At 64.9% G+C, this 56,648-nt stretch carries 55 protein-coding genes (2 of these 55 cut by a window edge); 34 read left to right on the top strand and 21 right to left on the bottom strand.

The genetic code is table 11. From position 1 onward, the window contains the following. Both G6N68_RS19745 and G6N68_RS19740 read left to right on the top strand, forming a co-directional pair. Positions 1-409, top strand: partial view of an acyl-CoA dehydrogenase family protein gene (locus G6N68_RS19745; protein ID WP_163715914.1) — the 3' portion only. The gene continues 785 nt to the left of window position 1, outside the view; the window shows 409 of its 1,194 coding nt (coding positions 786-1,194); its start codon lies beyond the left edge, outside the window; the stop codon is at positions 407-409. A 4-nt stretch (positions 410-413) separates the two neighbouring features. Next, on the top strand, positions 414-1,121 hold the full coding sequence (locus G6N68_RS19740) for a GntR family transcriptional regulator (RefSeq protein WP_163715911.1): 708 nt from the start codon (positions 414-416) through the stop codon (positions 1,119-1,121). 37 nt (positions 1,122-1,158) lie between these two features. Here G6N68_RS19740 and G6N68_RS19735 read toward each other — a convergent pair whose 3' ends face one another. Further along, positions 1,159-2,547 (bottom strand): NAD(P)/FAD-dependent oxidoreductase, encoded by a 1,389-nt coding sequence (locus G6N68_RS19735; RefSeq protein WP_163715908.1) that lies wholly within the window; start codon positions 2,545-2,547, stop codon positions 1,159-1,161. 91 nt (positions 2,548-2,638) lie between these two features. Between G6N68_RS19735 and G6N68_RS19730 the strand changes: the two genes are divergently transcribed. Further along, positions 2,639-3,355 carry a TetR/AcrR family transcriptional regulator gene (locus G6N68_RS19730; RefSeq protein WP_163715905.1) on the top strand — a complete coding sequence of 239 codons (717 nt, stop codon included), beginning with the start codon at positions 2,639-2,641 and terminating at the stop codon, positions 3,353-3,355. A 124-nt stretch (positions 3,356-3,479) separates the two neighbouring features. Next, positions 3,480-3,842, top strand: coding sequence for an Rv1352/Rv1906c domain-containing protein (locus G6N68_RS19725; protein ID WP_069418855.1), 363 nt, complete (start codon positions 3,480-3,482; stop codon positions 3,840-3,842). On the opposite strand, the gene G6N68_RS19720 is transcribed toward G6N68_RS19725, so the two are convergent. From G6N68_RS19720 to G6N68_RS19695, 6 genes are read right to left on the bottom strand one after another with little or no spacing between them, the layout of a single operon-like run. Beyond that, complete coding sequence (locus tag G6N68_RS19720) at positions 3,839-5,368, bottom strand: class I adenylate-forming enzyme family protein (protein ID WP_163715902.1); 1,530 nt, start codon at positions 5,366-5,368, stop codon at positions 3,839-3,841. The two genes, G6N68_RS19725 and G6N68_RS19720, sit on opposite strands and share 4 nt — an antisense overlap. Then, on the bottom strand, positions 5,361-6,887 hold the full coding sequence (locus G6N68_RS19715; RefSeq protein ID WP_163715899.1) for a class I adenylate-forming enzyme family protein: 1,527 nt from the start codon (positions 6,885-6,887) through the stop codon (positions 5,361-5,363). The genes G6N68_RS19720 and G6N68_RS19715 overlap by 8 nt, the downstream gene beginning before the upstream one ends. Next, positions 6,877-8,352: a class I adenylate-forming enzyme family protein gene (locus tag G6N68_RS19710; protein WP_163715895.1), complete on the bottom strand. Its 1,476-nt coding sequence runs from the start codon at positions 8,350-8,352 to the stop codon at positions 6,877-6,879. Before G6N68_RS19710 ends, G6N68_RS19715 begins: the two co-directional genes overlap by 11 nt. Beyond that, positions 8,352-9,146 (bottom strand): enoyl-CoA hydratase/isomerase family protein, encoded by a 795-nt coding sequence (locus G6N68_RS19705; RefSeq protein WP_163718821.1) that lies wholly within the window; start codon positions 9,144-9,146, stop codon positions 8,352-8,354. The genes G6N68_RS19710 and G6N68_RS19705 overlap by 1 nt, the downstream gene beginning before the upstream one ends. Further along, positions 9,146-9,961, bottom strand: coding sequence for an enoyl-CoA hydratase/isomerase family protein (locus tag G6N68_RS19700; protein ID WP_163715893.1), 816 nt, complete (start codon positions 9,959-9,961; stop codon positions 9,146-9,148). Before G6N68_RS19700 ends, G6N68_RS19705 begins: the two co-directional genes overlap by 1 nt. A 2-nt stretch (positions 9,962-9,963) precedes the next feature. Then, a complete protein-coding gene (locus G6N68_RS19695) occupies positions 9,964-10,785 on the bottom strand; it encodes an enoyl-CoA hydratase/isomerase family protein (protein ID WP_163718820.1) in 822 nt (273 codons plus the stop codon). Between the two features lie 129 nt (positions 10,786-10,914). Here G6N68_RS19695 and G6N68_RS19690 point away from each other — a divergent pair, with 129 nt between their 5' ends. Both G6N68_RS19690 and G6N68_RS19685 read left to right on the top strand, forming a co-directional pair. Beyond that, positions 10,915-11,565: a hotdog family protein gene (locus tag G6N68_RS19690; protein WP_163715891.1), complete on the top strand. Its 651-nt coding sequence runs from the start codon at positions 10,915-10,917 to the stop codon at positions 11,563-11,565. Next, a complete protein-coding gene (locus G6N68_RS19685; protein ID WP_163715888.1) occupies positions 11,562-12,467 on the top strand; it encodes an enoyl-CoA hydratase/isomerase family protein in 906 nt (301 codons plus the stop codon). The genes G6N68_RS19690 and G6N68_RS19685 overlap by 4 nt, the downstream gene beginning before the upstream one ends. A 5-nt stretch (positions 12,468-12,472) precedes the next feature. Here G6N68_RS19685 and G6N68_RS19680 read toward each other — a convergent pair whose 3' ends face one another. Continuing rightward, positions 12,473-13,273, bottom strand: coding sequence for a TetR/AcrR family transcriptional regulator (locus G6N68_RS19680; protein WP_163715885.1), 801 nt, complete (start codon positions 13,271-13,273; stop codon positions 12,473-12,475). A 134-nt stretch (positions 13,274-13,407) separates the two neighbouring features. Between G6N68_RS19680 and G6N68_RS19675 the strand changes: the two genes are divergently transcribed. The 4 genes from G6N68_RS19675 (at position 13,408) to G6N68_RS19660 (ending at position 15,831) form a co-directional block, all read left to right on the top strand. Then, on the top strand, positions 13,408-14,415 hold the full coding sequence (locus G6N68_RS19675; RefSeq protein WP_163715882.1) for a dihydrodipicolinate synthase family protein: 1,008 nt from the start codon (positions 13,408-13,410) through the stop codon (positions 14,413-14,415). Positions 14,416-14,427: 12 nt separating this feature from the next. After that, the gene (locus G6N68_RS19670) at positions 14,428-14,700 is read left to right on the top strand and encodes a GlsB/YeaQ/YmgE family stress response membrane protein (RefSeq protein WP_163715879.1); all 273 of its coding nucleotides are present in this window, start codon (positions 14,428-14,430) and stop codon (positions 14,698-14,700) included. 12 nt (positions 14,701-14,712) lie between these two features. After that, positions 14,713-15,549 (top strand): enoyl-CoA hydratase, encoded by an 837-nt coding sequence (locus G6N68_RS19665; RefSeq protein ID WP_163715875.1) that lies wholly within the window; start codon positions 14,713-14,715, stop codon positions 15,547-15,549. Between the two features lie 120 nt (positions 15,550-15,669). Next, complete coding sequence (locus G6N68_RS19660; RefSeq protein WP_163715872.1) at positions 15,670-15,831, top strand: hypothetical protein; 162 nt, start codon at positions 15,670-15,672, stop codon at positions 15,829-15,831. Here G6N68_RS19660 and G6N68_RS19655 read toward each other — a convergent pair. Beyond that, positions 15,828-17,378, bottom strand: a complete 1,551-nt coding sequence (locus G6N68_RS19655; RefSeq protein ID WP_163718819.1) for an HNH endonuclease signature motif containing protein — start codon at positions 17,376-17,378, stop codon at positions 15,828-15,830. The two genes, G6N68_RS19660 and G6N68_RS19655, sit on opposite strands and share 4 nt — an antisense overlap. A gap of 111 nt (positions 17,379-17,489) precedes the next feature. Continuing rightward, positions 17,490-18,704, bottom strand: a complete 1,215-nt coding sequence (locus tag G6N68_RS19650) for a CaiB/BaiF CoA transferase family protein (protein WP_163718818.1) — start codon at positions 18,702-18,704, stop codon at positions 17,490-17,492. Between the two features lie 206 nt (positions 18,705-18,910). Here G6N68_RS19650 and G6N68_RS19645 point away from each other — a divergent pair, with 206 nt between their 5' ends. The 6 genes from G6N68_RS19645 to G6N68_RS19620 are packed head-to-tail and all read left to right on the top strand — an operon-like array spanning position 18,911 to position 25,778. Next, complete coding sequence (locus G6N68_RS19645; RefSeq protein ID WP_163715869.1) at positions 18,911-19,795, top strand: enoyl-CoA hydratase; 885 nt, start codon at positions 18,911-18,913, stop codon at positions 19,793-19,795. Positions 19,796-19,808: 13 nt separating this feature from the next. Beyond that, a complete protein-coding gene (locus G6N68_RS19640; protein ID WP_163715867.1) occupies positions 19,809-21,020 on the top strand; it encodes an amidohydrolase family protein in 1,212 nt (403 codons plus the stop codon). Between the two features lie 21 nt (positions 21,021-21,041). Further along, positions 21,042-22,676, top strand: a complete 1,635-nt coding sequence (locus G6N68_RS19635; protein WP_163715865.1) for an acyl-CoA synthetase — start codon at positions 21,042-21,044, stop codon at positions 22,674-22,676. Next, the gene (locus tag G6N68_RS19630) at positions 22,673-23,533 is read left to right on the top strand and encodes an amidohydrolase family protein (protein ID WP_163715863.1); all 861 of its coding nucleotides are present in this window, start codon (positions 22,673-22,675) and stop codon (positions 23,531-23,533) included. Before G6N68_RS19635 ends, G6N68_RS19630 begins: the two co-directional genes overlap by 4 nt. Beyond that, positions 23,533-24,576: an acyl-CoA dehydrogenase family protein gene (locus tag G6N68_RS19625; protein ID WP_163715861.1), complete on the top strand. Its 1,044-nt coding sequence runs from the start codon at positions 23,533-23,535 to the stop codon at positions 24,574-24,576. Before G6N68_RS19630 ends, G6N68_RS19625 begins: the two co-directional genes overlap by 1 nt. Beyond that, a complete protein-coding gene (locus G6N68_RS19620; protein WP_163715859.1) occupies positions 24,576-25,778 on the top strand; it encodes an acyl-CoA dehydrogenase family protein in 1,203 nt (400 codons plus the stop codon). Before G6N68_RS19625 ends, G6N68_RS19620 begins: the two co-directional genes overlap by 1 nt. Positions 25,779-25,788: 10 nt before the next feature. Here G6N68_RS19620 and G6N68_RS19615 read toward each other — a convergent pair whose 3' ends face one another. Then, complete coding sequence (locus G6N68_RS19615) at positions 25,789-28,137, bottom strand: serine/threonine-protein kinase (RefSeq protein ID WP_163715857.1); 2,349 nt, start codon at positions 28,135-28,137, stop codon at positions 25,789-25,791. A 138-nt stretch (positions 28,138-28,275) separates the two neighbouring features. Beyond that, positions 28,276-29,421: a thiolase family protein gene (locus G6N68_RS19610; protein ID WP_163715854.1), complete on the bottom strand. Its 1,146-nt coding sequence runs from the start codon at positions 29,419-29,421 to the stop codon at positions 28,276-28,278. 156 nt (positions 29,422-29,577) lie between these two features. Between G6N68_RS19610 and G6N68_RS19605 the strand changes: the two genes are divergently transcribed. Then, complete coding sequence (locus tag G6N68_RS19605; protein ID WP_163715850.1) at positions 29,578-30,783, top strand: cytochrome P450; 1,206 nt, start codon at positions 29,578-29,580, stop codon at positions 30,781-30,783. Here G6N68_RS19605 and G6N68_RS19600 read toward each other — a convergent pair. Next, entirely contained in the window at positions 30,780-31,169 is a 390-nt protein-coding gene (locus G6N68_RS19600) for a lipocalin-like domain-containing protein (RefSeq protein ID WP_163715847.1), read from the bottom strand. The two genes, G6N68_RS19605 and G6N68_RS19600, sit on opposite strands and share 4 nt — an antisense overlap. Positions 31,170-31,308: 139 nt before the next feature. Between G6N68_RS19600 and G6N68_RS19595 the strand changes: the two genes are divergently transcribed. From G6N68_RS19595 to G6N68_RS19575, 5 genes are all read left to right on the top strand, one after another. Continuing rightward, entirely contained in the window at positions 31,309-32,367 is a 1,059-nt protein-coding gene (locus G6N68_RS19595) for an LLM class F420-dependent oxidoreductase (RefSeq protein WP_163715843.1), read from the top strand. Continuing rightward, the gene (locus tag G6N68_RS19590; RefSeq protein WP_163718817.1) at positions 32,360-33,217 is read left to right on the top strand and encodes an SDR family oxidoreductase; all 858 of its coding nucleotides are present in this window, start codon (positions 32,360-32,362) and stop codon (positions 33,215-33,217) included. Before G6N68_RS19595 ends, G6N68_RS19590 begins: the two co-directional genes overlap by 8 nt. Further along, on the top strand, positions 33,214-34,248 hold the full coding sequence (locus tag G6N68_RS19585) for an NAD-dependent epimerase/dehydratase family protein (protein WP_163715841.1): 1,035 nt from the start codon (positions 33,214-33,216) through the stop codon (positions 34,246-34,248). Before G6N68_RS19590 ends, G6N68_RS19585 begins: the two co-directional genes overlap by 4 nt. 116 nt (positions 34,249-34,364) lie before the next feature. Further along, positions 34,365-35,744, top strand: a complete 1,380-nt coding sequence (locus G6N68_RS19580) for a PE domain-containing protein (protein WP_163715838.1) — start codon at positions 34,365-34,367, stop codon at positions 35,742-35,744. Between the two features lie 2 nt (positions 35,745-35,746). Beyond that, on the top strand, positions 35,747-37,081 hold the full coding sequence (locus G6N68_RS19575; RefSeq protein WP_163715834.1) for a PE family protein: 1,335 nt from the start codon (positions 35,747-35,749) through the stop codon (positions 37,079-37,081). Between the two features lie 4 nt (positions 37,082-37,085). Here G6N68_RS19575 and G6N68_RS19570 read toward each other — a convergent pair whose 3' ends face one another. The 3 genes from G6N68_RS19570 to G6N68_RS19560 form a co-directional block, all read right to left on the bottom strand. Further along, positions 37,086-38,741 (bottom strand): acyl-CoA synthetase, encoded by a 1,656-nt coding sequence (locus G6N68_RS19570; protein ID WP_371871632.1) that lies wholly within the window; start codon positions 38,739-38,741, stop codon positions 37,086-37,088. Between the two features lie 78 nt (positions 38,742-38,819). Beyond that, positions 38,820-39,440: a PaaI family thioesterase gene (locus G6N68_RS19565; protein WP_163715828.1), complete on the bottom strand. Its 621-nt coding sequence runs from the start codon at positions 39,438-39,440 to the stop codon at positions 38,820-38,822. Then, a complete protein-coding gene (locus G6N68_RS19560; RefSeq protein WP_163715825.1) occupies positions 39,437-40,453 on the bottom strand; it encodes a Rieske 2Fe-2S domain-containing protein in 1,017 nt (338 codons plus the stop codon). The genes G6N68_RS19565 and G6N68_RS19560 overlap by 4 nt, the downstream gene beginning before the upstream one ends. A gap of 88 nt (positions 40,454-40,541) precedes the next feature. Here G6N68_RS19560 and G6N68_RS19555 point away from each other — a divergent pair, with 88 nt between their 5' ends. From G6N68_RS19555 to G6N68_RS19535, 5 genes are read left to right on the top strand one after another with little or no spacing between them, the layout of a single operon-like run. After that, the gene (locus G6N68_RS19555; protein WP_163715822.1) at positions 40,542-42,146 is read left to right on the top strand and encodes a flavin-containing monooxygenase; all 1,605 of its coding nucleotides are present in this window, start codon (positions 40,542-40,544) and stop codon (positions 42,144-42,146) included. Positions 42,147-42,155: 9 nt separating this feature from the next. After that, the gene (locus G6N68_RS19550; RefSeq protein WP_163715819.1) at positions 42,156-43,280 is read left to right on the top strand and encodes a PHB depolymerase family esterase; all 1,125 of its coding nucleotides are present in this window, start codon (positions 42,156-42,158) and stop codon (positions 43,278-43,280) included. After that, positions 43,277-43,660 (top strand): nuclear transport factor 2 family protein, encoded by a 384-nt coding sequence (locus G6N68_RS19545; RefSeq protein ID WP_069417266.1) that lies wholly within the window; start codon positions 43,277-43,279, stop codon positions 43,658-43,660. Before G6N68_RS19550 ends, G6N68_RS19545 begins: the two co-directional genes overlap by 4 nt. Beyond that, entirely contained in the window at positions 43,624-44,715 is a 1,092-nt protein-coding gene (locus tag G6N68_RS19540; RefSeq protein WP_163715817.1) for a TIGR03857 family LLM class F420-dependent oxidoreductase, read from the top strand. The genes G6N68_RS19545 and G6N68_RS19540 overlap by 37 nt, the downstream gene beginning before the upstream one ends. 4 nt (positions 44,716-44,719) lie before the next feature. Continuing rightward, positions 44,720-45,088 carry an MmcQ/YjbR family DNA-binding protein gene (locus tag G6N68_RS19535; protein ID WP_163715813.1) on the top strand — a complete coding sequence of 123 codons (369 nt, stop codon included), beginning with the start codon at positions 44,720-44,722 and terminating at the stop codon, positions 45,086-45,088. A 79-nt stretch (positions 45,089-45,167) separates the two neighbouring features. On the opposite strand, the gene G6N68_RS19530 is transcribed toward G6N68_RS19535, so the two are convergent. Next, entirely contained in the window at positions 45,168-46,673 is a 1,506-nt protein-coding gene (locus G6N68_RS19530; protein WP_163715810.1) for an acyl-CoA carboxylase subunit beta, read from the bottom strand. Between the two features lie 44 nt (positions 46,674-46,717). Between G6N68_RS19530 and G6N68_RS19525 the strand changes: the two genes are divergently transcribed. The 5 genes from G6N68_RS19525 (at position 46,718) to G6N68_RS19505 (ending at position 51,518) form a co-directional block, all read left to right on the top strand. Beyond that, positions 46,718-47,740 (top strand): LLM class F420-dependent oxidoreductase, encoded by a 1,023-nt coding sequence (locus G6N68_RS19525; protein WP_163715806.1) that lies wholly within the window; start codon positions 46,718-46,720, stop codon positions 47,738-47,740. Continuing rightward, positions 47,737-48,978, top strand: coding sequence for a cytochrome P450 (locus G6N68_RS19520; RefSeq protein WP_163715803.1), 1,242 nt, complete (start codon positions 47,737-47,739; stop codon positions 48,976-48,978). Before G6N68_RS19525 ends, G6N68_RS19520 begins: the two co-directional genes overlap by 4 nt. Before the next feature lies 1 nt (position 48,979). Continuing rightward, positions 48,980-49,807, top strand: a complete 828-nt coding sequence (locus G6N68_RS19515) for an SDR family NAD(P)-dependent oxidoreductase (protein ID WP_163715800.1) — start codon at positions 48,980-48,982, stop codon at positions 49,805-49,807. Between the two features lie 202 nt (positions 49,808-50,009). Beyond that, a complete protein-coding gene (locus tag G6N68_RS19510) occupies positions 50,010-50,792 on the top strand; it encodes an SDR family NAD(P)-dependent oxidoreductase (protein ID WP_163715798.1) in 783 nt (260 codons plus the stop codon). A 303-nt stretch (positions 50,793-51,095) separates the two neighbouring features. Then, positions 51,096-51,518 carry a cupin domain-containing protein gene (locus G6N68_RS19505; RefSeq protein WP_163715794.1) on the top strand — a complete coding sequence of 141 codons (423 nt, stop codon included), beginning with the start codon at positions 51,096-51,098 and terminating at the stop codon, positions 51,516-51,518. On the opposite strand, the gene G6N68_RS19500 is transcribed toward G6N68_RS19505, so the two are convergent. Both G6N68_RS19500 and G6N68_RS19495 read right to left on the bottom strand, forming a co-directional pair. Continuing rightward, entirely contained in the window at positions 51,515-52,672 is a 1,158-nt protein-coding gene (locus G6N68_RS19500) for a Zn-dependent alcohol dehydrogenase (protein ID WP_163715791.1), read from the bottom strand. The two genes, G6N68_RS19505 and G6N68_RS19500, sit on opposite strands and share 4 nt — an antisense overlap. Continuing rightward, the gene (locus tag G6N68_RS19495; protein ID WP_163715788.1) at positions 52,669-53,904 is read right to left on the bottom strand and encodes a cytochrome P450; all 1,236 of its coding nucleotides are present in this window, start codon (positions 53,902-53,904) and stop codon (positions 52,669-52,671) included. The genes G6N68_RS19500 and G6N68_RS19495 overlap by 4 nt, the downstream gene beginning before the upstream one ends. Before the next feature lie 115 nt (positions 53,905-54,019). On the opposite strand from G6N68_RS19495, the gene G6N68_RS31555 reads away from it, so the two are divergent. Both G6N68_RS31555 and G6N68_RS19490 read left to right on the top strand, forming a co-directional pair. After that, the gene (locus G6N68_RS31555; protein ID WP_275899979.1) at positions 54,020-54,148 is read left to right on the top strand and encodes a hypothetical protein; all 129 of its coding nucleotides are present in this window, start codon (positions 54,020-54,022) and stop codon (positions 54,146-54,148) included. Between the two features lie 77 nt (positions 54,149-54,225). After that, positions 54,226-55,194, top strand: a complete 969-nt coding sequence (locus tag G6N68_RS19490; RefSeq protein ID WP_163715785.1) for an alpha/beta hydrolase — start codon at positions 54,226-54,228, stop codon at positions 55,192-55,194. Here G6N68_RS19490 and G6N68_RS19485 read toward each other — a convergent pair. Both G6N68_RS19485 and G6N68_RS19480 read right to left on the bottom strand, forming a co-directional pair. After that, positions 55,181-55,744 (bottom strand): hypothetical protein, encoded by a 564-nt coding sequence (locus G6N68_RS19485; protein WP_240355805.1) that lies wholly within the window; start codon positions 55,742-55,744, stop codon positions 55,181-55,183. The genes G6N68_RS19490 and G6N68_RS19485 overlap by 14 nt on opposite strands. Before the next feature lie 215 nt (positions 55,745-55,959). Continuing rightward, positions 55,960-56,648, bottom strand: the 3' portion of a protein-coding gene (locus G6N68_RS19480) for an Rv1363c family protein (protein WP_163715782.1). It continues 166 nt past the right edge of the window; the window shows 689 of its 855 coding nt (coding positions 167-855); the start codon falls outside the window, past its right edge; it ends in the stop codon at positions 55,960-55,962.

Below are 56,648 nucleotides of genomic sequence, written 5' to 3'. Positions count from 1 at the left end.
ACGGGCCTGCGGCATCGGCATCCGCGCCTTCGAACTGGCAGTCAAGTACGCCCAGCAGCGGCAAACATTCGGCAAGCCGATCGCCGAGCACCAGGCGATCGCGTTCCAGTTGGCCGAGATGGCCACCAAAGTCGAAGCCGCACACCTGATGATGGTGAACGCCGCCCGGCTCAAGGACTCCGGCGAACGCAACGATGTGGCCGCCGGCATGGCGAAATACCTTGCCAGCGAGTTCTGCTCGGAGGTAACCCAGCAGAGCTTCCGGATCCACGGCGGTTACGGCTACTCCAAGGAATACGAGATCGAGCGCCTGATGCGCGATGCGCCCTTCCTGCTGATAGGTGAAGGGACCAGCGAGATTCAGAAGCAGATCATCAGCAAGCGCCTGCTGGACGAGTACCGGGTGTAAGCCGATGACAATTCCGGATTTCGGGGCGCGGCCGCAGCTTTCCGAGGACGTCGCGAAATTTGTCCGCAAGAGAATCTTCGACGGTACCTACGCCGCGGGTCAGTACGTGCGACTTGATCAGCTGGCCGCAGAATTGGGCATCAGTGTGACCCCCGTGCGTGAGGCGTTGTTTGCCCTGCGCGCCGAAGGATTGGTTGCCCAGCAGCCGCGCCGCGGCTTCGTCGTGCTGCCGCTGACGCAGCGTGACCTTGCCGACGTCGCCAATGTGCAGGCACACGTGGGCGGGGAACTTGCCGCCCGCGCCGCGACCTGTATCACCGACGGCCAACTCGCCGAGCTGGAAAAGATTCAGGCGCAGCTGGAAAAGGCCTATGCCAACGACGATGACGAGCAGGCGGTTCGGCTCAACCACGAGTTTCACCGGGCCATCAACATCGCCGCGAACTCGCCCAAGCTGGCTCAGCTGATGGCGCAGATCACCCGGTACGCGCCCGAATCGGTGTTTCCCAGCGTCGAGCATTGGCCCGCCCAAGCGGTCAGAGATCATCGACGAGTGTTGGCCGCGCTGAAGAAGCGCGACGAGAAGCTGGCCCGCGCGGCCATGTCGGAACACTTTGCGGTCAGCGCGATTCCGTTGATCGACCACCTCGTCGAACGTGGGGTGATCGGCGATGGCGAACTCCCATCGGTGCCGCAGGGAGGGCATTCGTAGCCTCGGCTGGCCGCCAAAGCACCCCGCGCGGGATTTTTCACACTCGCTGAACGTCAGGCGTGAAGACCCGGCGTTCTGCGGCGAACCTCTTCGCCGATGCGGCGCGACGCCGGTTGAACATGCGCTGCTCGATCATCCGGTCCACTTCGCGTCGCACATCTCGGCCGAGCGTGCGTAGCAGAAGTCTGCGGTCGACCCCTGGGTCGCGCGCGGCCGTCCAGACCCAGCGGACCAATCGGCTCGGAGTGAAAACCTCGGTGGCCAACCGGTTTCGGGAGAAGACGTCCAAAATCTGTGTCGGCCCGTCGGGTTGGCTGGCGAACCAGCGGTAGGCGGCATCTTCGATCGGCGAGACGGTGTCGGCGCGGCCGAGCTGGTTTGCCCACTGGTACATGGGCAGGCATTGTTCGTCGCGGTCAAGTTCCCACCTTGCCACGGCCGCATCCAGCGCTTCGGGCTCATCGAGGTGGGCCGCGACCGTCTCACCCAGGAGCCGACCGAACCTCAGTGCGTCCCGAATCCCTTGGGCGGTCACCGGATCCTTGAAGTGGCCGGCATCCCCGGCCAACGCCCACCCTGGACCGTGCGAGTGCCGGAAGTACGACGGGTGGCTGTACGAAATCAGGATTTTGCTGACGCGGCTGCAGTCGCGTAGCCGGGAGGAGAACGGCGGGATTCGACGAACCGTGTCGAGAAAGGCGGCCTCGGCGTCGCGTCGGAACTCCTCGGCACGGCCGACCGGCGGCATCAGCAGCGCCACCAATTGGCCGCCATCGCAGGGGAATACGGTGACAAGGTCATCGTCGTAGCGCCATTGCATGGCCAGGTTTCGTAGGTCCTCGTGGGCGTCTTCGTAGTACGCGTAGGCCATCATGCGCTGGTTGTCCCAGCGGTGGTGCTCGGTGGTGCCCACCAACCGGGCGACGGTGGAGCGCCTACCGTCGGCGCCTACCACCAGTTTCGCGGTGATGGTGCCCTCGCCGCCGTCGCGCTGACGGTAACGGACCCCGGTAACCCGGCCGTCCGGTTCGACGACCAGATCCGTGACCCGCGTGCGTTCGCGAACCTCGGCGCCCGCCGCGCGGGCGGTCTGTACGAGCGCGAGATCGAGTCCCGGTCGGCGAACGCAGCTGCCCGCGGCAAACCCGTTGGCGTCACTGAAGTTTCCGACGACCTCTACCCCGGGGGATGCGAGGCCGGCGCGGGTGTGCAGCGGTGCGCCGAGTTCCAGCACCCGGTCGCGGGCGCCTAGTAGCCCAAGTTCTTCCCAGTGGTTTGGGAAGAACAGATGGGTCGACAGGGTGTCCGACGGAAACGACGCGCCGTCGAGGGCGATGACCTTGCGACCGCGACGCGCGAAGGCGATGGCAGCGGCCGCGCCCGCGCAGCGGCTTCCGACAATCACGACGTCGGTGCGCTCGTGCATAGGGGTGAGGATGCCAAACCAGCGAGTGTTTTGCAATAGCGTTCAATTTATGAATTGACTTCTAATATGCTCCCCGGCCTATCCTGACTGGGTGTCCGGTAGCAGTACACCCGCGAGCACCAGCGGCGCGGCGGCCCGCGGCGAGCGCAGGCGTGCCCGGACGCGCGCGTTGATCCTGGATGCCGCCGAAGTGGTGTTCAGCCGCGAAGGTTATGACGGCGCGCGGATCGAGGAGATCGCCGAGACCGCCGACGTCTCCGTCGGGTCGATCTACACCCACTTTGACGGAAAACGCGGTGTCTACCTGCATCTGGTCGATCGATCGCTGAAGTTCTTCGCCGAATACATGACGCGCAGCGAAGATCCGACGTTGACGCCGTTGCAGCGGGTGCTGGCCGGCGGTGATGCCTACCTGCGGTTCCACCTGGACCACCCGGGGGCGTTCCACTTCCTGGCCTACCGAAATCCCGGCACGACACCGTTTTCCGGTGAGGACGGACCCGAGGCCGCGATCCGTGACAAGGTCGGCGAACTGCTGCGTCGGTTCGCAGCCCAGATCGACGAAGCGATTGCGGCGGGGGAGGCGCGACCCGTCGATTCGATGCGCCTGACTCGATTCCTCTGGGGTGCATGGAACGGCGTGATCGCACTTCGCTTGCAACCCGAGGGGTTGCGACTGTCCGAGTCGGAGATCGCCGAAACGCTGGAACTGGCCCGCTGGTTGCTGCGCGAAGGAATAGCCAGCCCTTCACTTCGGGACGAGAATGGCGAGGTCAACGACCGCGTCCCACTGCCGCGCATCAAGTGACGCACCGGCCGCGTCACCGGCAACCAGATCATCCCGCCGATACGCAGCCCATTCCTGACCTAGCCGTCGGCAGGGGCATTTGTTGTTGCTGGGGCGCGTTTGGGCATACGCTGCCGATATGCGCATGAAGCGGGTTTCTCGTGGTACCGCCGCACTGGTGGCGTGTGTGTCGGCCGTCGCGCTGGCCCCGCCCGCGGTTGCCGAGCTACTGGACCCGATCCCGGGAAACGGTGTCTTTGTCGTCGGCACTGACATTGCACCGGGCCTCTACCGCACGGCAGGGTCGGCATCGGTCATCGGAGTCTGGATCAACAATGTGCCGACCCAGGATTCGATGTGCGCGTGGTTCACCTACAGCACGCCCGATGCCAACAAGGAGCACGTGCTGCAGACGAACATGTCCATCGGTCCCATGTTCGCGAACATCAACACGTCGGTGAAGGCGTTCGAGTCAGTGAATTGCGAACCCTGGGAACGGGTTCCCTAAGGCTGGTTCGCTTCGATCAACATTTCCCGCAGTCGCCGGATGTCCACCTTGCCGGTGGCGCCGCGGGGGACCTCGTCGTCGGACTCGAAGAGCAGCCACACCGTTGGCACCTTGAACGCGCTCAACAGCTCGCGCGCCGCTGCGCGCAACTGATCGGCGGTGAGCCCGCGGCCCACGACCGCCGCACCCACTCGCCAGCCGCCGCCAGTGCCGGGAACGTTGGTGGCAAAGGCCTTTTCGACGCCGTCGATGGTGCGCAGCGCCCGCTCGACCTCGCTGGGATAGACGGTGGCGCCGCTGACTTTGAACATGTCGTCGCAGCGGCCGTGATAGAACAGAAAGCCGTCCTCGTCGAGCCGACCGAGGTCGCCGGTGGGGTAGAAGCCGTCGGGTGTGAAGACATCTTCGCGGCTGCGTCGGCAGATGCCGCGCAGGGTGTGCGGGCCGCGCAGCTGAATCATGCCGACCGTTCCGGCCGGAACCGGTTCACCGGTGTCGGTATGGACAATCCGAACTTCCATGCCGGGGAACGGCTTTCCGCAGCTTCCCCAGGCTGATGCCGGCATGTCCGTGTCGGCGGCGTAGCCGCAGTAGGGCCCGAAAGTTTCGGTCATGCCGAACAGGTTGGCGCGGGCGCCGGGCTCGGCCCGCAGCTCGGGAGGCAGCAGCGCTTCCAGGCTGCCCGGCCGCAGTGCGGAGAGGTCGACGGCGCCGATATCGGGGTGACGCGCCAGTGCTTCGGCCTGATCCGGCCAGCCGCGGAACATGGTGACCTGCTCCCTTTCCAACAGGCGCAGGGTGGTTTCGGGGCGCGGCAGCTGCTCAGTGATCAGGGTGGCCCCGGCCAGCAGCGTGGACACGATGCCGCTGCCCAAGCCGCCGACCCAGAAGAACGGCATGGTCAGATACAACCGGGTCTCGGCGTCAATGCGGCGCGCGTCCAGGCTTGATTGCGCCGCACCCAAAGCGCTGCCGTGCGAGTGGATCACTCCCTTGGGCGTCCCGCTGCTGCCCGAGGTGAAGACGATGGTCAGCGTGTCCGACGCGGTGACCGTCGCGGACATGGCGTCGACCATTCGGCGAGCCTGAGTGCCGGCAGACTCTTGAAAGAGTCGCTCCACAGGCCAAATTTCGTGTAGCGCAGGCAGTTCCAGTGGCGACACCGACCGGAGATCGTCGAGGTAGCGGTGCCCGCGAAACTCCTCGACGCTCACCAGGAACTGCACGGCGGCCGTTCGGAGTTGCGCCGCCAGCTCGCCGGGGCGCAGCAGCGTGCTCAACGGGACGAGCACCGCCCCGATGCGTGTCAGTGCTATGGCGACCTGTACCCATTGCACGCAGTTGGGCATGATCAGCCCCACCCGGGTGCCCTTGCCCACGCCGGCCTCTATGAATGTCGCGCCTAAATCCGTTGTACTGGAAAGGAGTTCGTCGTAGCCGATCCGCGATTCAGCATCGATCACCATCGGCTTCGAAGCATGGCGTTCGGCCTGGCACCGGACCAGGCGGTCAATGGTGTCACACATCGAACAACTTCTTCAGTCGTTGGAGGTCAACCTTGCCGCTGGACAACAGCGGTATCTCGGCGCGCGGCACGGCGATGAATCGCTTCGGGATCTTGTAGGCCGACAGCTCTGCTTTCAGCCCCTCGCGCAACGCGGTTTCGTCAACGTCGGTGGCACCATCCGGTAAGGCGATGACCGCGGCCACCAGCTGACCCCGTTGGGCGTCCGGGATGCCGACGACGTGTGCGGTCATCCCCAGTTTTGCGATGGCTCGCTCGACCTCGGCCGCTGACACGTTGGCACCCGCCGTCTTGATCATTCCCGCGCGGCGGCCCAGGAAATACATGAATCCGTCGGCGTCGGCTCGCACCAGATCACCGGTATGGAACCAGCCGTCGGCGTCGAAACATTCTTCGCGACTGCGCTTGTAGTACCGCTGCATGACGAACGGACCGCGGATACAGAGCTCGCCATCGACGATCATCGTCTCGAACCCCGGCGCCGGTTTACCGAACGAGCCGCGCCGCGATCCGGGTTGGTCAGACTCGTCCTCGCTGATGAGCACGACGCTGCCCGCCTCGGTCAGTCCCAGCATGCTGTGTCGCAGCTCCGGATCCGCGGGCCGTGCGTCCGGCGCCATGATCGGATAGAGGTTGCCCCGACGCATCGACGACAGGTCGCGTGTGGCGAAGCTGGGGTGCTCAGCCAAGTGTGCGATTCCCGCCGCGAAACCGTTGGTGACGGTGGGCTTTTCGGCCTCGAGTAGGTCGAGCGTCTTGCCCGGGTCGGTGCTGTTGGAGCAAACCAGGGTGGAACCGGCGACCAGCGTGGCGAGCAGGCCGAAGGCAAATCCGCCGATCCAAAAGAACGGCGAATTGCAGAAGAGGCGATCGGTGGCCGACAAACCGCGAATCTCGTTGAGGTTTCGTTGGTGCCGCAACAACGCGCCGTGCGTGTGCACCACGCCCTTGGGTGCGCTGGTGGACCCCGAGGTGTAGACGATGGCGACTATGTCGGCGCCGTCGACATCGTCCTCCATCGCCCGCAACAGGCTGGGCTCCACGGTTTCTGCGACGTGAGAAAGCGCCGCCGCACTGGTGACTACGTGGCGTAATTGCGGGGCGGCGGTACGGAGCAACCGTTCATCGTCGTCGAAGGGCCCTAGCACCTCGGCCAGGCGCTGTCGGTAGTCGTGGGATCTAAACGCGGTGGCGGTCAACAGGATCGTCACATCGCTGTCGAGCAGCTGTTCGCCCAGTTCGCGGGAAGTGGCGAAGGTAGAGAATGGGACGACCACCGCGCCTATCCGCGCCGCCGCCAGCATTGCGATGACGAAGTCGCTGCCGTTCGGGTAGAGCACCCCGACATGGGTTCCCTTGCCTGCTCCGAGCCAGATCAGCCCATGGGCAAGCTCTGCGGAGCGACGCTCGGCCTCGGCGTAGGTGAGCCGGTCGTCGTCGCACACCAGCAAGGGGTGCTGCGCTCGCGCGACGGCCTGGTGTCGCAGGACTTCGCCGACGGTGCAGAGTTCACTCGGCATGGTCCGGGGAAGCACTGAAATAGCTCCGGATGGCGCTCAAATCCGGTTTACCGGACGGGGTTCGGGGGATGGCATCGACAATCGCGATCTCGGTGGGAATCTCGTAGCCGGCCAGGCGGGTTCGAAGGTATTCGACCAGGGCGGCGGCGTCGGTGTCGGCGTCGGTGTTGGCGTCGGTGGAAGTGGCCGCACGTAGCTCCACCATCGCGACCGGGGTTTCGCCGAGCCGTTCGTCAGACCGACCCACCACGGCGGCCCCGGCCACCGCCGGGTGGCCCTCGAGTGCGACGCGAACGTCGTCGGGCATCACCTTGAACCCGCCGCGGATGATCGCCTGGTCGGCGCGGCCGACGATCCAGACAAAGCCGTCCGCGTCAATGCGGGCCATGTCGGTGGTCTGCATCCACTGAGCCGCCGGTCCCAGCTGCCCGGGCTTGACCTCCAGCAGGCCGACCTGGTCCGGCCCGAGCGGATCGCCGTCGTCGTCCACCACCCGGAGCTCCGAACCGGGGTTGGCCCGGCCGACGCTGCCACGCTTGTCCCGCCAGAACTGCTCGTGGTCGGCCAGTGTCCAGCTGGCCACACCACCACCGAATTCGGTTGCCGCGTAGGACGTCAGGACCGGGATGCCGTACTTCTCGAAAAATGCGTCGGCGTCGTCGGCCGACAGGGGCGCGGTACCGCAGGTGACGGCAACGATGCTGTCCAGGTCGGCGCGCGGCAGATCGGCGTGCAGCACCGTGCGCAATGCCGCGGGCACCAGTGACACGGTGCGTGGGCGGTGCTTGCGCACCGCATCGGTCCAGGCGGTGAGCTCGAAACGATCCAGCAGCACAAAGGATCTCGCCTCGGCGACGCACTGCAGTACCCGGAAGACACCGCCGATGTGCACCAACGGTGAGTTGACGATCGCGACGCCGCGCCGCAATTGCGTGGGGGTGGGTGCGCGGTCGGGTTCGGGCCCCATTACGCTGCGCGCGAGCATGTCGTAACTCAGGTCGACCCGCTTGGGTGGCCCGGTGGTCCCGCTGGTCAGCATCCGCACCGCGACGCCCGCGACGCCCGGGTCCCGTATCGGCGGATCGTCGGCCCAGTCGAAGATGTCCGAAATCGACACCGCGACAGTGCTGGCCGCCTCATCGACCAGTGTGCTCAGATCGTCGGTATCGCCGAGGATGAACGGCAGTTGCAGCTCGGCGATATCGGCCCTGGTCCGGTCGTCGCCTCGTGATGGGTTGATGGTGACCACTGTGCCGGCGCCCAGCAGCACGCCGAAAAACGCCGCCACGTGGCCAGGCCGATTGCGCAGCAGCATGCCGACGTGCGCTTGGCCGGCCAGCGAGCTGATGCACCGGGCTGCCACGCTGATTTGGTGCCACGACAGCCAATGTCCGTCGTACTCGATTGCGGGTGCGTCGGGCTCCAGATCCAGTACATCGGCAATGCGCCGGCTCAGTGGGTGCATCACCGGATCTTCGGTTCGCCTGCGGGACGCTCGCCACCGCCGGATTCGCGTTGCGCGGCCAGTTCCGCAGTGCCGCGCGGGTTGCCCAGTCGGGTGTAGATCAGGCCCTGCTCCAGGGCCGCGCGGTAGGGCTTGTCCAGTGACTCCCAGATCGCCTTGACGCTGCCTTGCGTCGCTGACGGCGGCTTGGCCGCTATGGTCGACGCGATTTCGTGGGCGCGTGCCCACAACTGCTCCCGTTCAACGACTTCGGTAACCAACCCGATCCGGAGGGCGGTCTCGGCACCGACCCGCTCGTCGTTGCCCATCAGTGCCATGCGCAGTGTGTCGCCTAACCCGACCCGGCGCATCAGCCCGATCGGCTCGAGCGCGCAGACCAGACCCGCCGAGACGTGCGAGTCGAAAAACGTGGCGTCCGTTGAGCAGATGACCACATCGGACTCGTTGATGAAGTAGAACGCGCCGGCCGTGCACATGCCCTGGACCGCGCACACCACCGGCTTCCACATCTTCTGCCACTTGGGGCTCAACAACTCGCCGGGATCCTCGTGATTCCAGATGTTTTCGGGCTGGCCGTAAGAGGTCTTGATGTCAAGCCCAGCGCTGAAGGCGCGGTCCCCGGCGGATCGGAGCACCACCGCGTGCACGTCATCGTCGAGCTTGACCATGCGCCATGCCTCGGCCATCTCCTCGCACATGGTGCGGTTGAACGCGTTGAGCTGCTCGGGGCGATTCAGCGTGATCGTGGCGACATGGGTGGCGGCATCGATGTCGAGCAGGATGGTTTCGAACATCACCGGCACTGCCAATTCGGTTTCCGCTTCTCCACGAACGCCTTCGGACCTTCTTGCGCGTCCTCGGTGCGCAGCACCCGCTCGCGGAACGTCTCGGCCATTATCTCGGCTTCGTGCAGCGGTACGTTCAGGCCCTTGATAATTGCCAGCCTGGTGCCCCGGACGGCCAGCGGCGCATTGGAATTGACGATATCGGCGATCTCACGAGCCCGATCCAGCAGACGATCGTGCTCGACGATCTCGCTGATCAGTCCGAGATCATAAGCGCGCTGGGCGCTCATCCGCTCGTGCTTGCCCATCAACGCCATTCGCAGCGCGATCGAGCGCGGTAACACCCTGGACACCCGCACCAACTCGCGTCCGGCAACCAGTCCGATGCTCACATGCGGATCGAAGAAGGTCGCCTGCTCCGATGCGATGACGATGTCCGACGTGGTGACCCAGTCCATGCCCGCGCCGCAACACAATCCGTTGACAGCGGTGATCACCGGCTTGGCCATGGTGCGAAACGGCGGCGTGCCCTCCTGCGGTGCCTCCCACTGGTCGTACGTCGACAGGTAGGGCCGTTCGTAAATCACCTTGCCGTCTTCGGGAATTTCCTTCACGTCGGCGCCGGTGCAGAACGCGCGTCCGGTGCCGGTCACGATGGTGAGCCACACCTGGTCGTCGTTCTCGGCCTCGTGGTAGGCGGCGCGCAGCTCGGCGATCATGTGCGGGCTGAGCGCGTTGAGGGCTTCCGGACGGTTGAGCGTGATGGTGGCGGTGTGGCCATCAACGTCGTAGGTGATGGTGTCGAAGCTGGTCTGAGAAGTCATGCTCATCGGCCTTCGAACTTGGGTGGGCGTCGTTGTCGAAAGGCTTCCAGGCCTTCCTTGAAATCCTTTGTCCGGCAAGATAGCTCCAAGTTGAACAGCTCCTGTGTCATGGCCTGGCTCAGCGTCGCCTGCTGGCCGAATTCCAAGGCTTGCTTGGCCAATCCGATCGCTACCGTGGGTCCGGACGCCAACCTCGTCAGCAATTCCTCCGTTGACTGCTCCAGCTCGCCGGCGTCCACGGCCTGGTGGATCAACCCCCAGTCGGCGGCGTCGGTGGCACTGACCTTTTCACCGAGCAACAGCATGCGCTTGGCGCGTGCCACACCGACGAGCCGGGGGAGTAGCCAGGTGGAGCCCGAGTCGGGGCTGAAGCCGCGGGCGATGAACGGTTCCCAGAACACCGCGTCCGTGGCGGCGATGGTGAAATCTGCGGCCAAGGCCAGATTGCAACCCAGTCCCACGGCCCAGCCCTGGACGCTACACACCACGGGCAGTTGGATGCTGTGCACGAGCTCGATCACGCGGTGGGCGGCGTGGGGAACCCTGCGCACCAGGTCGCCCGTACGGGGGCGTTGTCCGCCCGGGCTGTTGGCGGCGACCCAGTCGGACCCCGCGCAGAAGTCGTCTCCAGCTCCGCGGATGTGAATCGCCCGCAACGAATCGTCGCTGCCGGCCCGGACCAGCAGATCGACGAAGGTCTCAATCATTGTCTTGTTCAACGAATTACGCCGAGCGGGTCGATCGAGAGTGACTCGCAATATCGCGTCGTCTCGCTGCGTTGTCACCGAACCTTCGGCGTCGGCCGAGTCGGCCTCGTGACTCACTATCGAAATCGGCCTTTCTCCGCCGTTATGGTTACCCATACAGTAGGCAATACGATTGCTACCCTGTATAAGTTAGCAAGGAAACGTGACCGACGGAACAAGCGGGTGAAACCGAAGGAGAAGGGCCGTATGGCGCCAAAGTTCGGGGAAGCGCCGCTGGCCCAGACCGTCGCCGCCGCCGGTGCCATCCGCCGGCTGAGCTCGCTGCTGCTCGCACTGGAACACCCGCACCCACTGGTGGACACCATGCTGGCCCAGTTCGCCGGTTGGGAGCGTGAACTCGCCGCGGCCGCACCTCCGGATCTCGCACCGCGAATCGGCCCGGAGTCCGGTGATACCCGGCGCATCTATCTCGACCATGCGACCGACATCGGCGCCTACAATCCCTGTTTTCCGGAGTACCGGTTCGACCACATCGACGCGGAGAACGCCTCCGGTCGCGTGACATTCCCGTTGGTGTACGAAGGTCCGCCGGGATTGGTGCACGGTGGCTTCATCGGGGTTTTCTTCGACTGCGTCATCCAGCACCAGAGTTGCGTCGTCGGACTGGCCGGAAAGACCCGCTCACTCAACTTGACATTCCGGCGGCCGACGCCGCTGCTGACGGAGTTGCGCTTCGACATCGTGCGGGCGCAGGCCGAACGGGGGATCACGTCCACTGCCCGCCTGCTCCGCGACGACGAAGTGCTCTGCATTGGTGAGGTCAACACCCTGGCGTCGCGGCCCGACAAGCTCATCACTTCCCAATTCGCCAGTCGGCGTGAGGAGTCTGACACATGACCGCCCGGAACACTTCAGAGAACACAGAGACTTCAGACGAACGGGTGCTGTTCGACGTCGACCGTGAGCGGCGCATCGCCACCGTCACCTTCAACAACCCCAAGCAGCGCAATTCCTACGACGCCGCCATGCGTGGGGCCATCGCGCGCTGCCTTGATCGGGTGGCCGACGACGACGACCTCACCGTGGTGCTACTGCGTGGCGTCGACGGGGTTTTCAGCACCGGTGCCGACATGAACAACGCCTACGGCTGGTACGGCGACAAAGATGCACCGGCCGAAAAGCGCCGCCCCAGTCAGCGCCGGCGACTTGCCGTGGACCGCAAGTCATTCAGCTTCTACCACAATCTCATGGGTTTCCCGAAGGTGACGGTGGGGGAGATAGCGGGCTACGCGCTCGGCGGCGGCTTTGAGATGGCGCTGATGACCGACATCTCGGTCATCGCGCGCGACACCAAGATCGGCATGCCCGCAACGCGTTTCCTTGGACCTGCGCTGGGCAGCCTGCACATGTTTTTCCATCGCCTGGGCCCGGTCCTGGCCCGGCGGCTGCTTCTCACCGGTGACATCATCGAAGCCGGCGACGTGGAACATCTCGGAATGTTCACGGACACTTGCGATCCCGGATCGGTGGCAGCGCGCGCGAGATACTGGGCCGAGAAAGCCGCCAAGATGCCGGCCGACGGTGTCGTCATCGCCAAGGAAGCGTTCCGCCTCGTCGAGCAGAGCCAGGCCTACCAAGGCGAGGAAGTCGCAAGCTACCTATTCCACGCCTACGGCACCAATCTGCAGTTCGCGCCCGGCGAATTCAACTTCGTCAAGACGCGGGCACAGCATGGCACCAAGGAGGCATTCCGGTTGCGCGACGAGTACTTTCACGTTCCGGAGCCCGAAGCCCCTTAACGTGACTAGGCTTTGGGCCGGGCAGCAGTCGACTTGGTCGCCTTGGTCGCTTTGGTCGCCTTCCGCCGGGAGGACGTCGACTTGGCTTTCGAATTCTCTTCGATCAATCTGCTCGCGTGGTCCAGGATGCAATTGAGCCCGTACTCGAAGTTGCTGTCATCCGGAGTTGCGATGCGGTGGCCCCTCCTGCTCACCTGCGCGATGAGCGGAGTGGTCTGCGGATCGATCGCCATGGCATCTTCGATGTCGCGCGGACCACTGTCGGCCGACTTGTTCTTCTCGCTGAGGCGGTGCAGAACCACCGAACCGCGCACGTGTACGGACACCGCCGAGTAGGTGTCGAAGGCGTCCTCGGGGGACAATCCCGCCTCCACCAGATTCGCGATCGCGCGCTCCATCTCTTGCGCGCCCAACCGCGCCGCCTTCGGGCTCAACGCCGAACGAATAAGGATCAAGTCGCACAGAATTGGGTTGCCCATGAACGTGTCACGCATCGAATAGGCATGGTTCCGTAGGGTTTCGCGCCAGTCGCTGGCTTCAACGTACGGCGTGGCGAACACGTACTTGCTCAGGGCGCGGTCGGTCATCGCGTTGAGCAGGTCGTCCTTTTTGCGGAAGTACCAGTAGATGCTTGTGACTCCGACCCCGAGATGCTTGCCCAGCAGCGGCATGCTCAGGTTGTCGATCGATACTTCCTCGGCAAGTTCGAAGGCGCCCGTGATGATGTCGTCGGGATTGATGGACCCGCGCTCGCGTCGCTGACGCTTCTCGGCGGTTGCCTGCTTCGCCACTACGGGCACCTCCATAGGTTCCAACCTGCGCATACGCGCCATGCGGCTGGGGCCGCTAAAGCCATTTTGTGTGTTTCGTCGTCCTGCTACTGTAATACCTATCGTAGGCTTTTTGATAAATCCGGCTAGCCGTCCCAGAGGAGATTGTCATGGCGACTGCGGCTGAGGCCCGGGTATGGGCGCGCGGTGCGCTACGAGGCATCGGTGACTCGCTCTACACGCCATTCTGTGGCACCGACGGCGATGATATCGACTGGGAGGCTTACCGGACGTTGGTGCACTACTGCGTCGCCGAACTCAAGCACCCGATGCTGTGGTGCACCAGTGGCCTCGCGGAGTTCTGGGCGCTAACCATCGATGAGCGAAAGCGCCTGCTGGAAGTCGCGATTGAAGTAGGGCGTGCCGCGAACCCGAACGTGATAATCCAAGCCTGCACCGCGGCGATGACCGCGAAGGACTGCTTGGAGTTGACGCTGCACGCACAGGAATCGGGTGCGGACATCGCCTACATCCAATCCCCGATGATGGAGGCGCACGGCGGCGAAGGCGTGCTGCGATTCTTCAAGTACATTGCCGCACGCACGGATATCGCATTGGGCATGTTCAATTCGCCGTCATCGGGCTACGTGTTGACCGCCGCTGACGGTGCCCGCATCTACGCCGAAGTGCCCGCGGTGTGCGCCACCAAGGAGGGTGCGTTCCGGCCGCAGAGCAGTCGCATGCTGCATCAACTCGCGCCCGGCTTGGTGATATGGGAGTGCGACAAGACGGTCTACCGTGCTGGATGGCTGCGCGAGGGCATCGTCTGCCCAGCGCAATTGGGCACCTCGGGCTATTTGTTCGAGACTCCGCAGCGCCCGCTGCTGTCCGAGTACTGGGATCTGATCCTGGCCGACAAGCTGATCGAAGCGATGGACTTCGGGCGCGATTCGGGTTTGGACCAACTCGAATCGGACCTCGGACCATGGTTCACGTGTTATCCCGGACGGCCGGACTACTTCACCCATTGGGGTGGTGCTTTCAAGTACGCGGCGTCGGTGCTCGGTCTACCGATAGGTTCGTACCCCCATTCGCGTCCCCCGCAGGTGGAACTGCCTGATGAAGCCAAGACTCAGATCAGGAACGCCTATCGTCGGATGGGACTTGTTGATTCTTAGGAAGGATGGCAAATGCTCCCGCTGGGTGTCCTCGGCTGGATCGTCATCGGCGGCCTGGCCGGCTGGGTCGGCAGCAAGATCATGGGCGCCGAAGCGCGAATGGGTCTCGTTCTCAGTATCGTCGTCGGTATCGTCGGCGGGTTTGTCGGTGGGTTCCTGCTGCACAGCTTCGGCATAGATGTGGCCGACGGCGGGTTGCTGTTCTCGTTCCTGACCTGCCTGTTGGGATCGATAATTCTGTTGGGCCTAGTCAAGCTGACGACGCGCGGACGCGCTCGCCGATAGGGTCCTGTCCTGATGAGCGCTGCCGACTCTGACGACGCGGTCCTCTATGAGGCCACCGCCAGCGGCATCGCCATTGTCACCCTCAATCGCCCGGAGCGACTCAATGCCTGGGGACCCGACATGGCGCTGGCGTTCTACGCCGCGATCGATCGCGCCGAGGAAGACCCGGCTATTCGCGTGATCGTGCTCACGGGCCGGGGTCGCGGATTCTGCGCGGGTGCCTACCTCGGCGCGTCCGGTTCGTCCCCGGCTGTCGGGGAAAATGTCGAGCAGGCCGGTGGAAAGCCCCTGGCGGAACTCGTCGGCGAGCGTCCTCCGCACTTCTTGACACAGTTGCGAAAGCCTGTGATTGCCGCGATCAACGGTGCCTGTGTGGGCATCGGTCTGACCCAGGCGTTGTTGTGCGACATTCGGTTTGCCGCGGCGGGGGCGAAGTTTGGCGCGGTGTTTTCGCGCCGCGGATTGATCGCCGAATTTGGTGTCTCCTGGATACTGCCGCGCCTGACCGGCTGGGGCGTGGCCATGGACCTCTTGATCAGCGGCCGCACATTTCTTGCCGAGGAGGCCGCCGAGCTAGGTTTGGTCAAGGAGGTCGTGGCGCCGGAGAACTTGATGGCGCGGGTCCTGGAGTACGCCGAGGACATCGCCCAGAATTGTTCTCCCGTAGCGCTTTCAGTGATCAAACGACAGGCATACGCCGACACCAGTCGTGATATGAAGACGGCCACCGCGGATGCCGCGGCGCTGATGTGGGAGGCCCTGCCGCGGCCCGACGTCGTCGAAGGAATCGTGAGCTTCTTAGAGAAGCGTCGCCCGCAGTTCCCGCCGCTTCCGCCATCCGCGACCTAGAGCCAATCGCGACTTTGCGCAAACCGTCAATTGGCTTGGGAGAGGCACCCATAGGGACCGCTGGATCCGCCGGGCTTGGCACCGACGGGCAAATACGTCGAATTTGACGTACGAGAGATCGTGGAATTGCGTGACGGCCTGGTCAGCCGGATACGGCTAGTGGTCGACATGGCCGATGTCATGCGTCAACTCGGCATGCTTCCCGCTCCGGGTAGCCGCGGTGAGCAGGCGATGGCCGTGGTGCAGCGCCTGCAGATGAAAGTCTTACGACGCCGCCGCTAGAACGGTGGTGGTTCGTCGTCGGGGTCCAGCGGTGGGCCTTGTTCGAGTTCGCCGGTCATGCTGAAGATGCGGATCTTGGCGCGGGCTTCGCGGTTGCGTTTACGTTCGGCCTTGATCCGTGCTGCGCGGTCTTGGGCGCGGGTGCGGCGCCGGCGGGGCATCATCGCGGCGCGCTGCCCGCAGTAGTCCTCGGTGCCCTTGACCTTGAGACGAGGCATACCCCCGACCGCGCGGCACAGGCTGGGGAACAGCAACGCGCTGCCCGGGGTGGTGACGTGGGTGTCCCCGTTCGGGGAGGTCAGGATCAGGGTGCCGTCAGCCAGCTGTTGTTCGGTCCACCCGACAAACGTCTTCACCAAATGATGAAAAGTGCAGTAACACTTCATGTTCCCCGCATGCGTGGGACCACCCTGCGCGTACGGGATGGTGTGATCGAGCTGGCAGTCCCAGGCCGACACCTCACACCCCGGCCACCGACACGTCAGATCCCGGCACTTGAGGAAATCCGCCAACCCCGCCGACGGCCGATAATGCGGTTCCGGCGCGGTGTCGCCGGGATGAGCCAACGGCACCACGGTCGCGGTGTGAGCCAACTCAGCCACCAGTTCAGGGGTGATCAGCCCGTCGGCGCGGACCTCGCAGGCCGGGGTGGTGCCGGCGCCCTGCAGGGTGGCTTGTTCGGCGATGACGTGGATGACCACCGGCGAGGCCGGCTTCCTCCCACCAGCGGTGCAATCGGCGCGTTGGCAGTGACACACCAGCCGGTCCGCCCCGGCCGCCAATGCCCCCAACGCATCGGCGCGGCGCTGCTCCCGACTACGCGGATCATGCGCACACACCGTGCCCGCCAACGCCGACAGCCGCTTGTCCAGGGCGTGGGCGTCGGGGGTCAGGAAGAACCCCTCGATGCGCGAGATGCCGTCCTGGTCCCCGCCGATCCACACCTGCCGATCCGTGTGCTGCTGGTCGCGCCGGCGCAGCGCATCGCGGTCCTGGCCGGCCACGATCTTGTCCACCTGCGCGGCCAACCGACCCCTGGTCAGTGACGGCCAGCGGCTGATATTGGCGGCGATCAACTCATCGACGCGGGCCAGGATCTCCGGGTCCTCGATCGCATCAGTGTGATAGGCGATCGTGATGAACGCGCGGAAGTCGATGTCCCCGGCACCAAACACCTCCCCGGTCTTGGGCAGGCGCTCACGCATCACCCGCGCATAGTGCAGCCGGCTCAAAGCCAGCCCCCGACTGATCCGCAGCCCCGCCCCCACCTCCGCAGCGACCGCGGCCATCGCATCAATGGCCCAGTCCTCATCACACCCACAATCAGCGAACCGTTGAGCGAACAACTCCCCAATCGCCACCAACTGCGCGGCCGCGGCCTGATTCTCCACCCGCGCGGCCGCGCGCACCCGATCCAGCCACTTCGTGGTCTCCGCGGTCGTGGACAGCAACGCCTCCCGACGCACCAAACTCTCATCCAGCCACGCCAACGCCTCTTGCGGCACCACCCGCTCGGTCAACGTCGCCGGCCGCGGATCGTCGAACATCGACAACTGGGAGTCGGACATGGTTTGATCATGCCAGGGGGGTACGACAAGATGATGGACACGATCCGCACCCGACTGGCGCTGTGGCAGTGCGTCTTTCAACGACTCCAGCTACGCAATGGCGCCGGAATCCTTGAGTTCGGCGATGCGGTCCCAATCCATCCCAAGCTCCATCAGCACAATCTCGGTGTGCTCTGAGGCTTGCGGAGCCCTGGTCGTCTGCAGCGGTTCGTGGTTGAACTGGACGGGTCCGCGCACGACCTTGAACGGTGGGCCGCCGCTGGCCACCTCGACTTCGGCGATCATGTCGTTGGCGAGCGCCTGTTCGTCGCTGGCCAAGTCGATGAGGCTCTGGAACGGAGCCCATTGCCCTTTAAGGGTTTTCAGATGCTGGCGCCAGTACTCAAATGGCTTGGCAGCGAACGCCTTCCTAATCAGTTCACTGGCCGCGTCCGCGTTCTGAATCAGCGGCAGCACATCGGAGAACCGAGGATCGTCGGCCGCCTCGGGGATGCCGAGGTGCTCGAACGTATCGCGGATCAGTCCGGTGGGGCTGATGATGCACAGGTTGATCGTGCCGCCGTCGGACGTTTCGTAGTTGCCCATGAAGGGATTAACCGATGGAGCCAGCGAGCCCGGCATGTGTGTGCGCATCACCTCGCCGGTCTCCATGCCCTGGGTGACGCTCGCCCCCGCCGCCCACCAGGCGGTGCTCAGCAGCGACACGTCAAGCTCGACGGCTTCACCGGTGCGCTCGCGATGCAGCAGCGCCGCCGAGATTCCGCCGGCGATGAACATGCCGCCGATGGAGTCGCCGAAGGCGGGAATGCCTTGTCCCAGTGCGCCGCCCAGTTCCTCCGGAGTCAGCGCATATCCGATGCCGCTGCGGGTCCAGAAGGCCGTCCCGTCGTAGCCGCCCGTGTTGCGTTCCGGGCCTTTGTCGCCGTACGCCGACCCGCGGGCGTAGACGATGTTCGGGTTCGCCGCGCGGATGTGCTCGACATCGAACTTGTTCTTCTGTCGTTGGGACGGCAGGTAATTGGTAAGGAAAACGTCGGAGGACTTGGCCAGTTCGTAGAGCACCTCCTGACCACCGGGGGTAGAGACGTCGATTCCGACGCTGCGTTTGCCGCGGTTGGGGTGCTCCATCAACGGATGCCGGTCGGGGTCGACCTGGATCCCTCCCATGTTGAGGAACCCGCGCTGGGTGTCGCCGCGCAACGGGTGCTCGACCTTGATGACGTCGGCGCCCCAGTCTGCCAGGATCGCTCCGGCGGCCGGGACGAAGGTGAACTGTGCAACCTCGAGGACCCGGAAGCCCGCCATCACCTGAACCATTACTGCCTCCCGTCGTGTCACGTCGAACGTTACCCGCGCCAGGGCGGGAAATGGTGCCTAACAGCCGGTCTCATCAGGGGCTTCCCACCGAGGCAAGCAACCTGGCCCTCTTTGCAGAAAGCAGTACCGATAGGTATACAGTATGAACTAACTACGGCCACGCTTGCGTGGTCAGCCCAGGAAGGACGGGTCCGATGAGCACCGACGGCAGCGCGGTCGCCGAGCGCTCGACCGCATCGCGCGAGCGCGATCGAGAGCCGGTGCTCTACGAGATCACCGAGTCGGGCGTGGCGGTGGTCACCCTCAACCAGCCGGAGCGGATGAACGCGTGGGGTCAGCCGATGATGTCGGCGTTCTACCGCTACTTCGAAGCTGCGGAAGCCGACCCCGCCGTTCGCGTCATCGTGCTGACCGGCAACGGGCGGGCATTCTGTGCGGGCGCGGACATGGGCGGTCTGAATTCGATCTCGTCGACGACGGTGGAGTCGGCCAGCAAGACCGATGTCGGTGCACTGGTCGCCGAAAAGCATCCCTATTTCCTGACTCAACTGCTCAAGCCGGTCATCGTGGCAATCAACGGGTCGGTTGCCGGCATCGGGCTTTCGTTGGCGTTGATGGCCGATGTCCGTTTCGCCGCTGCGGGTGCGAAATTCACCACCGCGTTCGCTCGGCGCGGACTGGTCGCCGAGTACGGCATCTCCTGGATCCTGCCGCGACTCATCGGCTGGGGCGCGGCGACCGACCTGCTGCTGTCCGGCCGCACGTTTCTGGCTGAGGAAGCCGCCGAACTCGGTTTGGTCAAGGAGGTGGTGGCGCGCGAGCAGCTGTTGGATCGCGCGCTGGCCTACGCTGACGACATCGCCCGAAACTGTGCCCCCAGCTCGCTGGCTGTGATGAAGCGGCAGCTCTACGCTGACGCCGGCCTCCCGATTGTCGAGACCAGCAACAAGGCCGAGCAGCTGATGCACGAATCGATGACGCGCCCCGATTTCATCGAGGGCATCACGGCCTTTTTTGAAAAGCGCCCGCCGAACTTCCCGCCCCTGACAGCCGAGACAGCTCAGACGGCTCACGATTGAGAGGACGTCCCCCATGAACACGCTGGACTACCGGGCGATTGACGTCGACAACCACTACTACGAGCCGATCGACGCCTTCACCCGGTACCTGCCGAAGGAGTTCAAACGGCGCGGTGTGCAGATGCTGCGCGACGACAAGCGCACCTGGGCGGTAATCGGCGGGCAGATCAACCAGTTCATCCCGAACCCGACGTTCGACCCGATCATCGAGCCGGGGTGCCTGGACCTGTTGTTCCGCGGCGAGATTCCCGAGGGTGTGGACCCGGCGTCGCTGATGAAAGTTGACCGGCTCGCGAATCACCCCGAGTACCAGAACCGGGACGCCCGAGTGAAGGTGATGGACACCCAGAACCTCGAGACGGTGTTCATGCTGCCCACGTTCGCCTGCGGGGTCGAAGAGGCGCTCAAGCACGACATCGACGCGACGATGGCCTCGGTGCACGCATTCAACCTCTGGCTCGATGAGGACTGGGGCTTCAATCGGCCGGACAACCGGATCATCTCGGCACCGATCATCTCGCTCGCCGACCCCGAAAAGGCCGTCGAGGAGGTCGAGTTCGTACTTGGCCGCGGCGCCAAGCTGGTCCTGGTCCGCCCGGCTCCGGTACCCGGTAGCGCCAAGCCGCGCTCGCTGGGAGATCCCCTGCATGACCCGGTCTGGGCACGGTTGGCCGAGGCCGGCGTCCCGGTGGGCTTCCACCTCAGCGACAGTGGCTATCTGGCGATCAACGCGTTGTGGGGCGGCAAGGCCACCTTCGAAGGATTCGGCAAGAAGGATCCGCTCGATCAGGTGCTGCTGGACGACCGGGCGATCCACGACACGATGGCGTCGATGATCGTGCACCAGGTCTTCACCCGGCATCCCAAGTTGAAGGCCGTCAGCATCGAGAACGGCTCGTACTTCGTCTACCGCTTGATCAAGCGCCTCAAGAAGTCCGCTAACAACAATCCACGTCACTACAAAGAGGATCCGGTGGCGCAGCTGAAGAACAACGTCTGGATCGCGCCCTACTACGAAGACGACGTCAAGCTGCTCGCCGAGACGATCGGCGTGGACAGGATCTTGTTCGGCTCGGACTGGCCGCACGGCGAAGGGCTCGCCGACCCGATGGCGTTCACCGCCGACATCCCGCAGTTCCCCGAGTTCAGTACCGAGGACACCCGGAAGGTAATGCGAGACAACGCACTTGACCTGCTCGGTGTGAATGTCCCCGCGTCGGTGTAGACCGTCTCTCGGGTCACTGCGATGAGTGAATGGACGATCGGCGCGGTGCTGGACGCGGCCGCCGAGGCCGTGCCCGGCCGGGTGATGACGGTGTGCGGAACTCGCCGCAACACCTTCGCCGACTGTGCCGACCGGACTCGTCGGCTGGCTAACTTTCTGGCCGGCAACGGTTTTGGCGTCCACGCCGAACGTGACGCGCTGAGCAACTGGGAGTGCGGTCAGGATCGCGTGGCGCTCATCATGCACAACGACCTGTACCCCGACATGGTGATCGCGTGTCTGAAGGCCCGCGTGGTACCGGTCAACATCAACCACTACTACACGCCGCGCGAAGTCGCCGACCTGCTGGCCTACGTCAGGCCACGCGGGGTCATCTACCACCGCTCGCTGGGGGCAAAGTTCGCCGACGTACTCCCGTCGGTGGGCGCCGACTTGCTGATCTCGGTTGACGACGGCAGCGACTATCCCGAACTGCCCCGTGCCGTCACGCTCGAAGATGCGCTGGCACAAGGGGATTCTGATTGCGACATCACTCCGTCGCCCGACGACCTGATCATGATCTGCACCGGCGGCACGACCGGCCGGCCCAAGGGCGTGCTGTGGCGACAGGCCGACATGTACGTCGCGTCGATGAACGGCGCCGACCACGCCGCGGTCGACGAGATCCATCAACGAGTGCAGAAGGTCGGCCCGCCCTGGTACGCGGTGTCGCCGTTGATGCACGCCGCCGGCATGTGGACCGCCTTCTCCGCCATCCTTGCCGGCCAGACCGCCGTCCTCTACGACACCGCCCGGAAGTTCGATCCCGCAGCGGTGCTGGAAATCGCCGAGCGCGAAAAGGTCGGCCTGATGACGATGGTGGGCGACGCATACGCCGGACCGCTGGTCGAAGAACTCGGCCGGCGCCGCTACGACCTGTCCAGTCTGTTCGCGATCGGCACCGGTGGCGCGGCCACCAACGTCAAACATCAGCGGGCGTTGCTCGACCACCTGCCGCACATCACGGTGATCAACGGCTATGGCTCCTCGGAAACGGGCAACATGGGATTCGGCCACAGCCGGCGGGATGTCCAGACCGACACCTTCACGTTCCGGGCCGGCGGCTTGGTGTTATCCGACGACTACAGCCGATTCCTCGACCCGGGCGAACCGCACGTCGGTTGGGTTGCCCGCACCGGCCGAATACCGTTGGGCTACTTCGACGACGAGGCCGCGACGGCCAAGACGTTCCCGGTGGTGGACGGTCTGCGCGTCGTCATCTCCGGGGACCGGGCGTCGCTGGAAGCCGATGGCACCCTGCGCCTGCTGGGCCGGGATTCGCTGGTGGTCAACACCGGCGGCGAAAAGGTGTTCGTCGAAGAGGTCGAAGAGGTGCTTCGCGCCCATCCCATCGTCGCCGACGCCCTGGTGGTAGGCCGGGACAGCGAACGTTGGGGGCAGGAAATCGTCGCGCTTATCGAACTGCATGACCCGGCCGTGGCGGCCCTTCAAGTGGATACCGACGCCTTGCGCGCGCACTGCGCGGCCGAATTGGCAAGGTTCAAGGTGCCCAAGGCCTTTATCGTGGTCGACAAGGTCCGTCGCCTGGGCAACGGCAAGGCCGACTACCGATGGGCCAAACTAGAGGCCGCACAAACCGCAAGGACTCAGCCATGACTCAGCCCGCCCGCACGCCGGCTCCTCGGAAAGTCATCGACTGCCTGGTCAATGTGCACTTCGGGGAAACGGAAAAGCAACCGGAATTCATGACAAGGGTCCGCGACGACTACTTCAAGGGACCCAAGTCGATGTTCGACCCGGTCGACCTGTCCGAGTTGCTCGACGAGATGGATGAGCACGGTGTCGAAAAGGCCATCCTGATGGACAATCTGGCCAAGCCGTCGGTGACCGCCCGCAAGTTCGCCGATGCTCGCCCGGACCGATTCGCCTTGGCCCTCGGCGGCATCAACCTGCTCCGCCCGGTAGGGCCATTACGCGAGCTCACCGCCGCGGTGGCCGATCTGCCGGTGGCGTATGCCGTTGTGGGCCCTAGCTTCTGGGCCGACGGCATGTACCCGCCCAGTGACGCGGTGTACTACCCGCTGTACGCCAAGTGCGCGGAGCTTGAGCTCCCGCTCTGCGTCAACACCGGCATTCCCGGCCCGCCGATACCGGGCGAGGTCCAGAACCCGATTCACCTGGACCGGGTGTGCGTGCGCTTCCCGGAGCTAAAGCTGTGCATGATTCACGGTGCAGATCCGTGGTGGGACATCGCGATTCGGATGCTGATCAAATACCGCAACCTACGCCTGATGACGTCGGCGTGGTCGCCGAAGCGGTTGCCGGACAGCCTCATCCACTACATGCGCACCCGGGGCGCTACCAAAGTAATCTTCGCCTCGGACTGGCCGGTGCTGCGCCAGCACCGGGTGGTCCCGGAGGCCAACGCCCTCGACCTGCCCCCCGACGTCCTCGACAACTACCTCTACAACAACGCCAACGACTTCTTCTTCCAACCAGGGAACGGTGACTGATGGATCGCTACGAGCTGCGCCGACAGGACTACAGCCTCACCGAGGATCACAAGGCTTTGCAGGCCGCGTACCGACAACTGCTGGAGACTCACTGTCCTATCGAGACGGTCTGGGCCGCACAGGAAACCGGCTTCGACAAGAGCCTGTGGGAGCGGTTGTGCGCAATGGGTGCCTCCTCGATGGCGATCAGCGAAGGCGCGGGCGGAGACGGAGCCACCCTGGTGGATCTCACGCTCGTCGCTGAAGAACTCGGTCGTGCGCTGGCGCCGGTGCCATGGATCGACCACATCTGTGCCGCGCGACTGGCCGAAGCACTCGGCGGCATCGAACCAGACGTGGTCGAAGGCACCCGGATTCTGGGACTCGATCCCGCACCCGAACCGGTGAGCGGATCACGGCTCATCCCGTCCGCGTCCATCGCCGACGGCCTCGTCGTGCGTGACGGCGACGACGTCGTCCTGTTGACCTTCGCCACTCGGCCCGCCCGGGTGCCCAATCTGGGGCAACTGCCGCTGGCGTGGGTGGACCCCGGGGCTGCCGATTCGCGGACCGTCCTTGGCTCGGGCCCCGAAGCGGCGGCGGCCTACCGGCGCGCACTCGACGAATGGCGGCTGCTGACCGCGGCTGCGCTGGCCGGCCTGGTCGAGCAGACGATGACCATCGCGGCAGAGTTCGCCAAAACGCGCTACACGCTTGGTGTTCCGATCTCGACGTTGCAGGCGATATCACATCCGTTGGCCAACATGGCGATCGTCGTGCAGGGCGGTCGCAACCTGGCCCGGCGCGCCGCGTGGTTCCTGGACAACGAACCCGACGAACGGCCCGAGTTGCCTGGTTGCGCGTTCGTGTTCATGGCCGAGGAGGCGGCCAAGGCGGCCACCATGGCGGTACACATCCAGGGCGGACTGGGAGTGTCCGTCGAAGCCGCCGCGACGGCGTTTCTGGTGCGCGCCCGCGGCTGGGTGCTGGCCGGCGGCGATCCCGGGCTGACGGCCAAACAGGTAGGTCGGATCGTCGCCGAGCGGGAAAGTGGTGCGGCCTGATGGATTTCTCGCGGGTTGAACTCGACGACGACGACCAGGCGTTTCTCGCCGAGGTGCGCGCCTTCCTCGCCGAACACGTCACCGACGAGGTTCGTCGGCGGGACCGGGAGACCGGCGACAATTTCGACGAGGGCGTGCACCTGGCGATCGGCGCGAAGGGGTTCCTGGAAAAGGAGTGGAAGCCCTCTTCCGAGGGGGGATTCAGCCGGGTCCGCCGCCGGATCTGGGAGTTGGAAAAGCGTCGTGTGCATACGCCGTGGGTGACCTGGGGCACGACGGCCATGGTGGCTCGGGCGGTGGCCGAGTTCGGCAAGCCCGAACTCGTCGAAGAGGTGCTGCCCAAGGTTTTCAGCGGACATGTCCGAATGTGCTTGGGATACACCGAACCCGAGGGCGGGTCCGACATCGCCACCTGCAAGACGAGGGCGGTGCGGGAGGCGGATGGGTCGAGCTGGATCATCAATGGCTCGAAGATGTTCACCACCGGCGCGCACAACTGCCAGTACGTGTTCCTCATCACCAACACCGACCCGGATGCGCCAAAACACAAGAGCCTGACCATGTTTCTGGTCCCGCTCGATCTGCCCGGCATCGAGATCCAAGGCATTCGCACCGTCGACGGCGACCGGACCAACATCGTGTACTACAGCGACGTGCGGGTCGACGACAAATATCTACTCGGGGAGGTCAACGGCGGCTGGAGGGTGTTGCGCGGCCCGTTGGACGCCGAGCACGGTGCCGTCTCCGCAGCTCCGGACGGGTTGCAAGACGTCGCAATCATGCAGCACCAGGCGGGTTTCATGTCCGCCGCAGTCGACGCCGTGGCGGCTTTGGTGGGCCGACCGGGCCCGGACGGGGAGCGTCGGATCGACGACGGGTCCGTCGCATACCGGCTGGGCCGCAGCGCCGCGCGCCTGGAGGCGGCGCTGTCCACACCGAGCATCTTCGGCAGGGTCGCCCAGGCGCAGACCATGCGCGACATCGGTCCCGAGCTGATGGACCTTGCCGGCCCCGCATCGGTGTTGCCCATCGAGACCGAGGGCGCCGCCGACAATGGCGCGTCGGAGTACCTCTACCGGTTTGCTCCGCTCGCGGGCATCTACGGCGGCACCCTCGAAGTGTTCCGCAACATGATCGCCCAGCATGTGCTCGGGCTGGGCAAGCCGAACTACTCGCCGCCGGTCAAGAAGATCTCCCGTTAGCGGCAGCCGCTTAGGCGCTGTTGACCAAGATCGCGTACTGAGCAGCGGCCCGCTGCTGGGCGTCCTTCTCTTCGTTACTCCACACCGAGCCGATGTAGCGGCCGAACGATACGAAACATACGAAGCGCCCATTGGCGTTGTCGGCCACGATTTCCGCCTTCTGCTCGACGCAGCGGGCGTCGCTCAGTGCCTTGGGCGAAGCCACGTCATGGTCGATGTATTCGGCGCGGACCGCGTCAATGATTTTGGGCAGCAATGCTTTTGCGGATGCCTCGTCACGAGCCCGCAGCAGTTGGCCCTCGGTGCTGAATGCGCAGCGGTCGACGTCGGCCTGCTCGAACAGCCCGTCTTTGCGGACTGGGCTGTCGGCGCAGAAGTTGGCCGCGTGGGGACCCATGCTGCCGAAGGTGCTCGATACCTGTGGTTGCTCGGCCGGGACGAATAGCCGACTGAGCATTCGATCGGGGTCTAGCGGCAGCGAAGTGACTCCGATGGCCACAGACGGGATGACCTTGTCCATCAACGGTGTCTGCAGGTCCAAGGTCCGCTTCACCCGCTGGGTCAAGAACGCCACATTGTCGTTTTCGTCGCTGCGAACGATCACAGAGACAACCAGCCGTCCCGAAGGCATGGTCGCACCGATCGACGGGGAACCAGGCCGATAGTGTGCCTTGGCCTTTGCATGGCCGGGGATTTGGGCGGGCCGGTTTTCGCTGTTGACGGCGAAGTCGACGGCATCCATCTCGGCGGCGGCCTTGGCGGCGGCGTCGTCATTGGGGAAGCTCGTCACCATGACCAACAGGACGTCGCCGAACTTCTCTCGGGCAAAATCCTGGATCCGCTTCGAGACGCCCTGGACGATGTACGCGGTGATCATGCCGTATTTCTCGAGCACAGGTTGAGTCAGCGGAGTGCCGGTGCCGGAGATGGTGGTGGCCGCTGCCGCCGGGTCGGGGGTTGCGCTGCCGTAGACGTGATCCAGCACGGGGTCGACGTCGTATGGATTAACCACGCCTTCGGCTAGGCGATAGGCCTCGAGAAACTTGCCCTGCTCGGTTGTGGTGGGGCCCGGCAGGGGCCGTGGCTTGGTGTTGTAGCTGCCGACGTCGAGTCTGCTGAGGTCGACGGCGGTCTTAGTGGTGGATTCGTCGCCACCGGTCAATGCCCAGATGCCGAATCCGGCCGCCACGGCCATGACCAGGAAAATCGCTGCGGCAACGAGGATCCAGCGAGTTCGCTTCGGGGCCGGGGGCGGCGGGTGCTGCGCCCAAGGACCGGAGACGGGGATGGGCGCGGGACCGGACAGCGGCCCGGACGGGTGGCCGTACTGACCTGGAGGCGGGACCCACTGCGGGCCGGGTGCAATCGGTGGCTGGGAAGGCCGGCCCGGCTGAGCCGGCCGGCCCGCCTGGAACGGCGGGGGCGTCTGCTGTCCGGGTGAACCCGGTGGGCCCGGCGCCGCGGCGGTCGGAGTCGCGCTGGGAACCGTCGCGGCCGGGACGGTGAACGTATCCGTTCTGCCGCCCAGGGAGGCCAGCGCCTCCTCCGCCGCCCGGGCGAAGTCACCGCTGGTCGCGTATCGATCTTCCGGTCGTTTTGCCATGCCGCGGGCGATCACGTCGTCCAACGCCGGCGGCAGCCCCAATCGCGCACTGACCCGAGGCACCGGCTCGGACAGGTGGGCACCGACCAGACTCGCGGTGTCGCCGGAGAACGGTGGAGCCCCGGAGATGGCTTCGAACAGCACGCACGCCAGGGCGTAGGTGTCGGCCCTGGGGGTGACCTGGGCCGCGTCGCCCCTGAACCGTTCCGGAGCCATGTACGCCCAGGTGCCCAGCACGTCACCCAGCTGCGTCACCCGCTGCTCGGTGGCGGCGTTGGCGATTCCGAAATCCACCAGATAGGCGAAGTCATCCGCCGTGATCAAGATGTTCGCGGGCTTGACGTCGCGATGCAGCACTCCTGCGGCGTGTGCGGCATCCAGCGCCGAGGCGATCTGCCGCACGACGGACACCGCCTTCGCCGGCGGCAGCGGCCCGTTCTGCAACATCGTGTCCAAGTCGATGCCATTGATCAGCCGCATATCGACGTAGAGGTGTCCGTCGATCTCGCCGGTGGCGTGAATCGGTACAACATGTGGATCCTGCAGTCGTCCCGCGATGCGCGCTTCGCGCTGCAGTCGCCGCCGGTAGTCCTCGTTCTGGGCGTAGTCACCCGAGATGAGCTTCAGCGCGACTGTCCGGTCCATGACGGTGTCTTCGGCTTCGTAGACCGTGCCCATACCGCCGCTACCGAGAATCCGCTTGAGCACATAGGGCCCAAAGCGGCTGCCGATCGTTGGTGCCGTGCCGTCGCTCATCGCTGTTCTCCTGCGTCCAGGTACCCCGGCAGAAAAATCGTAGACCGGCGCCGCCCATTCCCTCGCGAGCAGACGCAAAATCCCCGGTTAAACAGTAACTTTTGGGAGCGCTGATGTCTGCTCGGCGGTTGAGATCTGTCAGGTGGTGAGAATCGTTGCGGCCGACGTACCGGGCGCCCCGTAAAGCTGGGTGAAGCCCACCTTGGGTTCGCCCGGAACCTGGCGATCGCCGGCTTGGCCACGCAATTGCCTGACGATCTCGTGAATCTGGCGCAGACCCGACGCGCCGATGGGCTCGCCATTGGCGATCAGTCCGCCGTCGGTGTTGATCGGCATCGCACCCCCGATTTCGGTGGCGCCGTCGGCCAACAGCTTCTCCTGGTCTCCGTCGGTGCAGAAGCCGCACTCGGCCATGTGGATTATTTCGGCGCCGGCATCGGTGTCCTGCAGTTGGATCACGTCGACGTCATCCGGGCTGACACCGGCCTTTTCGAATGCGGCCCGGGCGGCGTAGACGGTGGGGGAGACGTCCTCGTCGACCGGGGCGAAGGTGGTGTTCACCTCGTACGCGCCGTACTTGCGGGTGCGCAGTTCGATCGCCTTCAAGTACACCGGCTTGTCGGAGTAGCGATGGGCGATGTCGGCCCGGCACAGCACCGCAGCCGCGGCACCCTCATCCGGAGCGCAGAACATGTACTGGGTGAGCGGATAGTTCAGCATCGCTGAGTTGAGGATGTCGTCTTCGGGTATTGGCTTGCGCCGGAACGCATTCGGATTCAACGCACCGTTGCGGAAGTTCTTCGCCGCCACCTTGGCCAGCGTCCGTTGGGAGATGCCGTGGTCGTGCAGGTAGCGATTGGCCTTCATGCCGAAGAACTGAGTGGTGAGGTACTGGCCGTTCTCGGCGTACCAGCGCGGCATCCCGACCAGTGCGGGATCTTCGGTGAAAGCACCCCGTGGATGCTTGTCCAAGCCGACGGCGATGCCGATGTCGTAGTCGCCCAGTCGAATTCCGTCGGCACACGCCTTGACGGCGCTGGCCGCCGTGGCGCAGGCATTGAAGACGTTGGTGAAGGGTATGCCGGTCAGCCCCACCATCGCGACGATGGCGTCCGGGTTGGCGACGGTCCAGCTGCCGCCGGTGGCCGCCTGAATATCGGACCATCGCACGCCGGCGTCGGCCACCGCGGCGAAGATCGCCTCGACGCCCATTTGCATGGCGGTCTTCCCCTCGAATCGCCCGAAGGGGTGGAGGCCTACGCCAATGACGGCTACTTCATTCACACTGCGCCTCCCGCTATGCCCGCAAAGATAAATGTCTATAATACTGTAACCATTACCGTTGATCGTGCCGAATGGGTGTCGTGTGGCCGGGAAAGGCTATGAGATGACGACGTTCGACGTGCCGGTCGGCGACATCAGCACCAGAGGGGCGGCGTCATGACCACTGCCACAGTGATTTTCGACCCCTTCTCCGACGAGTTCTTCAACAATCCGTACGAGACTTACCGGCGCATGCGGACGGAAGCTCCCGTCTATTACAGCCAGGAGTACGACTTCTACGCATTGACCCGCCACGAGGATGTGGCTGCGGCGTTCAAGGAACACGAGACTTACTCGTCGGCCTATGGGGTGGATCTCGCTCAGGTGCGCAAAGGCCATGTCACCGAGCACGGGTCGATCATCGCCATGGATCCGCCCGCACATCGTCGCATGCGCGGATTGTTGAACAAGGTGTTCACCCCGCGCGCCATCCAGGCGTTGCGTCCGCTGGTGACGGAATCAGTCGACAAGTTCCTCGCTGCTGTCGATCCGGACGGCTTCGACTTCGTCCAGGACTTCTCGGCGCTTTTCCCCGTCGATGTGATGACCACCCTGCAGGGGGTGCCGGAGCAGGACCGCCAGCAGATCCGGTTGTGGATCGACGACCTACTGCACCGCGACGCCGGCGAGGTCGAGATGAGCGAGGCCGGCCTGAAGTCCGCCGTCGACATGGCCATCTACTATTACCGCCTCACCAAGCGGCGCCGCGAGAACTTGGGTGACGACTTGTTGAGCAGGCTCATCCAGGCCGAGATCGAGCGCGACGACGGCGAGATGACACCGCTCAGCAACATCGAAATTACCGAGTTCGCAACGTTGTTGGGCGGCGCGGGTGCAGAGACCGTCACCAAGCTGCTCGGAAACGCCGCAGTGGTGTTCGCCAGGAACCCCGACCAGTGGCAGAAGCTGCTGGACGACCGCGCCAAGATCCCGCTGGCCGTGGAGGAACTGTTACGTTACGAGGCGCCCGCGCAGTACAACGTGCGGCGCTCGACCCGTGAAGTCACGCTGCACGGTGTGACGATCCCGGCGGGCAAACCCGTGTTCTTGGTTGGGGGTTCGGCCAACCGGGATGAACGGGCGTGGACCGACCCGGACGTGTTCGACATCGAACGCGACCGCACCCAAGCGCAGAATCTCGGTCTTGGCTACGGCATCCACAGTTGTTTGGGAGCGGCGCTGGCGCGCCTGGAGAGCTCCATCGCACTGGACAGGATGCTCGATTTCATGCCCCGCTACGAGGTCGATTGGGCCGGCTGCAGACGAGTCAACATGCAGAACGTAGCGGGTTGGAGCAACGTGCCGGTCCGGGTACTGCCCTAGCCGTCGGCCCGGCGGCGCCAGACCAGCGTGCTGTGCAGCCGCGTGCCCGACGCGGAGGTCGTGCTCGCCGAGAGTGTCAGCCGGTCGCCGTCGACCCGAGCGTGACGAAACAGTGGCTGCTGCAACAACTCCGGCATTGTCGCTATAGAAACATCGTGGCGCACCGTCCCGGCCGCATCGTCGACATCGAAGCGGCCGCCGTAGGAGATGTATTCGGCGCCCGGGCCCGGCGTCAATTGCGCGGACATGTGACCGTCAGCGGTGTAGAGGATCAGGCCGCTCGGGTGCTCGCCGAACGTGTTCCGCTGTTCACCGGTGTCCTCATTCCGGGTGACGAACGACTCCAGCCACCAACCGCCCAGCAGGGCCTGACGCAGATCGCTCATCACTCACTCCGTTCGCTGCTACCGCTCGCCTAGGTCAACCTGGCCCGGTTGACCCTACCGAATTGGTTACAGTAGCCTCCATGTTCATGGGCGGCAGGTGTGACCGGCGTCACCGGCGAACAACTGTGCCGCTCTGCTGATGATTGCCCCGCCCAATGCCGGAATCAAGGTCGACGGGGGCATTCCCCTGGACCTCCGACGGGTACCGACGGTCGCCGCCGAAGTCGAACGGCGCGGCTACGACGGCTGCTGGACCGGCGAGATCAACCACGATCCGTTTCTGCCAATGCTGTTGGCCGCCGAGCACACGTCGAAGATCGAGTTGGGTACCAGCATTGCGGTGGCTTTCGCGCGCAGTCCGATGACCGTCGCCAACCTCGCGTGGGATCTGCAGTCCTATTCCGGCGGCCGTTTCATCCTTGGGCTGGGCACACAGGTGCGCGCGCACGTCGAGAAGCGGTTCAGCATGCCCTGGAGCCGGCCGGTGGCACGGATGCGCGAATACGTCCTGGCGCTGCGCGCAATTTGGGACTGCTGGCAGAACGGAGGCCGGCTGAGCTTCGAGGGTGATTTCTACACGCACAAGCTCATGACGCCGATGTTCACGCCCGAGCCGCTATCCGGTCCGCTGCCAAAGGTTTTCGTGGCAGCCGTCGGTGCGGCGATGACGCGGATGTGCGGCGAGGTAGCCGACGGGGTCATCGCGCACGCGTTCACCACTCGGCGCTACCTGGACGAGGTGACCCTGCCGGCATTGCTGGACGGGGTACGGCACGCCGGTCGCGAGCGTGCTGACGTCGCGGTGACGTGCGCGGTGTTTGTGGTGACCGGCCGCACGGACGCGGAGTTGGCCGCCGCCGCCGCGGCCACGAAGAAGCAGATCGCCTTCTACGCGTCGACACCCGCCTATCGCAACGTGCTGGACCTGCACGGCTGGGCCGACCTGCACACGGAGTTGCATCGGTTGTCCCGGCAAGGGGAGTGGGATGCCATGGGCGCGTTGATCGATGACGAGGTGTTGGCGACCTTCGCCGTTGTTGCTCCCCTTGACCAGATCGCCGACTCGCTGCGCACCAGGTGCGACGGCGCGGTCGACCGCGTGTTGCCAGCCCTTCCAGGAGATTTGCCCGCGTCGACGGTGGCGAGCATCCTCGACGAGTTGCGCGGTAGAAAGGTTCCACATGGCCCAAATGGATAAGGTCATCGGCAGGACAGTCGTCGTCACCGGTGCGGCCCGAGGTATCGGCTTCGCGACGGCGGCCGCCCTGCTGGCCCGGGGTGCGCGCGTCGTCATCGGAGACCGCGACCAGGCCGCGCTGGATGCCGCCGTGGCCGAATTGGCCACCGTCGGTTCGGTTTACGGTCATTTGGTCGACGTCTCCGACCGTCGGTCGTTCGCCGACTTCCTGGACAACGCCCGGGCCGACGGCAGGGGGCGCATCGACGTGCTGATCAACAACGCGGGCGTGATGCCCGTGGGCTCGTTCACCGACCAGTCGCAGCAGGCGATTCGCTCCGCTCTCGAGGTGAACCTTTATGGCGTGCTCAACGGCTGTCAGCTGGTACTGCCCGAGATGGTGGATCGGCGTAGCGGCCACATCGTCAACATCGCCTCGATGGCGGGTGTGATGGCGATTCCGGGACAGGTCGTCTACGCCGCAACCAAGTACGGCGTCGTCGGGCTCAGCGTGGCGATGGCCGACGAATTCGCTTCGCGGGGAGTCGAAGTGAGCGTGGTGCTGCCGCCCTTCACCCAGACCGATCTGATCGCGGGGACGAAGTCCTCCGGAGTGGGCAAACCGGTCGGGCCCGAGGTGGTAGCCGCGGCGGTCGTCGGCGCTCTGGACAAGCCGCGCACCTACGTGGCGTTGCCGCAGCCAACCCGTCTCGTCGGGCCGCTGGTGTCGATGCTGGGGGCGCGCGGTAGGCGTTGGTTCAACAAGAGAATCGGTGCGGACAAGCTGTTTCTCGATGACATCGACCACACGGCACGGCGGTTCTACGAAGAACGCGCTCAAGCCGCACTCGGCGTCGCGGAGCGTCAATGACGGGCGCAGACGAGGCTCGCGTGCCTGGCGCCGGCCAGCGCGCGCTGGTCATGGGTGCGAGCGGCAATGTGGGATCGTCGGTCGTTCGTCACCTCGCGCGCGCCGGCGCCGATGTCCGGGTGATGTTGCGAAAGTCCAGTTCCACACTGGGAATTGACGGATTCGACGTCGAGCGGGTTTATGGGGACATCTTCGACACCGAAAGCGTCACCGCGGCAATGTCGGACCGGGACGTCGTCTACTACTGCGTGGTGGACCCCAGGGCGGAATTGCGTGATCCCGCTCCGCTGTTCAAGACGAACGTCGAGGGCCTCCGCAATGTGCTCGACGTGGCCGTGAACGCCAACCTGCGGCGTTTCGTGTTCATGAGCACGATCGGCACGATCGCCGTCGGTGTGAACGGCGAAACCGTCGACGAGGACACACCTTTCAACTGGGCGGACCAGTGCGGCAGCTACATCGAATCGCGGCGCCAGGCTGAGCAACTGGTGCTGTCCTACGCTGCCGAGCGCGGACTGCCCGCCGTGGTGGCGAACGTGTCGAACCCTTATGGCCCACCGGATTGGCAGCCCCGGCAGGGGATGATCGTTCAATACGCCGCGCTGGGCAAGTTGCCGTTCTACATCCGCGGCGCGGGGTCGGAGGTCGTCGGCATCGACGACGTCGCCGAGGCGCTGGTATTGGCGGCGGAACGTGGACGGGTAGGCCAGCGCTACATCATTTCCGAGCGGTACATGACGCACCGGGAAATGGCCACCATTGCCGCACAGGGTGGCGGTGCCCGACCACCGCGCATCGGCCTGCCCATGGCAGCGATGCACATATCCGGTCGCATCGCCGATGCGGTCAGCGCGTTGACCGGCCGTACCCTTCCGATGAGCAGGCAAAGTGCGAAGTTGGTGGAGATGACGTCGCCGGCCAGCCACGCCAAGGCCACCCGCGAGCTGGGCTGGCATCCGAGGCCCACCGAAGACTTCATCCGACGCGCCGCCGAAAACTACGTCGCGAGAGCACGATTACCCAGTCGTTGACTCTGCGCCTAGGGCGGCAAAGTCCGGGTAGACCGCGCCGTCAGCGCAGAGTCAATGTGCAAAAGCCCAGCCAAGCCGGGTCTGACCTGCCTAGTATCTGCTAGGAGGGAGCGCCCATGTCGTATGTGATTACCGCGCCCGAGGCACTGGCCGCGGCGGCGGGGGAGCTGGCCGCGCTGGGCGAAACGATCAAGGGGGCCGCCGCAGCCGCGGCGTCGTCGACGACGGGGATTGCTGCGGCGGCCGCCGACGAGGTGTCGACGGCTATCGCGAGCTTGCTCGGCGGTTATGCGCAAGAGTTTCAATCGTTGACCGCGCGGACGATGGTGTTCCACGCTGAATTCGAGCGCGCGTTGAGCGTGGCGGGTGCCGCATACGCCGCCGCCGAGGCGGCGAGCCTTTCCCCGCTGCAGTCGCTGCTGCAACCGCTGTTCGGCGGGACGGTGGGCCCCGACGTCGCAACGGTGGGAGCGGTGCTCAACTGGGCCACGGACGCGGTCGGCCTGGGCGGGGTGCTGAACTTTCCCTCCACAGTGGCCGCTCCGGGAATCGACGGGGTGACCGGAGTCAAGCTCGGTTTCTCGTTCATCAAGATTCCGGTGGCCGGTTCATTCCTCGGCATTCCGTACGGGTATGAGTACCCCGCCCCCGCTTTCTGGTACTTCCCGACGCAGGCAGACGGTGCGGTGTCCGCCGTCGGAACCACCTATTTGTCCCACGGCTTCGCGGCGATCGGCTGGTTCTACCAGCCGCTGGCCATCGAGTTGGCGCACCAGACGAACAGTGTGGTGGTCACGCCCACCATTCCGTTTCTTCCCTTCCCCCTCGGCCTCTGGATGAGCAGTCCGGAGATGCAGCAGGGCGTGGGCTCATTGTTCCTGGGCAACCAGACAGCGCTGAACATCGGCGCACAACAAGCCGGTTACCACGGCATTCTGCCCTCGGATTTCATCCTGACCGGTCACTCCGCCGGCGGTAACCTCGCCACGATGGCAGCCAGCAATTACCTGAACCTCGGGGGCGACGCCAGCCTGCTTAAAGGGGTGGTGATGTTTGACGGGGTGGCCGGCAATGCGACGGCGTTCGGGGATGCGATCGCCAATTTGCAGGCAGCGAGTATCCCGGTGTATTCCGTGATCGCGCCGCCTCAGCCGTGGAACGCTAACGGCACGACCGCGGCACGGCTGGCCACTTTGTATGCGGGACAGTTCTACGGGGTCGAGATCGTCGGCGGTTCGCATGTCGACTCGATGATCGGTGGGCATCCCCTCGTCGCCCTCGCCGCCCAATTGGTGACCGGGTTCTCGCCGCCGGGCGCCACCGCGGCCGTCTATACCCTGTCCACTGGCTGGATCAACGACCTCTATCACGGGGGAACGCCCGCCGCCCCGATATACGGCATCTACGGACCCGGCGGACCCGGCACCCCGTACGTGCCGCCCGGCGGCCAGCAGATCATCCTGGGGCCGGCTACCGGAATCGTGCTGGGAGGCTAGTCGTGTCGTTTCTGGTTGCGGCTCCGGAAGCCCTCGCCGCGGCAGCGGCGGACCTGACCCAAATCGGCGAGGCCATCGAGGAGGCGGTCGCCGCCGCAGCGCCCTCGACGGCGGGGATTGTCACGGCCGCCGCGGATGAGGTGTCGCTGGCTGTTGCGCAGCTGTTCGGCGGCCATGCCCAGGATTTTCAAGCGCTGACCACGCGAACGATGTTGTTGCAAGCCGAGTTTGAGCGCGCGTTGACCTCCGCGGGTGCGGCATATGCTGCCGCTGAGGCCGCGAATGTGGTTCCGCTGCAGTCGCTTTCGCTTGGCCGCGCAACCCTCGGAGCGGTGCTCAACTCGGCCACCAACGCCGCAGGTCTGGGTGGGGTGCTGCATTTCCCGTCTACCGTGGCCGTCGCGGGCATCGACGGAGTGACCGGCGTCGAGATCGGGTTCTCGTTCCTGCGCATCCCCATTGGCGGTTCGGTTCTCGGCATTCCGTATGGGTACGAGTGGCCCGCTCCCGCTTTCTGGTACTTCCCGACGCAGGCGGACGGAGCGGTCAGCGCCAACGGCACCGTTTATCTGCAGCACGGCCTCGGGGCGATCGGCTGGTTCTACCAGCCACTGGCCATCGAGTTGGCGGGGCAGACCAACAGCGTCGTCGTCACTCCCACGGTGCCGCCGTTTCCGTTGCCGTTCGGTCCCGGGATCTTCAGCGGGGAGTTGCACCAAGGCGTGGCCTCGATGTTCCTAGGCGATCAAACGGCACTGAACATCAGCGCGCAGGCGGCCGGTTATCAGGGCACGCTGCCCGAGCAATTCATCTTGACCGGACACTCGGCCGGCGGCGGCGTCGCAGTAACCGCGGCGGGCGATTACGTCGCGGCGATCGGCTCAAACGCCGCGGCAAACAACCTGCTCGGGGTGGTGCTGTTCGACGGGGCCGACATCAATTTCTTGCACTTCGCGGCTTCGATAACCAACCTGCAGGCGGCGGGCATCCCGCTGTATACGGTGACCGCGCCGCCCCAGCTTTTCAATGGTTTCGGCATCCCCACGAATTACTTGGTCAGCATGTACCCGGGCCAGTTCGTGGGAGTGGAGATCGTCGGCGGCTCGCATATCGATCCGATGCTGGGCGCCAAGCCCGTCATCGACTTCGTCGGTCAGCTCATTACTGGGTTCTCGCCGCCCGGCGCCACCGCAGCCATATATAGCCTGGCTACGGGTTGGATCAACGACTTCTACGCCGGGGGAGGACCGACCAACCCGATATACGGCGTCTACGGCTCCGCTGGCCAGCACATCGCCCTGGGTCCGGCAACCGGGATCGTGCTGCCCGCCCGTTAAACAGTCAGCCTTGGAGCGCCTGCTCCCGCGCCCACCGGTAGTCGGCCTTGCCCGAGGGGCTGCGCTGCAGGACGGGGCGGAACACGATGGCTTTGGGAAGTTTGTAGCGCGCCAACGACTTTCCGGCGTGCGTGACCAACTCGTCGGCTTCGGCGGTGGCTCCCTCCGCGAGCGCGACGATCGCGACGACTTCCTGGCCCCACCGTTCGCTCGGGCGTCCGGACACCACCACGTCGGCCACCGCGGGATGCGATGCGATCGCCGTTTCGACCTCCTCGGCGAAGATCTTTTCGCCGCCGGAGTTGATCGTCACCGAGTCGCGGCCGAGCAGTTCGATGCGGCCGTCAGTGAAGTGGCGGGCCCGGTCGCCGGGCACCGCGTACCGAACCCCGTCGATGACGGGGAACGTCGCGGCGGTCTTGGCGGCGTCGCCCTTGTAGCCGAGTGGAACGTAGCCACGCTGGGCCAGCCAGCCGTTCCCGTCGTGACCGGGCGCCAGGATGGTTTCCAGGTCCTCGGCGGCAACGAAGGTGTCCGGGCCCGCGTTGAACGTGCCCGTCGACACCGCCCCCGATGTGGACAGGTGGTGCATCTGGGCGCCGGTTTCCGACGAGCCGACGCCGTCGATGACCATGGCGTTGGGCAGGACCTCGATCAGGCGCTGCTTGACATACGGGGTCAACAGCGCGCCGCCGTTGGCAATGACCGCCAACGACGACACGTCGGCTATGCCCTTCTCGATCGCGGCTACCAACGGCCTGGCTATCGCGTCGCCCACCACCGTCACCACCATCACCCGCTCCCGCTCGATGGTGCGAACGACCTCCTCGGCGTCCAAATGGTCTACCACGGAGGGGAATACGATGGTCTGGCCGGTGTTCATCGCCGTCATCACGCTCCACTGCGCGGCGCCGTGGATCAGCGGCGGCAGGATCATCAGCTTGGTGCCCGGGTTCGCGCCCACCCGCGTGACGATCTCGTCGACCGAGGTCACGAACTGGCCGCTGACCAGGTCGCGGCCACCGAAGGACGTCATGAAGATGTCGTGTTGGCGCCACAACACACCCTTCGGCATACCCGTCGTGCCGCCGGTGTAGAGGACGTATAGGTCGTCGGGCGAGTGCCGCACCGGGGGTTGCTCTGCGACAAGTTGCGCGCCCAAAGTCAGGGCTTCCTCGTAATCCACTGCGCCGTCGAGCAATTCGTTGCCCGAGTCGTCGGCGATCTGGATCAGCACGCGCAGGTTCGGGAGATCGGGGAGGACCTCGGCCACGCGCGGTGCGAATGCGGAGTGGTACAGCAGCGCGCTCGCACCCGCATCGGACAGCAGGTATTGCAGCTCGTTCTTCACGTAGCGGAAGTTGACGTTGAACGGAGCGACCCGGGCGGTGAAGCTGCCCAGCAACGCCTCGACGAACTCGTTTCCGTTGTAGGCGTACAGGCCAAGCAGGTCCTGTCCCACCTCGTGGCCGGCGAGTTCGGACCGCTCGGTGTGACAGCCCAGTCCCTGCGAGCGCAGGTACGCGGCGAGCTGTCGTGATCGCTCGACGATCTGCGCGTAGGTGTAGCGCCGGTCGCCCTGAACGACCAGTTCTCGGTCGGGTATGGCGGCCGCCACCGCCGCCGCTACTTCAGGAACCGTGAATTCCGTGGTGACCAAGGTCAATCCTCTCCGCGAGCAGACACAAACTCGTACTCATGAGGCTCGCACAGCACAATTTTGTGTCTGCTCGCGCGGTCAGGGTTGGTGGGGGAGTAGGCGAACCATCAGGCCGCTGGCTTCGCTGAGCAGGGTGTCGTCGGCGCTGGTCATGGTCGCCGCGATGAAGACCTTACGGCCCTCCTCGTGGCTGATGCGCCCATGTGCGACGAGCGGCTGGTCGATCGGGGTGATGGCCCGGTAATCGACATGCAGATAGCCCGTCCGGGTGGGGGGAATGTCGGCGGTGGAGACCACCATGCCGAAGAGCCAGTCGTAGAACAACGGGATCATCCCGCCATGCACGGCGTTGTTTCCGCCCACGTGCGACCTGGTGAAGTGCCCCTCCATGGTGACGCCGTCGGGTCCGGATTCCTTGACGGTCCAGGGCGGCAGCAAGGGATGGCCCAGCCCGGGTAGTTCTAAGACTCGGCCGCCGGGCGCCTCGGTCTCCGGTGCCGGATGGCATTCGATTAGCGCACAGGCGTCCTCGACAAGGCGGGCCGCGCTGGCCCACAGTGCCGGATCGGGATTGGTCGACACGGTGAGATCCTGCAGCCGACGCAACGCGGCCACGAACTCTCCCAATTCGGGCTGCGGTGCGTCAACGGGTTTGATGTCGGGAAATCCGCCCTGCGTGCCGGAAGCGGTGTCGGTCATGCCGGCGCGCTCACGGGTTCGCGTGGCGGTACGTCATAGAATTGCGTAGCCCATTTACGAAGCGCCATATACCCTTTCGCGTCGACCTTGGACAACGGCGGGTGCTCCACGTATACCTGATAGCGCCAAATCTGCAGATCGTCGAAGACGGTTGACAGGAATTGCTTCTCGATAAGTTCGCGGAGCTTCCCCTCAGGCACCGGTGCGTCGTCGCCAGGGTTTCGCGGCCACCAGATGGAGTAGAACAGGTCCGAGCACTCGTCGTCGACCGGTGTGCAGGTGAATATCAGCCGATGATTCTGTGCGCCTTCGAAAACGCTGATTGCGCCGCCGAGACCGAACAAGTGGCTGTGGAACTTCAGCGCGAAATCGTCGGGGTTGTCGCTGCGGGCATCCGGCCAGCCCGCGGTGAACTGCCATTCGTGGTCGACGATCCGCCAGTCCAGCACACGAGGCGTCACCGTGGCGTGGTGCACGTACTCGAAATGCGCGCTGTCGGGGGCGTTCTCCGCCACGATCTGCGGATGTACCGGTTCGCGCTCGGCGCGCCGGGAGAACTCCGGATAGGCACGGTAGTAGGCCGCCGGGTCGGTCTCGAACTGCGGAAACTTACGGAAGATGTCCGGCATCTCCCACTGCGGCTCCTTGCCGTCGGGATGATGCCAAACGAACGCGCAGCCGTACTGCTCCATGACCGGGTACACCCGTAGCGTCAGTGCGCGGTTGGGGCGGTCCGGCTGGTACGGGATGTAGCGGTTGGTGCCGTCCGGTCCCCAGCGCCAGCCGTGAAACGGGCACTGCACGCAATCGCCGACGACCTTGCCGCCGTGGCCGATGTGCGCCCCGAGGTGTTTGCAGTGCGCCTCGAGTACGTGCAATTCGCCGCCCTCGTCACGGTAGGCGACCAGGTCCTCGCCGAAGTAACGCAGCGGCCGAACCTCGCCGACCGGGAACTCGGGCGACCATCCGATCATGAACCATCCGGTGACCTTCCACGTGAACGGAACTTTCACGGTGGCTCCTCCGCTGGGCTGATACTAAGTCCGTTACAGTATAGCTTTCAGCAGGTCAGCACCACGCGCGAGGAGGTGACCGGACGCAATGGTCGACGTTCTGGTCATCGGTGCCGGGTTTTCCGGGCTCTACATGCTGCACCGGCTACGACAGCTCGGCATTCGGGCCCGGATCCTGGAGGCGGCCGACGGCGTCGGCGGGACCTGGCTGTTCAACCGCTACCCGGGTGCTCGCTGCGACATCGAGAGCATCGAATACTCCTACAGCTTCTCGCCGGAGATCGAGCAGGAGTGGGAGTGGACGGAAACGATGCCGGCCCAGCCCGAGGTCGAGGCATACCTCAACTTCGTCGCGGACCGGCTGGATCTTCGCCGCGACATACAGTTCAACACCCGGGTCGTCGCCATGGTCTTCGACGAGGACGCCGCCGCCTGGGTGGTGCGGACCGATTCCGGTGAAACGGTCACCGCTCCGTTCGTCGTCGCCGCCACGGGCATCCTGTCGGTGCCGCTGGAGCCCGATATCCCCGGGATGTCGACCTTCACCGGCGCCTCGCTGTACACCAGCCGGTGTCCGCGCGAGGGCTTCGACCTCACCGGCAAGCGGGTCGGTGTCCTCGGCACCGGCTCGACCGGGGTGCAGCTCATCCCCGTTGTGGCCCGGGAAGCCGCTCAGCTCTTCGTATTTCAGCGGTCCGCACCCTACACCCTGCCGTGGCAGGTGCGCCGGTTCGAGCCGGGTGAACTCGATGAGATGAAGGCCCGTTACGGCGAAATTCGGGCGGCCCAACGCGACCATCCGATCGGGGCGGCCAGGCTCAGCGCGTTCTCGGTATTGCTCGAGATGCTGGGCAGTCCGCCGCTGAAATCGACGAGTCGAGAGGAACAGCTACGCGCCATCGAGGAACACGGCGTGCTCGGCGCGCTGAACTGGAGCGACGTGTTCTTCGACATCGAAGCGAACCGCACGGCGGCCAGTCTCTACGGGGAAGCGGTGGCCAGGATCGTCACCGATCCGGAAACTGCCGCCGCGCTGGTGCCGCAGCACCCGTTCGCCTGCAAGCGGCCCATCATCGACCAGGGCTACTACGAGACGTTCAACCGGGACAACGTCACCCTGGTCGACCTGCGCAAGCAGCCGATTCGCGAGGTGACGCCCAACGGTATCCGCACCGCGGCCGGCCAGTACGACCTCGACGTGATCATCTACGCCACCGGGTTCGACGCGATGACAGGTGCCTTGAGCCGCATCGACATCCGCGGCCGAGAGGGGTTGTCGCTAGGGGAGTTCTGGCGCAGCGAGGGTGCGTTGTCCTACCTGGGCTTGGCGGTCGCCGGATTCCCCAACCTGTTCACCATTCAAGGTCCCGGCAGTCCGAGCGCGGCAACCAATTTCGTGGCCGCACTCGAGCAACATGTCGAATGGATCGGCGATTGCATCGCGCACCTGCGCGCCAATGGGATCCGCATCGTCGAGGCGTTGCCCAGCGCGCAGCAGGAGTGGATGGAGCACGCGGCGGCGCTGGTCGCACCGACGGTGCTAGTGCATCCAAGCTGTCGCTCCTGGTACAACGGGGGCAATGTGCCGGGCAAGAAGCGAATGTATCTGGGATATACGGGGGGGATCCCGGAATACCGCCGCCGCTGTGACGAGATCGCGGCCGGCGGCTACTCCGGATTCAAACTCACGTAGGGAGTAGGTATGTCGACGGCAACGCGCGCCCGCGAAATGGCCCGCGAAATGGCCCTAGTGGTGCCGAGAACGGTATCGGGCCTGAACGAGTCGACCGGATGGGTGCCGACCTCGCCGCGCGGCGTGCGGCAGTTCGGCGAAGTGTTTCTGGACGAGCTTGTGCTGAGCGGCTTTTCGCTACTGGGTGCGAATCTGCCTAGCGATATCCGGCCGCTGGACGGCTGCACCGCAGCGGCCGAGGAACTGTCCGCGCTGGGCATCGACGGTGCGCACGCCGACCCGGAACCGCTGCTGATCCGCACGATCAAGCGACGCCGCGTGGGCAGTCTGGCCTACGAACGAATGACATTCCGGCACGAGCCGGAGTTGCCAAACACGTTGCTGGCAGAGGGCTTTGGCGGCCCCGCAACGGCGGTGGTGCACCTGTGTCGGCACACCGACGGCCCGCGCCCTTGGCTGGTGTGGGTGCACGGCGCGGGTCAGGGGCGTGCGGAAGACCTGTTGCTGTCGCGGATCGATCGCGTGCATCGCAAACTGGGCTTCAATGTCGCGATGACCATTCAACCGGGTCACGGCAGTCGGCGTCGCGAGTGGCCGCAGTATCCGGACATGGATCCGCTGGGCAATGTTGCGGGCATGATACGGGTGGTGTCGGAGGTGCGCGCGGTGGTGCGGTGGCTGCGCCGACAAGCCACCGCCGTTGTGATAGCTGGGATTTCGATGGGCAGCCCGGTTGCCGCGCTGGTCTCTCATCTGGAAGACGATCTTGATGGGGTCGCGGTGTACACGCCGATCCTCGGCCTCAACTCGATGATCGCGCGCCACCTCGGCCGGTGGGGGCCGTCTCGGACTGAGATCCGCAAGCTGCTGGGATCACCGGAGGTGTCGGCGCTGACCTCGGTGATCGACCCGTTGGCCGTGGTGCCAACTCCGCCGCGGCATCGCCGACTGATCGTCGGCGCCTGGCACGACCGGATGGCGATGCGCGAACCCGCGCTCGCGTTGCAGGAACGTTGGGGCGGCGAGTTGTACTGGTATGACGGCAGCCATGTCGGACATGTGTTCTCGCGGCGCGTACAGCGGGTGTCGGAGCGATTCCTGCGCGGGGTCGCCCAAGATGCGGGGCGTGCGTGACCGCTCCCGCGCGGACGGCGCGCGAAGTGGTGGAGTTGTACAACCTGGTGGTGTGGAATGAGCGCAACCTCGCACTCGCGGAGGAATTGTTCGCCGACACGGTGATCCGCCACGAGGTCGGCGGGGCACACACGCTCACCCGCGAGCAGGCGGTCAAACGGGTCGAGGACATGTGGGCACTGTTCGACAAGCTTCGCTTCGACCTGAATGTCGTGGTCGCCGGTGACGACGGGGAGCACGTCGCTATCGTCTACGACTCCGCGATGACCCTGAAGGACGGCAACGAAACCAACATTGGCAGCATCGAGGTGTTCCACGTCGTCGACGGCAAGATCACCGAGGTGTGGAACTGCGGCTACCAGCAGGGGGTTTGGAAGTGAGCTTGGAATCGGGCGCTAGCCCGCTTAATGAGTTGGGTTATTACCTCTTGGCGGGAGCCGGGGGAGAGGGCCCGGCGACGCTCATGGATGAGGCGCGTCGCGGTGAAGAGTTGGGCTTCGGCACCGCATTCATCTCCGAGCGGTGGAACGTGAAGGAGGCGTCATCGCTCGTCGGCGCGGCCTGTGCGGTGACCAGCCGGATGCAGATCGCCACCGCCGCAACGAATCACAACACCAGGCACCCACTGATCACGGCATCGTGGGCGACCACCATGCACAGGTTGTCGGGAGGACGCTTCACGCTGGGCATCGGCCGCGGTATCGCGGCCATCTACGCGGCGTTTGGCATACCCGCCGTGACGACGGCGCAGATGGAGGATTGGGCACAGGTGATGCGCCGACTGTGGCGCGGCGAGGTGATCTTCAACCACGATGGCCCGATGGGCAAGTACCCCATCCTGTTTCTCGACCCCGATTTCAACGAGGATATTCGCTTGGCCCTGGTGGCCTTTGGGCCCAACACGCTGAAACTCGGCGGACGCGCCTTCGACGACGTCATCCTGCACACCTACTTCACCCCCGAAACGCTCCAGCGCTGCGTCGCCACCGTCAAGAACGCCGCCGAGCAGGCCGGCCGCGACCCGGACAGCGTGCGGGTGTGGTCATGCTTCGCCACCGTTGGCGACCACTTGCCCGAGCAGTTGCGGTTGAAGAAGACCGTGGCCCGGCTGGCCACCTACCTACAGGGCTACGGCGATCTGCTGGTGCAGACCAATGGCTGGGATCCCGCTGTGCTGCAACGGTTCCGGGCGGATTCGGTGGTGACGTCGATCGCGGGGGGAATCGACCACAAGGCCACACCCGAGAAGATCGAACACATCGCGACGCTGATTCCCGACGAATGGCTGGAACCGTCGGCCACCGGTTCGCCTCAGCAGTGTGTCGACCGGATTCGGCGCGAATTCGACTACGGCGCCGACGCGCTGATCATGCACGGCGCCACCCCTGACGAACTAGAGCCCGTCGTCGAGGCCTACCGGGCGCGGCGGGACTAGTTCCATGGCGCTATCCAGGTTGCAACGGCTGGAGAAAATCATCACCCCGCTGCCCGAGGCGACCCGGGTCGATATCGAGGCGTGGGGAGGCCAGCCCACGTTTCGGGTGCGCGGCCGCAACTTCGTCTTCGCGGCCAATGACGGGTCGAGCATTTCGGTAAAGCTCTCCCAGGCCGAAGCGGCTGCGGTGGTTGCCTCCGATCCCGACGCCGAACCGACGGGTTACGGGTTGGGTCGACACGGGTGGGTTTCGATCCGCATCGCCGCCCGCGCCAGTGCCGAACGTTGGCGCGAAATCGAGGAATGGGTGCATACGTCCTACAGCCTCGTCGCCCCCAAGACATTGGCCAGAAAAGCCGGCCTGTTGCCCTGAAGGTCCCACCGCGAGCGACCGCAAAATGCCAAGAAATGTGGCCCTAGAGCGTACATATGGGGTCGCTCGCGGTCGGTGCCTACGGCAGGATCACGGTGCGGGTCACCGGTTCTGGCGCGGCTTGGCGGCTGTAGATGGCGCGCTGCAGGCTGGCCAGCAGCGCGTCGCGCGTCTCGCGGGGATCGATGAGTTCGTCGAAGCCCATGTTCGCGGCCGACCGATACGAGGCCTGCAGTTCGGCGTTGCGTAGCTTTGCCGAAAGATCCTCGCCGGCATTCGAGGCACGACTTAATGCCGCGGCGCTCATGGCTCCCATGGTGGCGCCCGGATAGGCGAAAGTGGCCGCCTGATGGTCGAACCCGAGCAGCGACATGACCATCGACCCGAAGCCGTAGGCCTTACGCAGTGTCACGTGCAGCTTGATCGTCGTCGCGGCGGTCTGGGCGGCGAACATCCTTGCGCCGCTGCGCAGCACGCCCTGGCGCTCCGAGCGGCTGCCGGGCAGCATGCCGGGGTTGTCGGCCAGGAAGATGATCGGCAGGTGGAAGGAGTCGGCCACCATGATGAAATGTGCTGCCTTGTCGGCCGCGTCGGCGTCGATGGACCCGGCCAGCACGTGCGGCTGGTTGGCGACGACGGCGACGGGATGACCACCCAGATGCGCCAGCGCGCAGATGATCGCCTTTCCGAACGCGGGCTGCACCTCGAACCAGTCCGGCCGGTCGAAGACCACGTCGAGCACCGCACGCATGTCGTAGACGCGACGGTTGTCGCGGGAAACGATGTCGAGCAATTCGGGTGTCGGTCGCGGCCCCGCTGACTCGTCCCGCTCGTTTTCGGATAACGAGGGCGGGTACGACCAGGCGCTCGGCGGAAAGTACGACAGGTAGCGGCGGATCTCGTCGATCACAACCTCGTCGTCCTCGGCGACGTTGTGGATCACCCCGCTGGGCAGCGCCACGTCCGGCCCGCCGAGGTCCTCTTTCGAAATCTCTTCGCCCGTAGACTCTTTGACCACCGGTGGCCCGGCGGTGAAGATGGTGCCCTGCCTACTCATGATCCGGAAGTCACACACCGGCGCTACCAGGGCGCCGTGCCCCGCCGACGGCCCCAGCACCGCGGCCACCGTCGGCACCCGACCCGAGCATTGCGTCTGGGCCAGCAGGTCGGTGGGCGAGCGCCCATAGTGCCCGCCGGTGGGCCGGAACCCGGCGCCGTCGAGCAGCATCACCAGCGGGACCCGGTCGCGCAGTGCGAGTTCGGCGATCCGGTAACGCTTGGAATTGCCGCCGGGTCCGATGCTTCCGGCCAGTGTCGTGAAATCCTCGGCGCCGACCATCGCCGGCACCCCGTTGATGTAGCCAGAGCCGATCACGATGGCGTCGGCCGGAACGTCACCGCCGACCAGCGTGCCGAGTTCGCGGAAGGTGCCGGGGTCGAGCAGGCGCTCGATGCGCGCCCGGGCATCGAGCTTGCCCATGCCGCGGTGCTTGTCGAGCCGTTCCGGCCCGCCCATGCCGCGCGCATGTTGACGGCGACGGTCGAGGTCCTCGAGCGTCGCCTCCCATTCCTCCGCTTTCGTCATGAGTCTGTCCTACATACTGGATCGCTTACTGTAAAGTTGCCCGCATGGGTAGCGCCGCCCGCCTCAAGGTCGACGGTGGAATTCCGAATCAGCTCGCCAAAGCCGCCGACGCGGCGCGCAACCTGGAACAGCGTGGGTATGACGGCGGCTGGACGGCCGAAACCAGTCATGACCCTTTCCTTCCTCTACTACTGGCCGCCGAGCACACGTCGCGTATCGAGCTCGGCACCAACATTGCGGTCGCTTTCGCACGCAACCCGATGATCGTCGCCAACCTGGGTTGGGATTTACAGGCGTACTCCGAAGGCCGCTTCATCCTAGGGCTGGGAACCCAGATTCAGCCCCATATCGAGAAGCGGTTCAGCATGCCGTGGAGTCATCCGGCGCGTCGCATGCGGGAATTCGTCGCTGCGCTGCACGCCATCTGGTCTGCGTGGCGGGATGGTGGAAAACTGCAGTTCGAGGGCGAGTTCTACACCCACAAGATCATGACGCCGATGTTCACGCCCGAACCGCAGCCGTACCCGCCGCCGAAGATCTTCCTGGCCGCCGTCGGTGAGGCGATGACCGAGCTGTGCGGTGAGGTCGCCGACGGCCATCTCGGCCACCCGATGGTCTCCAAGCGCTTTCTTACCGAGGTGACCCTGCCGGTGCTGGCGCGCGGCTTGGAACGCTCGGGTCGCGACCGCAGCGAGTTCGAGGTGTCGGCCGAGGTGATGGTCGCCACCGGCGAGAACGATGAGGAACTCGCCAAAGCCATGACCGCCGCGCGTAAGCAGATCGCTTTTTACGGATCCACGCCGGCGTATCGGAAGGTGCTTGAGGTACACGGCTGGGGCGACCTGCAGCCCGAGCTGCACCGCCTCTCCAAGCAGGGCGAGTGGGACACCATGGGCTCGCTCCTCGACGATGAGATGTTGCGGACATTCGCCGTAGTCGGCCCGGTCGAGGAGATCGGCGCGGCCTTGCGCGAGCGCTGTGCGGGCGTCGTCGACCGTGTGCTGCCGATTTTCTTTGCCGCATCGCAGAAATGTATTAGCGCCGCACTCAAGGAGTTTCACCAATGAGCGCTCCAACCAAGGCCCGGGATGACGCCGCAAAGGTTTTTGCGGACCCGCAGGCGTACACCGACGAGCCGCGGCTGCACGCGGCGCTGACCCACCTGCGCGCCAACGCCCCGCTGTCATGGGTGGAGGTGCCAAACTACAAGCCGTTCTGGGCGATCACCAAATATGCCGATGTCATGCACATTGAGCGCGAGAACATGCTGTTCACCAACTGGCCGCGACCGGTTCTGGCCACGGTGGAGGGCGACGAGATGCAGGCGGCGGTTGGTGTCCGCACGCTGATCCACCTCGACGACCCGCAACACCGGGTGGTCCGCGCGATCGGCTCGGACTGGTTTCGGCCAAAGGCGATGCGGGCGTTGAAGGTTCGCGTGGACCAGCTGGCCAAGATCTACGTCGACAAAATGATGGAGTGCGGGCCCGAATGCGACTTCGTGCAGGAGGTGGCGGTCAATTTCCCGCTCTACGTCATCATGTCGCTGCTCGGCATCCCGGAAGCCGACTTCCCCCGCATGCTCAAGCTGACCCAGGAGCTGTTCGGCAGCGACGACAGCGAATTCAAACGCGGCACTTCGGCTGAAGACCAACTGCCGGCGCTGCTGGACATGTTCCAGTACTTCAACGGGGTGACGGCTTCGCGCCGCGAGCAGCCCACCGAGGACCTCGCATCCGCCATCGCCAATGCTCGCGTGAACGGCGAGCCGCTGTCGGACATCGAGACCGTGTCCTACTACTTGATCGTCGCCACCGCCGGCCACGACACCACCAGCGCCACCATCTCGGGCGGCCTGCATGCCCTCGTCGAGCACCCGGATCAGCTGCAGCGCCTGCGCGACAACCTCGCACTCATGCCCAACGCCACCGAGGAGATGATCCGTTGGGTTACCCCGGTCAAGCACTTCATGCGCACCGCAGCCGCGGACACCGAGGTGCGTGGAACACCGATCGCTGCGGGCGAATCGGTTCTGCTCTCCTATGTTTCGGCCAACCGCGACGAGGACGTCTTCAACGACCCGTTCCGCTTCGACATCGGGCGCGAACCCAACAAGCACGTGGCCTTCGGCTACGGTGTGCACTTCTGCATGGGCGCCGCACTGGCCCGCATGGAGGTCAGCAGCTTCTTCACCGAGTTGCTGCCGCGCCTGAAATCTATTGAGCTGGCGGGAGATCCCCAGTTCATGGCGACGACGTTCGTGGGCGGGCTCAAGCACCTGCCGGTTCGCTACACTCTGGTCTGATATGACGCAGAAGACGATTGTCATCACCGGTGCCAGCGACGGGATCGGTGCCGCGGCGGCCCGACGACTGACCCAGAACGGGGGAAAGGTTGTCGTTGTCGGCCGTTCGGAAACCAAGACCAAAGCGGTGGCGACGGAGTTGGGCGCGGACTATTTCGTCACCGACTTCTCCGACCTGTCCCAGGTGAGGGCACTGGCGGACAAGCTCCGTTCGGAATACCCGCGCATCGACGTACTGGCCAACAACGCCGGCGGCATGAGCACGGCCGTCGTCATGACCGGTGACGGATACGAGCGGACGTATCAGGTGAACTACCTGGCACCGTTTCTGCTCACCACGCAGTTGATGGACGTGCTGGTCGAATCCCGCGCTACGGTCCTCAACACCACCAGCAACTCGCAGAAGCTGCTTCCCCGCGTCACGGTCGACCAGTTGGAGAACACCGCCCAGAGCCGGCCCAGCATTGCTTACGCGCGCACCAAACTCGCAATCATCCTGTTCACCAGGGAATTACATCGCCGGTACCACTCGCAGGGAGTCGCGGCCGCGACCTTTCATCCCGGCTACGTCAACTCCAACTTCGGTGACGCATCGGGCTCGAGATTTTTAAACTTCATGAAGCGTTACTCACCCCTCGAGCGATTCACGCTATCGGCCGACGAGGGAGCCGACCAGTTGGTCTGGCTCGCTTCGAGCACGCCGGGAGTTGATTGGCGGCCGGGTGAGTACTACTGGAAGCGCAAGGTCGCAAAAGCCCACAGATCGGCATACGACCCCCACCTCGCGAGCCAGCTGTGGGACCGCACGCTGGCCAAGGTCGCCGACTGAGCCTGAGTCGCGAGCTCCCCAGTCCGCGAGTGTGAATGCCACGACGGATTCTCGGCGAGTCGCGTCGCGCGGTTCACACTCGACGACCCGGCTCTCGGCGCTGTGACGCCAGGGCGGAAACTGGAGGCGTGTTAGCTGCCCATCACTCGATCTGTACCGGCAATTTCCCGCTCCGTTTCGAGCGCCTCGCGAGGTTGGCGGCGTGAGCACCCACACTGCGTTGGTAACCGGTGGCGGCTCGGGGATCGGTCGAGGGGTCGCCGAGATGCTGCGCGAGGCCGGCCACGACGTGGTGGTGTGGGACGTGTCGGGGGGAGACATCGACTGCGACGTCAGCGATGCCGACGCCGTGACGGCGGCGATGGAGCAAACCGTCCGGGAGCACGGAGTGCCTACCCGAGTCGTGACTTCCGCCGGCATCGGGTCGTCCGGCCTGCTGTTGAAGGTGCCACCCGCGGAATGGGAGCGGGTGCTGTCGGTCAACCTCACCGGCACCTGGTACACCATTCGCGCGGCCGCCCAGGCCATGATCGATGCCGAGGTGGAGGGTTCGATCGTTGCGGTCTCGAGCATCAGCGGCACCGTCGCCGACCGCGACATGGGTGCCTACTGCGTCTCCAAAGCCGGTGTGGACATGCTGGTGAAGGTCGCGGCGGTGGAGTGGGGTGTCCACGGCATCCGGGTCAATGCCGTCGGACCCGGCGTGACCCGGACCCCGATGCTGCCCAACGCCGAGACCTGGCCGGCGTGGATCGACGGCGTGTCCAAGAAAACAGCGTTGCGTCGCCTAGGCGAGCCGGAAGATGTGGCCGGCGCGATCGTCGGCATCCTTGAAATGCCCTGGGTGACCGGGCAAGTGCTACACGCCGACGGTGGGCTGGCGCTGCACAGCCCCATCGATGCGTACGGGCAAGTGGAAAAGCTGATGAGGCTCAAGCGCCTGCGAGCCATCGCGGAACAGCGCGACAAGGCCAAGAAGGATTAGTAGCGCCGCAGGTCACACCCCCGTAAAGTCGATCTCACAGCAACTTCACAGGCGGGAATGGGAAGGTGATTGCTGTCGGTTGCGGCTTTACTCGGCGGCAGTGCATAGATCACCGGCGCGGCGGGGGCCGGTAGCAGCTGTCCGGCTGACGGAATCGAGTGCGGACATTGTCGCGAAGACGTGCGCACCCGGCCGGTGATCTCGCGCCACGGACCCACGCGGTCCCGCTTGGGTCGCCGGATAAATGTGTTTCAGTGATACGGGGTAGCAATGCGCGAAAGGACAGCAAGCACTACGCAAGTCGTGCTGAAGAACGTCGTCTTCATCGTGGTTCTGCTTGCTCTAGGAGGCTGGCTCGGTCGCCAGCTCATCGGACCGTCGTCAACTCCCAGCGTGGACTACAACGTCGTCGCGCAAAGTTCGGACCAGGGAAGAAAATTCATCGTCCGCGACACCACGATCGAACCAGGCGGCAGCATTGGCTGGCACTGGCATCGCGGCCACGTCATCGCCGTCGTCAAGGAGGGGACCCTGTGGCATTTCGGCAGTGACTGCACCGTCGACGCGGTCTACAAGGCGGGTGACTCGTTCATCGAGCCCAGCGGACCCGAGCATGTCCATGACGGCAGAAACTTCGGGAAGACCCCCGTCGTGCTCGAGGTGCTCTACGTCATTCCCGAAGGCACACCGCTTCTCGACACGGCTCCGCCGCCGCCAACTTGCTAGTCGATGCCGAAATCGATGACCCCTCGGACGATTTCACCGTTGAGTAGGTCTTGGTAGGCGTCATTGATGTCATCGAGCCGATAGCGCCTGGTGATCATCTCATCGAGCTGCAATTGGCCGCTTTGGTAGAGCTTGGCCAGACGGGGGATGTCGACCTTGCCGTTGCACGAGCCAAATATGGTGCCAGCCAAGGTCTTATTCATCAGGATGAAGTCCTGCAGATCGATTTTGACCGACCGTGTCAGTTGCGAAGTCATGCCCGTCAGCACGCAGGTACCACCCTTGCGAGTGAGTTGAAGCGCGTCGCGGACGTCGGCGGGGGTGATCAGCGACGGCGAAACCACCACCGCGTCGGCCATCACGCCGTAGGTCAGGCCCCGCACCAGATCCAGCGCTTCGGCCACCGAAGCGGCGGTGTGCGTAGCGCCGAAGAGCTGAGCCGATTTCCGTTTGAAGTCCACCGGGTCGACGGCGACGATCTGCGCGGCCCCGTTGATCCGCGCACCCTGGATGGCCCCGGTACCGATTCCGCCGGCTCCAACAACGACGACGGTATCGCCGGCCCGCATGCCGGAACGATTCGCGACCGAGCCGTAACCAGTCGGAATCGCACAGGACAGTAGGGCGCTCGGTACCAGCGGAAGATCGGGTTCGATTTTCACGAGCGAATTCGTCGACACCACCGTGTGTTCGGCGAAGGCGCCGACCTTCGAGATGTGGCCCAACGGCCGGCCGTCGGAGGTGTGATGGCGGAAGGTACCGTCGGTGGGCATGCCAGGGGTCATGGTGCCGATGCCCGCGTCGCAGATGTACTCCATACCCGAAGCGCACCAACGGCATTGACCGCAGACGGCGACGAATGACATCACCACGTGGTCGCCGACGGCGAAATCGGTGACACCGGGACCGATTTCGCGGATGATGCCGGAACCCTCGTGTCCACCGATCGTCGGGAACATGGTGGGCAAACCCAGCGATCGCAGCACCTCATTGGGTGCCGACATGTCGCCCTTGAGGATGTGGTCGTCGGAGTGGCACAAGCCGGCGGCCGCCAGTTGAACCAGAACCTCGCCGGCCCGCGGAGCGTCGAGTTCGAATTCCTCGACGGACCACGGCCCGCCGACGTCGTGCAGGATCGCTGCCCGGCTTTTCATGCGGTGGGGGCGAAGGTGACCGGAAGTTTGTTCGGCGACCGGAAGGTGAGTCCGACGATCTTTGACTCCACGCCGGTTCCGTCGTCGGGGACGAACGTCAGATCCTTCACCCGGTCGAACAGGCTGTTCAGCATCACCCGCGTCTCCATGCGGGCCAGGTGCATGCCCAGGCACATGTGGATGCCGCCGGCGAAGGCGATGTGGGCCTGCCGTGGGCGGCGGATGTCGAACGTATTCGGGTCGGTCCAGCGCGTCTCGTCGCGGTTGGCCGAGCCCATGCACATGTCGACCTGCGCCCCCTCGGGGATTGTCTTGCCGCCGATCTCGACGTCCTCGGTGGTGGTCCGCGTCACCATGGTCAGCGGTGTCTCGAACCGCAGCCCTTCCTCGATCGCCATCGGTATCAGCGACCGGTCCCGGTAAACCATCTCCAGTTGTTCCGGGTGGGTCAGCAGCAGGTACAGCAGATTCCCCGACGAGCGGTACGTGGTCTCCAGCCCCGCCGGGAGTAACAGGCGCAGGAACGCGATGATGGCCTCGTCGGAGAGTTTCTGGCCGTCGATCTCGGCGGCGACCAGATCTCCGATGATGTCGTCGGTGGGTTTGCGGCGCCGCTGTTCGACCTGCTCGAGGAAGTAGCCATGCAGTTCGGCCGCGGCCGTCAATCCCGCCATGATGTCGGTAGGGATGGAGATGAGGTCGAGCGAAAGCCGGCGGAACAGGTCGAGATCCTCGGGGGGAAGTCCGAGCAGGACCGAGATGATCCTCGTCGGGAACTCGAACGTCACCGCCTTGACCAGATCCGCTTCGCCGCGGTCTTTGATCTCGTCGACCAGCGCGTCGCACACGGGACCGATGACCGACGGCTCCCAGCGCTCCAGCGCTGTGGCCCGGAACGCCTTGGCCACCAGGTTTCGATGGTCGTGGTGCTCCTTGCCGCCCATCGCCAGGATGGTGTGGCCCATCACCAAACCAATGGTTTTGTCGTATTCGGCCGAGGTGAAGATGCGGTCGTCGCGGAAGGCGTGGAAGACGTCGTCGTAGTTGAACAGGACCCACTCGTCCTTGGGGCGCAGTTCTTCCGGCATCTGCGAGGTGTCCGACAGGCTGCCATGCCACACCGGATCGGTACGCCGCATTTGTTCGAAGAACGGGTACGGGCTGGTTTCACCGGTGAAGTCGAGGGTGAGGGCCTGACCCTCGGAATCGAAGCGATCGGTGCTGAGCGACATCAGCGCTCCTCCCTGGGCATGAATATCGCTATCATAATATAAATAGCAACGAAGCCTCCAAGGTGGTGACTCCACCGGCACTGGGCCCGGGTGGCCAGCCGGATAACGCGCGTCAGTGTCCTCGCAACTGAGGTCGGCCGAAGCGCTGACCGGGGGACTGGCCCCCTGCATCCTGCTGAGTCGGTGGAGTTTCACGGCAATAGAATCCGACGTCGTGCACACCGGAACCAGCTGGATCACCTGATTGCTGACCGCTCGCGGTGCCAAGTACCGCATCTGTCATCACAGGGAGTCGCAGGTCTACCTCAAAGAAGGATTTGCATGACGCAGACGAATGTCACCCGGCCACAAAGCCTTAGCCGCATCGATCCGGCGCTGAGGGACGCCGCCGCCGAGCTGGGCATCGTCGAATTCAGCTTGGAAACTCTGCCCGCCGAGCGGGAACACGCCAACCGGGTCGCCGCCGACCGGGCCGCAGGAGTGGACACGACCGGCGTCACCATCGACGACCGCTCCATCACCGGTACCGACGGTCAGCAGGTGAATCTTCGCCTCTACCGGGGAGATGCCAGGTCCGGGCTGCCCGTGGTGATCTATGCACACGGTGGGGCTTTTGTGACGGGGAATCTGGACAGCGACCACCCGCAGTGCGTCGAGCTGGCCCGCGCGGCCGGTTGCCTGGTGGTATCGGTCGACTACCGGCTGGCGCCGGAGCACCCGTGTCCGGCGGCCATCGACGACCTTGAGGCGGCCCTGCGCCACGTCGTCGAGCACAGCGCCGAACTTGATGTCGACGCCGGGCGGGTCGCGGTGATGGGACGTGATGCCGGTGGGGCGCTCGTCGCCAGCCTTGCCCAGCGCATGTTCGACGACGAGGGGCCGAACATTCTGCTGCAGATCCTGCATCAGCCGATGCTGGACTCCGATGCGACGCCGTCACGGCGTGAGTTCCAGCGCACGCCCGGCCTCAACGGCCAGGCGGTGAGCCGCGCGTGGAGCCATTACCTGGGGCACGCCACCCCGTCGGGTCAACACGTTCCCGGGCACCGAGCCAACCTGGAGGGCTTGCCGCCGACATTCATCAGTTGCTCGGCGATCGACCCGTGCCGCGACGAAGCCATCAGCTACGCCAACCGGCTGTTGCACGCCTACGTGCACACCGAGCTACACGTGTTCGCGGCCACCTTCAATGGTTTCGACTCGGTGGTGCCGAGTTGGGTTGTATCGCAAGAGAACTGGGCGTTGCATGCCCGCTCACTGCGCCGCGCGTTCGCCGCTAGACCGGCGTGAACTTGGTGATCAGCCACTTACCGTCGACGCGAGCCATCGTCACCAACACGCTGCTTGCCGCCATCGTCGGATCGGGATGCTCCTTGCTGGTGGTGCTCTGATCGACGAACACCAACACCACTGCCGCGTCCGGATTCAACTCGGAAACCGCCGCACGCATCACGTGAGCGGTGGTCCTCAGCGACTTCTGCTTGGCCGCCGGCGCCACGATCTGCTGGGTGAATTGGTCGTAGTAGGACAGGAAGTCCCCGCCCAGATGCGACTTGGCGGTGGCGAAGTCCTTGTCGAGCGTGTCGGGTGAGTACGACAGCAACGCGACGGTGCCTTCCGACGCCGCGTTGATCACTTCGCGTGCGACCTTGGCATTGGTCATCTGATCGGGCTTGTACTGCTTGACGTACAGCCAAGCCGTCGCGCTGGCCGAGATCACCAGGAGCACGAACAGGATCACCGGGACTGGTCTGAGGGTGACCTGAACACGCCAGATGTCACGGCGCCACCGACTCGGGCGAGCGCCGGGCTCTTTGCCGCCCACCTGATCGTCGGACACGACGGCCGCATCGGTCACGTCGGACTCATCGGTCGCGTCGGCCAAGTCGGACTCGTCGGACAGGTGGGGGAGGTCAGGCTCGTCGTGGTCTTCGACCTCGCTGAACGCCCTGGGGGCCTCGTGTTCGGCGGCCACCGTCTCTAGGACGGTTGTTTCCGGATCCGGCTCGGTTGCCTGAATGGCTTCAGTCTCGTCGGCGTCGCGCACGTCATCGCTCACGGCACAAACTCAACTTTCGACATCTTGTATTGCCCGTCCTCTTCGGTCACTGTGACTCGGAGCCGCCACGCGCGCGGTTCATCTTTGGCCCCAGCGGAATTCGTGACCCGAGAGGTCGCCGAAACCAGCACCACGGCCGTGTGCCCGTCCATGGATTCGACCGCGGCCGCGTTCACCGTTCCCTCGGTGACCACCTTGGACTGCTCGACGACCTTGGTGAAATCTGCTGCGCGGGCCTGGAATTCGTTCTTGAAATCACCCGTCGAGCTGTCGATCACCCGCTGCACATCTTCTTTGGCCTTGTTGAAGTCGAGGGAAGTCATATTCACGACGCCCTGTTTGGCTCCGGCCACGAAGGCCGCAACGCGCTGCTCCCGCTGGTTGGCTTCGCGGTGCTGCCACATGATGTAAGTGCTGATCCCGACGAAGCCCAGGATGACAAGGATCGTGACCGCTTTGGCAATCGTCGACGGCCGCGGCACGCGGAGCCGGTCTCGCCAGGACTTCGCGACGGGCTCCGCTTCTTCGGCTTCTTCTTCGTAACCCTCGGTTTCGTCGTAACCCTCGTCCTCGTCGTAATACTCGTCGTCTTCGTAGTCTTCGTCCTCGTCGATGAGCGTCTCGTCGGCGAGGGCATCTTCGTCGTCGATTTCGGTGTAAGCGGCGTCGTCCGCACCTTCCGTCA

Origin of the sequence: Mycobacterium bourgelatii (assembly GCF_010723575.1) — a bacterium.
In the GTDB taxonomy this organism is placed as follows: domain Bacteria; phylum Actinomycetota; class Actinomycetes; order Mycobacteriales; family Mycobacteriaceae; genus Mycobacterium; species Mycobacterium bourgelatii.
This window is presented reverse-complemented; position numbering and strand designations above follow the sequence as displayed.

Bases quoted from the DNA above. Each gene is read 5' to 3' on its own strand.
- G6N68_RS19645 (WP_163715869.1), top strand. From the start codon at position 18,911: ATGAGCACCGACGGCAGCGCGGTCGCCGAGCGCTCGACCGCATCGCGC.
- G6N68_RS19640 (WP_163715867.1), top strand. From the start codon at position 19,809: ATGAACACGCTGGACTACCGGGCGATTGACGTCGACAACCACTACTAC.
- G6N68_RS19630 (WP_163715863.1), top strand. From the start codon at position 22,673: ATGACTCAGCCCGCCCGCACGCCGGCTCCTCGGAAAGTCATCGACTGC.
- G6N68_RS19525 (WP_163715806.1), top strand. From the start codon at position 46,718: ATGGGTAGCGCCGCCCGCCTCAAGGTCGACGGTGGAATTCCGAATCAG.
- G6N68_RS19675 (WP_163715882.1), top strand. From the start codon at position 13,408: ATGGCGACTGCGGCTGAGGCCCGGGTATGGGCGCGCGGTGCGCTACGA.
- G6N68_RS19685 (WP_163715888.1), top strand. From the start codon at position 11,562: ATGACCGCCCGGAACACTTCAGAGAACACAGAGACTTCAGACGAACGG.
- G6N68_RS19635 (WP_163715865.1), top strand. From the start codon at position 21,042: ATGAGTGAATGGACGATCGGCGCGGTGCTGGACGCGGCCGCCGAGGCC.
- G6N68_RS19715 (WP_163715899.1), bottom strand. From the start codon at position 6,887: ATGCCGAGTGAACTCTGCACCGTCGGCGAAGTCCTGCGACACCAGGCC.
- G6N68_RS19680 (WP_163715885.1), bottom strand. From the start codon at position 13,273: ATGGAGGTGCCCGTAGTGGCGAAGCAGGCAACCGCCGAGAAGCGTCAG.
- G6N68_RS19735 (WP_163715908.1), bottom strand. From the start codon at position 2,547: ATGCACGAGCGCACCGACGTCGTGATTGTCGGAAGCCGCTGCGCGGGC.
- G6N68_RS19620 (WP_163715859.1), top strand. From the start codon at position 24,576: ATGGATTTCTCGCGGGTTGAACTCGACGACGACGACCAGGCGTTTCTC.
- G6N68_RS19500 (WP_163715791.1), bottom strand. From the start codon at position 52,672: ATGAAAAGCCGGGCAGCGATCCTGCACGACGTCGGCGGGCCGTGGTCC.
- G6N68_RS19550 (WP_163715819.1), top strand. From the start codon at position 42,156: ATGTCGACGGCAACGCGCGCCCGCGAAATGGCCCGCGAAATGGCCCTA.
- G6N68_RS19585 (WP_163715841.1), top strand. From the start codon at position 33,214: ATGACGGGCGCAGACGAGGCTCGCGTGCCTGGCGCCGGCCAGCGCGCG.
- G6N68_RS19725 (WP_069418855.1), top strand. From the start codon at position 3,480: ATGAAGCGGGTTTCTCGTGGTACCGCCGCACTGGTGGCGTGTGTGTCG.
- G6N68_RS19615 (WP_163715857.1), bottom strand. From the start codon at position 28,137: ATGAGCGACGGCACGGCACCAACGATCGGCAGCCGCTTTGGGCCCTAT.
- G6N68_RS19650 (WP_163718818.1), bottom strand. From the start codon at position 18,704: ATGGCGGGCTTCCGGGTCCTCGAGGTTGCACAGTTCACCTTCGTCCCG.
- G6N68_RS19515 (WP_163715800.1), top strand. From the start codon at position 48,980: ATGACGCAGAAGACGATTGTCATCACCGGTGCCAGCGACGGGATCGGT.
- G6N68_RS19700 (WP_163715893.1), bottom strand. From the start codon at position 9,961: ATGACTTCTCAGACCAGCTTCGACACCATCACCTACGACGTTGATGGC.
- G6N68_RS19535 (WP_163715813.1), top strand. From the start codon at position 44,720: ATGGCGCTATCCAGGTTGCAACGGCTGGAGAAAATCATCACCCCGCTG.
- G6N68_RS19720 (WP_163715902.1), bottom strand. From the start codon at position 5,368: ATGTGTGACACCATTGACCGCCTGGTCCGGTGCCAGGCCGAACGCCAT.
- G6N68_RS19740 (WP_163715911.1), top strand. From the start codon at position 414: ATGACAATTCCGGATTTCGGGGCGCGGCCGCAGCTTTCCGAGGACGTC.
- G6N68_RS19710 (WP_163715895.1), bottom strand. From the start codon at position 8,352: ATGCACCCACTGAGCCGGCGCATTGCCGATGTACTGGATCTGGAGCCC.
- G6N68_RS19670 (WP_163715879.1), top strand. From the start codon at position 14,428: ATGCTCCCGCTGGGTGTCCTCGGCTGGATCGTCATCGGCGGCCTGGCC.
- G6N68_RS19565 (WP_163715828.1), bottom strand. From the start codon at position 39,440: ATGACCGACACCGCTTCCGGCACGCAGGGCGGATTTCCCGACATCAAA.
- G6N68_RS19520 (WP_163715803.1), top strand. From the start codon at position 47,737: ATGAGCGCTCCAACCAAGGCCCGGGATGACGCCGCAAAGGTTTTTGCG.
- G6N68_RS19555 (WP_163715822.1), top strand. From the start codon at position 40,542: ATGGTCGACGTTCTGGTCATCGGTGCCGGGTTTTCCGGGCTCTACATG.
- G6N68_RS19705 (WP_163718821.1), bottom strand. From the start codon at position 9,146: ATGTTCGAAACCATCCTGCTCGACATCGATGCCGCCACCCATGTCGCC.
- G6N68_RS19530 (WP_163715810.1), bottom strand. From the start codon at position 46,673: ATGACGAAAGCGGAGGAATGGGAGGCGACGCTCGAGGACCTCGACCGT.
- G6N68_RS19625 (WP_163715861.1), top strand. From the start codon at position 23,533: ATGGATCGCTACGAGCTGCGCCGACAGGACTACAGCCTCACCGAGGAT.
- G6N68_RS19655 (WP_163718819.1), bottom strand. From the start codon at position 17,378: ATGTTCGACGATCCGCGGCCGGCGACGTTGACCGAGCGGGTGGTGCCG.
- G6N68_RS19595 (WP_163715843.1), top strand. From the start codon at position 31,309: ATGATTGCCCCGCCCAATGCCGGAATCAAGGTCGACGGGGGCATTCCC.
- G6N68_RS19580 (WP_163715838.1), top strand. From the start codon at position 34,365: ATGTCGTATGTGATTACCGCGCCCGAGGCACTGGCCGCGGCGGCGGGG.
- G6N68_RS19590 (WP_163718817.1), top strand. From the start codon at position 32,360: ATGGATAAGGTCATCGGCAGGACAGTCGTCGTCACCGGTGCGGCCCGA.
- G6N68_RS19690 (WP_163715891.1), top strand. From the start codon at position 10,915: ATGGCGCCAAAGTTCGGGGAAGCGCCGCTGGCCCAGACCGTCGCCGCC.
- G6N68_RS19495 (WP_163715788.1), bottom strand. From the start codon at position 53,904: ATGTCGCTCAGCACCGATCGCTTCGATTCCGAGGGTCAGGCCCTCACC.
- G6N68_RS19605 (WP_163715850.1), top strand. From the start codon at position 29,578: ATGACCACTGCCACAGTGATTTTCGACCCCTTCTCCGACGAGTTCTTC.
- G6N68_RS19600 (WP_163715847.1), bottom strand. From the start codon at position 31,169: ATGAGCGATCTGCGTCAGGCCCTGCTGGGCGGTTGGTGGCTGGAGTCG.
- G6N68_RS19490 (WP_163715785.1), top strand. From the start codon at position 54,226: ATGACGCAGACGAATGTCACCCGGCCACAAAGCCTTAGCCGCATCGAT.
- G6N68_RS19665 (WP_163715875.1), top strand. From the start codon at position 14,713: ATGAGCGCTGCCGACTCTGACGACGCGGTCCTCTATGAGGCCACCGCC.